Source organism: Bacillus sp. 37MA (assembly GCF_000372765.1).
Taxonomy (GTDB): Bacteria; Bacillota; Bacilli; order Bacillales; family Domibacillaceae; genus Domibacillus; species Domibacillus aminovorans.
Genome location: NZ_KB889752.1, coordinates 1,352,625 through 1,405,370, shown reverse-complemented (window position 1 = coordinate 1,405,370; position 52,746 = coordinate 1,352,625). Strand labels below are relative to the sequence as shown.

Here is a 52,746-nt window from a genome sequence, read left to right as displayed (position 1 = left end):
AAATTTACAGGAAGATAACGACAGTTCCTTTTATGGAAACTTGTTGAACAATACTTTGCAGTATCACTACGCGATAGGCTATGGCGTAGTGGCGGCAAAACTGTCTCTACCTCTATGGGAGGCTGTGCAGACGTTTTTGTTTTCTGGATTGGTATCTTTGGTATCCGTGGCGACCCGAATTATGCCACTTGGTCAGAATGAGTCGCAGCTTGTGCTCTACAGACTTGGAAAACGATTGGAAAGTTATTCGATGAGAGAAGAAGACTTTATGATTGAGAACGTAAATAGTTTTTCTCCTGGTCTTGAGATTGCTTCAATGGAACATGAAACCTTATATACAAGGCTCTGCATGTCATAAAAATAAGAATAGGTGGTGGAGGGAAAAATGCATTTAACTCCAAGGGAAAATGAAAGGCTGCTAGTATTTACTACAGCTGAATTAGCAAGAAGAAGATTGAAAAATGGACTGAAACTCAATTACCCAGAAGCGGTGGCAATTATAAGCGATGAGCTGATGGAACAGGCCGTTACAGCGAACAAGCGGTTGGCGGATATTATTTCTTTCGGCACACAGATATTGTCACAAGAAGATGTTCTACCTGGAGTGAGAGAGCTAATCCCAATCTTACAAGTGGAAGGAATGTTTTCTGACGGATCAAAGTTAATCACTATACATGACCCAATTCGTCTCCCGACAAGGGCAGAGATAGGGAAGGAAGACTATTTTACATTGGATGATTCGATTTTTACTTCGACAAGATCCGACATTGCGAACCAAACTGTTTAATATTTTAGGAGGTGACAGAATGATGAAAATTAATGGAAATATAGGAGAAATTCGTTACGAAGAAGAATCTATTACGCTACGTCCAGGGTCTCACAGAGAGGTGATTCGAGTTCAGCATTGTGGTGACCGTCCAATTCAGGTAGGATGCCACTTTCACTTTTTTGAAGTGAACAAAGCCCTGCAATTTGACCGTGAAAAGGCATTTGGTAAGCATCTAGATATATTGTCTGGTACAGCTATTCGGTTTGAACCTGGTGAAGAAAAGACCATTCAGTTGGTCGACTTTGGAGGGAAAAAGAATATATTTGGTTTTAATGGGTTGACGATGGGTTCTAGTGAAGATCAAACCATTCGAGAAAACGCTTTTAAAGTAGCTCGAGAAAAAGGTTATATGAAAAAATGATGAACGATGGGTGGGGATATTAAAACAAGTAAATACCCTGCCCTAATTGAAAAGACGGATCCCGTTCGTACAAATATCGGACAATAAAGTTGTTTAACATTGGCCTAATAAGTTTCTGACATTTGCTTATGATTTTTACTTACAAAAATCAATCAATATCAAAATGGAGAGGACCAATTCAATGTATTTACAAAAAATACTACATTTAACAAAAAGTATAGATGAAGATCGACAGATTATGTATAAAATGGAAAATAATAAGGTTCTATCTGATCCTGATATAGTAAAAATAAACCAGAATATAGACAGAAAAGTCGAAATAGTACAAAAAATTATTCGTCAAGTGTGCAGTTAAAAAAATTTAAAGTCTGACTAAGCCTGTAAACAATACTTAATGATGAAAAGGGGATAACCATGGAAATAAGCAGAGAGCATTACGGTGAATTATTTGGTCCAACTGTTGGAGATAAAATCTCGCTCGCAGATACAAATCTTTGGATTGAAATTGAGAAGGATTATAATGCTCCGAACTATGGAGACGAAGCAGTGTTCGGGGGCGGCAAGACATTGCGGGAGGGAATGGGACAATCATCTATTCCGAATAGTGAAGGTGCACTAGATTTTGTTATTACGAATGTCATCATAATGGACCCTATTCAAGGGATTGTCAAAGGCGATATTGGTATCAAGGAAGGCAAAATCGTGGGCATCGGAAAGGCTGGAAATCCTAACACGATGGAGATTACTCCTGGTCTAATCGTTGGTCCCGGTACGGATATCATTTCCGCTGATCCCGGAATGATAGCTACACCGGGGGGGATCGATACTCATGTACACTTTGACTCAGCCCAATTGGTTGAGGAAGCACTCAGCAGCGGACTCACAACAATGCTGGGAGGAGGAACAGGTCCGAAGACTGTAGGCATCGAAGCGCCTGGTGCTTTTAACATCCAACGAATGATTGCTGCTTTTGAGGCGTTCCCTATGAACATGGGCATGCTTGGTAAAGGTAATTCGAGTGATAAAGAGGCATTGGTCGAACAAATCAAAGGAGGAGCGATTGGACTTAAAATTCATGAAGACTGGGGAAGCACGCTGTCAGTGATCGATACAGCCCTTCAAGTGGCAGATGAAATGGATTTTCAAGTTCAAATTCATACCGACACGCTGAACGAGTCGGGCTTCGTAGATGATACATTGGAAGCAATCAATGGACGTACNATNCATGCCTATCACATCGAAGGAGCAGGCGGAGGTCACGCACCGGATATACTAAAGGCGGCAGGCTATCCGCATATTATTCCATCCTCCACTAATCCGACAAACCCATATACCGTCAATACGGTAGATGAACATCAAGATATGATTATGGTTTGTCATCATTTGAATCCGGCAGTACCCGAGGATGTCGCCTTTGCAGATTCTCGTGTTCGAGCAGAAACGATAGCTGCGGAAGACATTCTTCACGATATGGGGGCGATCAGTATTATGGGTTCCGACTCTCAAGGTATGGGACGCATTGGAGAGAGCATTTTGCGTGTATGGCAGCTTGCCTCGAAAATGAAACTTCAGCGGGGGGCGTTGCCTGAGGAACAAGGAGACAATGACAATGCTCGTGCACTTCGTTATTTGGCCAAATATACAATTAATCCTGCTACTGTATTTGGCATTAAAGATTATGTCGGTTCTTTGGAACCTGGCAAGCTGGCGGATATAGTTCTTTGGCGGCATACCTTATTCGGAGTGAAGCCGGAGACGATTATTAAAGGTGGTTTTATTGCATGGTCCACGATGGGAGAGCCGAACGCTTCACTAATGACTTGTCAACCAGTGCTGTACCGACCACAGTATGGATCTTTTGGAAGCAATCCGAACAAACTGTCCTATATTTTTGTTAACCAAGCAGCTATAGATAATGGAATCGCCGATCAGCTCCCAGCATCCGCAGAGAAGTTCGTACCGGTTCGAAATACGAGAAATCTTGGTAAAAAAGATATGATACGGAACGATTATTGTCCTGATATTAAAGTGGATCCTGAGACATACCGTGTAGAAGTAGATGGGGAAGTCGTGACCTGCGATCCATTAGAGGAAGTACCGATGAGCCGCCTTTATTTTCTTAGATAAGAAAGGAGTATGTGTAATGATTTGCAATCAAATAGTAGGAAATGCATTTGAAGACGGGCTTGCTCATGAGAACGAGGAGTTACTTGAGACTGTTGAATTGACATGGGATGAATGCGCTAAACGAATTCTTCGTAAGAAGACGAATCGCGGCAGAGAAATAGGCATTTCCTTGCCACTGCAGCCACAGACTTCACTTCGCCATGGAGATATTCTGATACGAGATGAAGAAGGGATAGTTGTCGTATCCCTTCAGCCTTGCGATGTTTTCGTTGTGTTCTCCGAATCAACCAAAGAGCTTGGGTTGATCGCCTATGAGTTCGGGAATAGACATTTGCCTCTTGAAGTGACGGATAGCGGGGAAATTATTCTACTAGTAGACGACCCGACGAAAGTGCTGTTGAACAAGTTGCATGTATATTATGAGACACAATGTAGACGCTTCCAACCTATTCCAAAGGGGGGCGGACATCACCACCATGATGATGATCACCATCATGATCATGTAGATCAAAGTTTGATGGGCAGCAAACAATAAACTTTTAGCGGAGGTATGTAAAATGGGATATGTCAGATTAGGTATTGCAGGACCAGTTGGTTCAGGAAAAACGGCACTGGCTGAGCGTTTGACCAAACATATGTCGAAGGAATACAGTATGGCCGTCGTCACGAACGATATTTATACGAAAGAAGATGCGGAGTTTCTTGTTCGTTCGGGGGTACTTCCTCCGGAAAGAATCCTTGGAGTCGAAACGGGTGGGTGTCCTCATACGGCCATCCGGGAGGATGCTTCCATGAATTTGGAGGCGATTGACGATCTTGCCACGCGTTTTCCAGATGTCGAGCTTATTTTGGTAGAGAGTGGGGGCGACAACTTGTCGGCCATCTTTAGCCCAGAGCTAGTCGATGCTTTCATTTACGTTATCGATGTGGCCGAAGGAGATAAAATTCCACGCAAAGGCGGTCCAGGTATTACTCGTTCCGATTTGCTAGTCATTAACAAGATCGATCTTGCTCCTTACGTTGGTGCAGACTTGGAGATGATGGACCGTGACACTAAACGTATGAGAGTGGATCGGCCATATTTGTTCACCAATATGGTAACAGAAGAAGGTCTGGATGAAGTTATTAGTTGGATCAAGAAGCAAGTTCTGCTAGAAGATCTTTCTTTAAAGAGTCATTGAATTGAAATCAATACTGGCGTCAGGTAAATTATTCAAAAGAATTGAGGAAAATGGTCTTTGACGGACATCGCTTTTGTCTTCAAGATTCTGTCATGTCTGACGGTTTTCTGAATTATAAAAAATGGTTAATGACTTTTTGTTCAGTATATTACTGAGAACGACGTACAGGTTCAAAATAGGAAGCTGGCTTCCCGATTTACTATAAATCTATACTTATTGTCTTAGTGACTGTGGGATTTGATTATGTTGGAATGCTAGACTATTAGGACATCATTAGCAAAGTAAATATTAATAAACGAGCGTAAATGAATTTTGAGGCATTTACGCTCGTTATATATTATTGAAAGTGTTAAATTTCTTTGAATTTAAACGGAGAAAAAAGAACACTATAGTCTGGATTCTATCCCTAAAAGAAGTGATGTATTCTACTGATTCTTAAAGGAGGCTAAAAAAGTGAGCTCGGTTGGACTAATGTATGTAGGTGCTGTATTATTTGTCAACAGTCTAATGTTGTTCGGTAAAATCAATGGCAAAAGCGCAGGGGTGTTTAATCTCTTTGTTGGTGCTATACAGGTGATCTCTCCTTTCTATTTAATTTTCACAGCAAATGGGGATTCTTGGGCCATTTTTAATGCCTCTGGTATTTTTCTGTTTGGTCTAACGTACCTTTACGTGGGTATTACAAATCTGAAAAACTATGATCCATCAGGTGTAGGCTGGTACTCCTTATGGGTAGCTATCCTCGCATTAGGCTATGCGGGTGTAAACTTGATCTATTTTAATGATGTCAAGTTTACTATTATTTGGTTGATGTGGTCTTTTCTCTGGACATTGTTCTACCTATTACTAGCCGCAAAGAAAGATATTGGTATCTTCACCGGATGCGTGGCCCTCATTCAATCCTGGATTACGGCGGCTATTCCTGCTTTTCTTATCTTAATTGGTCAGTGGGATGCAGTGGGGCCAAAAACAACATGGGGGATAACAATACTTACAATCCTACTTTTCGTAGTTGCGTATTGGTCTACAAAGTCCTCAACATCTTCTAAGGATCAGGCTTCTAATATAAAATTAAGGGCTTAACGTATGATTGCCAGACAGGCATAGCGCCTGTCTGCTTTTAAGATTAAACTTTCAAGGAACAGAATCGCAGATGATATTTAAAAAACGAAGGAGGTATATCAATGGAGGTAAGTTATCTATCCATTTTAGCTTTGGGATTTGTACTTGGAATCAAACACGCAATTGAACCAGACCATATAATCGCTGTATCAACAATAGCTAGTCAAAGTAAGAAGTTGTTGCGATCCTCTTTAGCAGGAGTGTTTTGGGGGATAGGTCACACTGCAACATTATTTATAGTGGGGATTATTTTCATTCTTATGAAAGATGAAATACCGGCAGAATGGGCTATGTCATTAGAATTTTTAGTAGGTATTATGCTTGTTTATCTTGGTGTTACAACGATCCTTTCATTTAAAAATATTCATATACACGAGCATGAACACGATACAGAAGAACATAAACATGTTCATTCCCATGAAAACAGTGGTAAACATGAGCATAAACACTCCCATAAAAATGTTTCATATCTAAAATCCGTGTTGATTGGCTTAGTTCATGGCCTTGCAGGAAGTGGGGCAATGATTCTATTAACGATGAGTACTGTAAAGAGTGTTTGGGAAGGCGCTATGTATATCCTTATATTTGGTGCAGGAACAGTCATTGGTATGCTTTTCTTTACTACAATTATTGGAATTCCATTTGTTTTTAGTGCGAAAAAGATAAGTCTGAATAAAACACTTACCCAAATTACTGGGGTGGTTAGTACAGTGTTTGGGCTTTATTACATGTACAACTTAGGAGTAATAGAAGGATTGTTTAAACTATGGATACAGTAATGCCAGTTTACTAATCCCTGTTTTTTAGCTGTCTTGGATATCGCTCAAAAGAGGGAGTTAGGTATTCTCATTATAAGCCATGAACGGCATTTGATTCAGCTGCTTTGCAACAAAGTAATTCAGTGGGACACTGAAAATTTAAATTTCTATGAAACCGAGTTTCCAAAGGCTTCTGAACAATTTGCTTAGGTTAAATGGATAGACTAGACGAGCAGATGGAATGAAGTGAACGAATTAAAGTCAGCCTATTAATAAAATCGGCTGACTTTATTAATAGGAACCTAATATGGCATCGAGGATGAAAATCCTTGGCATAAAGGGATTCGCTGCTTAATCTCAAAGTGAACAAATTATTGGTTCAATATTTTTAGTGATTGATTTTGAATAAAGGAAAAGAAATAAATAATTTTCATCTAAATAGGTCATCCTTCCATTCAAAATGCATGGAAGGATGATCCATTTTTATGTTTAATTTCAATGATAAAACACAAGAAGAACTACGTTTGTTAGGTTAGGTAGACCTTTTTTTAAATGTTTACTCTATAGGGTACATTTTACTTTTTAGGGACCTTTTTTCAAAATTTGAAGAAAAAATTTAACAACGTGATAAATAAGCTTGTAAACGCAGTTAATAATGTGGAAATCGAAAAGTGGATGGTTATAAAAACAACAAAGTGGATGGTTGAATCTGATTTTATAAATATTATCATATGAATTAACATCAAATGTTATATGAATAGAAAGAGCTCTTACTATTAATATACGAGGAGAGAATATTATGAAACAAAAAAAGATAAAGTTATATTTAATAACTTCCTTTACCCTTTTAATGCTTTTCATGTTATCAGCGTGTAGTTCAGAACAAACAAGAAATACAGAAACAGGGCAGCAAAAAGAACCCTCAATCAATAAAGGAATGGGCTGGACACATGAAAATCCTGTATCACCAAAAGCAGGTGACTGGAAGGGGCTTGAGCTTAAGGATGGAAAGTCTTATAAGGTTGATATCCCGCCTGCAAACGATTCATCTGTTACAAAAAGTGAAGTAGAAGAATTGAAAGAGCTGACAAAAAATCGTACAAAGGAAGACGAGGAATTTATCCGTCGTTGGCAGAATACAGCAAGTCCAAACACTCTTTGGTTTGAAATTACTGAAGAACTAGTTCAGAAATACGGTTTAACTGGACCAGAAGCAGCACGAGTCCATGCTATCGTTTCAGGAGCTATTTATACAGGTCTTACAGCGACATTTGAAGGGAAATACGAATACTTGCGCCCAAGACCAACCGATTTAGACCCTTCTATCACATTACCTGAAGGGATGAAGGTACCAGCTCATCCTTCTTATCCAGCAGGACATACGACAACAGCCTGGTCAGCAGCTAATATCCTATCCTATTTTTTCCCTCACGAAAAAGAACATTTAGAAAAAATAGCGACCGATGTAGCAAACTCTAGAATGAAAATGGGTGTTCATTTTAGAAGTGATAATGAAGCTTCCAAAAAATTAGCAGAGGTGGTAACAACAGATATTATTGAAAGTTTGAAGGATGACAATGCTCCATTACAATATAAAGAAGTTAAACAAGGATCTTCAGGACATTAATATATAAAAGCAGTATAACAATAAACCTCCTTGATAAAACAAGGAGGTTTATTGTTATCAAATATTGAATTTGTTTCAACTAATCAATTAAAAGAATTGGCTAAGTCGAGACTTTGTGATATTGGGCTTAATCAAGATACATAATTAACAAATTTCGAATCGAGTAGGAATCAATAAAGCGATTGATCCAAAACAAAAAGCAACTTACTTACGCTTGGGATGTAAGAGGATGTTTCATTTGGGTCGGATATCCTCTCCATTCTATAAATCTAGATCGACAAATTCATTTAATTGTAGACGAATCAATGATGTGGAGCTTGCCAATCTCTAGAACTTATCAAGCTGTAGCTACAGGGTTAAGTCAGAATAATAAATTCTAAATTTCTCGTTATACATTCACTTATACCGTTTTGAAGAAACGATTTCCTTGCTCAAATCCAGCAAATAATGGTCCTTTTTTCAACGAAACCCCACAAAGTTTTTACTGCTAAAATATAATTATTTCAAAACTTGTTATTTAACTCAATCATTTAAAAATGACGTTTACCGTGTTCCGGAAAAGCGCCCGATTGCTGAAAATCAAAATCTTTGAAGCTAGCTTCACTCATTATTTAACTCTTTCATTTTGAATGTTATGCTCTTTAAGTTTAGAGTACAAGGTTGTGCGAGAAATGCCTAGGTGTTTGGCTGTTTTCGAAATATTTCCTTTATAGTCCATTAAAGCTTTAATGTAAACCTGTCGTTCGTGCTCATCGCTTTTCTGTATACTCTCTTCAATGTTCGTCACATCAGGAAGGGAATCAACTAATATGTCCCGCTCGTTTACTCGCGAGACATTAGAATAATGAACAATAAATTGAGGTAGGTGATGTGCCGTAATGAAAGGAGATTCCCCTGCCAAATAAAATGCTCTTTCTATGACATTGTTCAACTCCCGAATGTTTCCGGGCCAATTGTATTTTCTTAATAGTTCGGCGGCTTCCTCTGAAAGATCCTTCCTCGGCTGTTCCATTTCAGCACCAAGTTCCTCCAAATAATAGCTGCTCAACTCGATAATATCTTCAGTTCTTTTACGGAGTGGAATCAGTTCGATTGTAAAAACATTCAAACGGTAATACAAGTCGCTCCGAAAAGAGCCACTATAGGCTATTTCCTGAAACAGATTTTTGTTCGTTGCGGCAATAATACGTACATCCACCGGAATAGGCTTATGGCCGCCGACTCGTACGACTTCCTTCTCCTGTAATACTCTCAATAATGTTGTCTGAAGATCAATGGGCATATCCCCGATCTCATCAAGAAAAAGTGTTCCTCCGTTTGCAATTTCGAATTTGCCCGCGTTCCCTCCTTTTTTGGCTCCTGTGAACGCTCCATCTTCATAACCGAACAGTTCAGCATTGATTAATTCTTTTGAAATGGCAGCGCAATTTATCGCCACAAATGGTTTATCCTTTCGTTTGCTTTCATTATGAATAGCACGGGCGAACATCTCTTTCCCGGTCCCACTTTCTCCTAACAAAAGGACGTTGGCCTTCGTTTTAGCAGCGGAACGAGCAAACTCAATAGTTTGCAAAAACAAATCGTTCAAGCCAATTAAATCATTAGTTGTTAAGCTACGCCGCTCTTTCAAAGAAAAACGATGCATTTGACGAGGGAGCGGTTTGAAATATATGAAGTGCATAGAATTTTTATAGATCACTTTAACTTCATAGCTTTCTTCTGAATCCTCCCGCCTTAGAGTACGAACGATGTTTTCTATACTTTCTTCTTCTTGTTCGGAAGAAAGCTCCAGCAGAACAGAGTTGACGAAATCCCGTTTGCGTTTGAATAGTGTATCGGCCGTTTGGTTTTGAAACAGGACCCTTCCTTCTTTTACAATAAATAGGCTCTTCGTAAGTTGAGCAGATACTCCATGGAGTACATCGGATAGTGTACGCTGTTCCTCTTCGATATCTGCCATATTGGCACATACATGGACGATACTCACTATACTTGTGAGCAGGAGTTCAGTAGATTCCGGAGCAGTGTCAGGAATCCATACAGCTAACACACCTTTGCGGACACCGGAGTTCCCAATGATGGGGAAACCTACTGTCGTCATCCCATTTGGGGATTCTCCACTCCCCGGTTCCCTGGTCACTTCATAAGAAGATGAGTATTTGCGCAGTGCAAGACCGATTCCACTGTTGCCTAAAGATGCACTATAACCATTGTCCCCAGGCTTCAATTCATGAAGGTGAGCAGGAATCAGAGATGAATTGAAGATCTCTAGCATCACACCGTCTTCATCAAAATAAGCAAATGGAACGGGCATGGTTGCCAAAGATTTTTTCAATATGGACAAAAGAGGATCATGCCGCATAATTTTGGACTTCAAATAGTCAGTGTCATCCACAGGATTGAAATCCAGAGTTGGATCTAATAACTCATGTTCCAGAAATGGAATGGGCGCAATGGGCTTTCCCGATTCCCATACAATGGTGAACCGACCGGATTTATTGACCTTTCCGATCCTAGAATTCAGCCATAAATGCTGAGTCGAACTATCAAATATGACATTTCCTTGCGGAGTTTCGAGTGAAAGTCCGGATAAAGCGCTGCGAATGGAGTCGGTCGAAATTGTATCGGTCCTCTTTAAGGCTTCAGCCAGCAATAAAACGCTATTGTAAGCGCTCTCCATCATGGAACTGATTATATCGGTGCCATATGTTTGTCGGAATTCAGTGATGAACTTTCTATTACTGACACTGTCGATAGAACTGAAGTAGGGAAAACAAGAATAATGGCCTAAGGCCCTGTAGGGATGAAGGGCCGCAATTTCCGTTTCAGCCGAAACGGTGCTGGCAATTGGCTGATGCATCTTGTATTTCTCATGCTGTTGGTAAAAGCTGAGCGCACTGTCTCCGACCAACGTCGAGAAGATAACATCGGGATTCATTCCACGAATTTCATTGAGTGTCTTAGCAAAATTCTGGTGTCCTAGGGCTACATGTTTTTCGCCATACACGGTACCACCATTGGATTGAATCAATTGGCGAATGTGACGGTTCGTCTCCAAAGGATAAATATAATCGGACCCAAGTAAGTAAAAGGATTTTCCAACATTGTGGATCAGCCAAGGAATAAAATCAAGCAACTGTTGATTGGGCAATGAACCACAGTAAATGACATTCGGATGTTGTTCCGAACCTTCGTAAAAAGTAGGATAAAACAGCAGAGCATTATGTTTTTCCAGAACAGGGATAACTATTTTCCGACAGCCAGAAGTATAGATCCCGACAATGGCTGTCACTTGGTCTGAAATGATCAGCTTTTCGGCTTTTCGGGCAGCTATATAAGGATCTGAGGCAGCATCTTCGACGATCGGCACCAGAGTTTTCCCATTAATTCCACCACTCTCATTAACATGGCGTATGGCTAATAAACTGGCTTGATGCAGTCCTTGTTCAGTAATACTTGTCGTACCAGTCAATGAAAATAGAATCCCGACTTTCAGCTCATCGTTTTTCACTTTATAGCCCTCCTTAAAAAGGAAACAAGTACCATTACAGTGGTTAAAATGATTTATTTCACTATATTGTCTCCTCTATCTATCTTAATTTAGCCTTGTATTCAATAGTTTTATTTACGCAAAGATAAAACGGACGATCAAATTAGAACACGTTAATAGATAAACCAAATAAAGGCGTAATTATTCCCATCATTAATATGAAAATGATTACGATTCTATTAATTTTTTATTTGTTGGTTCGGCCTGTGACCCTAACCTTTTTTCATGTTTTCGTCTACACAAAACGATAAAGGAGCTAGTGCCTAAGTCAACTAGCTCTATACTAAAGATAATGAATACGATAATTTGATTGGCTAATCCGAACAATCATGCTTTGTTTAGTTTGATTTTCATCATATTAGCTCTTATAGGAAATTTAGATCAAACATTAGGAGGGTATATTTCTTTTAATATACCATAATCTTGCTATATATAGTAAAAATCAGACCTGATTTTTAACAGTAAAATGAAAAGAAAATCTATTATTACGGAGTGAATAGGATGCCTGTAAAATTACTTATCATTATTCTGTGCATTTCGCTACTGTTTCTTGCTTCATGTTCATCCGATAATCAAACTTCTAAGGAATCCGCTCCTGCAATTAAATCAACTTCTACTACGACAGATTCTCTTATCCAATTGAGGTCCATATGGATGAATCCAACACATAATGGTGACATCTGCAATAGATAGACCCGGTTCTTCTATCACCTCCACAGGATTTCTAAAATTGAGGTTGTACCATAGGTACTATATTGCCATTCATAAAATAATGTCAGGCTGGTGGTAGTGCTTCCACTTAAATAAATTTTCATTTGTCATACGGATCACACATCTTTTTGAGAGTAGCAATATCAGTATGTCCAAATTTCATAGATTTTTTGCACCAGAACCTTATTTGGATAGCTTAGTATTTGCTGTACAAACTGAAGCGAATAGAAATAACTGAATGCAAAAAAGTGTTCAAAAAAAGTGTTCAAAAATTGTACAGTTGTTCAGAACGAAAGTGTACAACTGAACATTTTTGATAAAGAATTCAATAAATTTATAATATAAACAAAATGTTCATTTGCGATTTTCTATTAAATAAAATGAAATTTTTATGGTATGAGTATAGAAGAATAACTTCTCTATATCATTAATTAAATAATAGTACCCTTCATAGTCCGAAAAAAGATTGAATACTTTGTCGGTTTGGCACGATAATTGCATATTAAAAGACAAGGGCGATAGTTCATTATAATTTAACTTCTGGTTGTTTGTTTGAACCTCGTTGTGAAACTGCGACATGGGAGTGTTGCCTTGTAAAACCTGAAATACGAGAATTACGAAGCGGGAGGGTGAGGTGTATACATGCAACTTGAGGCACGTAATATAGGTTTTCGTTATCGAAAAGGTCCTTGGGTGTTTCGAGGGGTTAACCTGACGATTAAACCAGGAGAAATCGTTGGGCTTGTAGGTCCAAGCGGTTGCGGAAAAAGCACACTTGGGCGTATACTAGCGGGCTATGAGATTCCAGAAGAGGGGAATCTCACCATTCATGATTCTTTACTGACCAACTCTCACTCATCTCCGGTCCAACTAGTCTTTCAACATCCGGAGAAAGCCGTGAATCCTCAGTGGAAGATGGAGAACATCTTAAACGAAGGATGGAACCCCGATGAGAAATTGCTCTCTTCCCTTGGAATAGAAAAAGATTTGATAGCCTAAGGAAGGGGTTAGCATGTCTTCACAAAGACTAGTGGAAAACCGAACAACGAAAGAAAAAGTGTTTGCTATTCTTTTTTTAGCTATTCCAGCCATGATCGAAAACATCTTGCAAACAATTGTTGGTTTTGTAGATACTTTATTTGTTGCTAAGCTTGGACTGGTAGAAGTAACGGCAGTCGGGATTGCAAATGCTGTTTTAGCCGTGTATATGGCTATCTTCATGGCCATTGGAGTTGGTGCTTCATCTTTAATTGCCCAAAGCATCGGGGCAGGAAATATAGATAAGGCAAAAGCAGTTGCAAAACAATCCACCTTTATCGCTATCATAGTTGGAATATTTTTTGGACTGATCACTTTATTTTTCACTGAATCGTTACTTAACCTTATGGGAGCTGAATCTCAAGTTATATCAGAAGGTACTGTTTATCTCCGAATCATCGGTACCCCCTCTATCTTCATTTCCCTGATGATTATTTTCGGAAGTATCTTACGTGCATCTGGCAATACCAGAACCCCAATGAATGTGGCTTGGTGGATGAATATCCTGCACATTGCCCTTGATTATCTGTTGATTTTTGGATTAGGAAGTGAGATGGGATGGGGAATTGCAGGGGCAGCATGGGCAACAGTCATAGTCCGTGTACTTGGAACGCTGGCTCTATATTATTACATCAGAAAGTCCAATGTCTCGTTCTCCCTTTTTGATTCATCCGAATCAAAGTCATTGTTACCCTTCATTATTAGGCTATCTACACCGGCTACCATTGAACGATTGATTATGCGCTTAGGTCAAGTTCTTTATTTTGGACTGATCGTCGTTGTTGGAACGGAGACATTCGCCGCCCATACAATTGCAGCGAATATCGAGACGTTTTCCTATATGCCAGGTTATGGATTGGCGATAGCAGCAACAACCTTGGTTGGCCAGTATCTTGGAGCTGGTCGGTTTAAAGAGGCCTATCATTATGGGATCCTTACTACAGGAATCGCCATTGCATTTATGAGCATCATTGGGGTTTTCATGTTTTTGTTTGCCCCTTGGTTAGCCACGTGGTTTACAAATGATGCAGCAGCTATACAGATGGTTACTGTAGCCTTACGAATCGATGCTTTTGCCCAGCCTGCTTTGGCAATCGGACTAGTCATAACCGGTGCATTGCAGGGAGCAGGGGACACCAAGAGCCCAATGTACAGTACGGCCATAGGGATGTGGCTAATCAGAATCGTCGGAATCTATGTCCTAGGTATTTACTTCAAAATGGGAATTGCAGGGATATGGATTGCTATTGCTTTGGATATCCTTATTCGTGCAATCTTTTTATCCTGGAGATATCGCTACCTCTTCAGGCGTTTAATTCAGGGGGGAGGAAGCTAGCATAAATGAGGATCAAAGGTGTATGGCTTCCAAGTAAAGACAGAAATCAAAATCCGCAACACCCTAAATACTCCCAAACCCTGAAAATAAAAGTCGATGAAGCCTTTAATTTGAGTACGTTAAAACTGGTATTAGTAAGGATGACTCAATTGTAACTAGAATCACTTTACCTTCACCCTATCGCATCCAATGTAGGACAGCTATATTTGATCTTTTTAATTTAACCAAAGAACTAACTGAGACTGAAGAATGGAAAATAAATGACCACGAATAATTGGCTTACGAAAACGAGGCTACTAATCATGAATAAAAGATGATAAAGGGGGAAGAAAATATGAGACGACAAGAAAAAATTGGTTTAATTAATGAAATTGTAATCAACATATTAAATTTGCCTATACAACGAAATACTCCTATTTTTTCAGGAGAAACCAACCTTATAAATATGAGGAAGGACCACTCAGAAGATTTTGAGAAATACGGAGATTATCTAAGAGAGATAATCTTTTCACCCGATTACATTTCCCAATATTCACCCAAAAGATCTATTGAGTATATTAAGCTGTTTTATGATGGAGAAAAGGAAGAACACGTTCTCGTAGCCGTCCGCAACAGCAAAAGTGGCGTTTTTTATGTCCGTTCTTTATATGTTATGGATGAGGCTACTGTGCTAAAGTACCAAAAAAATGGATCTTTTAAGGAGTATAAATATAAAAAAAAAGGTTCTGGTGCGAAAATAATTTGATAAAAATAGAACCTATATTACCTACTAACTTGCCCGTTATGATGCTATTCCGAACAACTGATGTATGAATTCAACTTCATTATTAACTTTTCACTTTCTCGGGGTAGTACCAGCGAAGCTGTCACCACCCGCAATAAAGAAATGTCAAGATTACAATAAGTTATTTAATTTTAATACTTCAAACATGTATACCCCCTTCCTGTTTTAGATGGGGGTAAAATAAAGTTGTTAAATTTTACAGATTTCTTGTAACTCTGATAAATGATTTATCGTATATGTGCTTTTAATCGTATTTAATCCTGATAACATTTTGTTTGATTGATTAAACCAACAAGTATCGATTCCCATATTGATCCCCCCTAATATATCAGTGTTTGGGGAATCTCCAATAATAAGCAACTTATCTAATTTTTTATCATCAATATAATTGATAACATGTTTAAAGAATCTTCGATCAGGTTTTTGAAAACCGATTGATTGAGAATCAAATATTTCGCTGAAGAATTTATACAAACCAGACATTTTTAATCTTTTAATTTGAGTTTTTCTGATTCCATTAGTAACAATGATCATTCTATGTGTTTTCGATAGTTTTTCACATATTTCCAATGCGCCATCAATTAAGAGATACCCATCAGCAAGATATTCCCGATATTTATTTTCCCAATCACAACCATCTATATCTAGATCATGTAATTTTAAAGCTTCTGAAAATCGTGAATTTAACACTTGATCTAATGGTATTTCACCTTTTTCATATTGTAACCATAAATTTTTGTTAATCAAATCATATGTATTTCTAATTTCACTTGTAAATGGAACATTGTGTTCTGAAAATAAATTTTCTAGAGCAATCTGTTCATATGCATTAAAATCAAGTAATGTTCCATCTAAATCAAATAATAAAGTTGAATATTTCATTTTTACTCCTCTTTCATTTTATAATTTTAGTTGTTATTTTAAGTCTTCTCCACCAATTTAATTCAATGATTAAATTGTTATAAAAAATAGCTATTCAAAAAGTAAATTCTTGTAAACTATAAAATTAATATTGAACTATAGCATAAATATAGTTTTTAATACATAGCACTCAATATGCACAACATTGAGTTATTTTTTACGTTCTATTTTAGCTTGGAACAGCCTTTTCTGGTAAGTAATGTAATTTTTAAAAAGTCCTGCTACAGGTTTTGAAAATGCGTAAAATTGCTCTTAATTTATACAGTAAAAGGAGGTTGTCAAAGTGCCACGAATATCAAATAAGATGAAGCTTGAATGGTCTATGTTTCTGAATCAATCTGTCCCTATTATACAAATCAAGCGCTAATCCCTTTACAAGGGAAGCGCCCGATTGCTGAAGATTTATACTTAAATAGGGAAAAAAATTTCTTATTTTGCTGCAGTTGCGAAACTTCCCATTGAAATGGAGAGTCGATTCCAACTATTAATTTGATTGATCAAAATAACAAGATCCACATAGTCTTTTTCACTAAAATGTATACGCACTCGATTATAAAGCTCATCAGGTACACGCTTAGTTGGAACTAACGTCACATGTTCAGTTAATTCTAATGCCACTTTTTCAGCATCTGTGTAGAAATCGCAATCTCTCCATGCGCTGACGCCGAATAAACGCTGTTCCGTTTCACCCATTTTTCGAGCGTCAGAGGTATGCATATTAATACAAAAAGCACAGCCATTAATTAGAGAAGCACGGATTTTAATTAGTTCACGGAGTTTACGGTCTATTCCAGTAGATTTAGTATACTTCTCCATTTCCATCATAATGTTAAGTGCTTCAGGTGCTACTTCAAGATAATTAATTCGTTGTTCCATTTCTATTCCTCCTAAAATATAGTGAACTTTTATATTATTCCAAAACATGAACATACATCCCTATAGAACATAAGTTCCTATATATACTACTTTCAAAATTAAAGAAAGTGTAGACTTATCGTTCTTGTTAATAATAATATGGTTACTTTCATTTAGATTTAGAAAAAAGCATATTATACACTGATTATAATTTTACTTTCTAATAGGTAAGTATCTTGCAAAATAAACGTTCTTAAGGATTTCTAAAGAACCGGTTTATTTGCCTCAAGACATCGGTCACGATGGCGGTCTTACCGCTCAGATCGCGTCCGCCAAGCGCCTCCACCGCAGTCGTATCGTGTACGAAGCCCGACGGGATCGGCTCCTAGGGCGTAATTTTATAGTGGTTGTCTGCAGTCATCTTCCAATCTCCTCCTGATTACGGCGATCTTACGTCGAATCGGCTTAATGCCGCTTCGCCAGCCGTCACCTTATTGTTCCTGACGCTTGATCAGTTCTTTATAGTGTGCAGGCAATTTCGGATTGACTCTTCTTGCGCTTCATAAGCTCAGGCAGGGCAATACCGAACATCGTGATCCCCACACCAAGCCATTGCAGCCAGTTGACGGACTCATTCAGTACGACGTACGACATAATGACGGCCGTCGGCAGTTCAGCTGCACTCAAGATTGTAGCTAATCCGCCGCCAACACGCGGTACGCCAATGGCATAGAACAACGGCGGAATGACGATACCGAAGAGAGCCAGCAGCAGCGCCCAAGGCAAAAGCCCTTCATGCAAAGAGCCATTTATAAGAAAATGCGGTGGAAACACCAACATAACGAGAATAAACGAGCCAGACAGCATAATCGCGCTTCGTGTGATCGGAACGACTTGTTTGGCTGTTTTTCCGCTAAACCAAATGAAGAGCGCATAGGTAACAGCAGCCAACAAGCCAAGCGTAACACCTATCCAGGAAACTGCTTCCTGGCCCCCGCCCAAATAGCCGCTTGCCATAATAATCCCCACAAACAAGATGATGAGCGATAAAATCTTATCTTTACCAGGACGTTTTCGTTCAACTACTGCTTCCAACAAGATACCCATCCACGTAAATTGAAACAGCAAGACAATCGCGAATGAAGCCGAAATATACTGGAGCGCTGCATAATAAAGCATTCCCGTTAAGCCTGTCGTCGTTCCTACGGCCATGAGCGATAGCGCTTGACGCCTTGTTACATTAAATGTTTGCGACGCTGCGGGTTGCTTGGCGGATTTCGCGGCCACGAATACCAACGTCCACAGCATAATTACACCGAAAAGGTTTTGGCTGCCGACGACATCGTCGACATGGAAACCAGACTCATAAGCCTTCTTTACAAAAGTAGATAATAAACCGAAGCTACATGCCCCAGCTAAAACAAATAAAATGTATTTCATGATGCTTCTTTGTGTTCTAACTGGCCCTCCAGAACGATAGATACAACTTCCATGTTTTGGTGGAGGTGTATCCCAAAAACACGAAGACTTAATACAAAGTCATCATTCAAATCCCGCATGAGTCCAAAACTCGTCGTTTTAGGATCATGGTAATCTGCAAATGAGAAACTCAGGTTACTTTTTAACCAACCAAATACAGCATGGTGCCAGGATGATACTGGAAATATTTGAATCATTGTCACACCCCATTCCTTTTTTTTACTTCAAATTTGAATTTACTTCACGAACTTTAGAAGCTTTTGGCTAGTTCGAGCGCTTGCTGAATGGCTTTTTCTTTAATCGTAAGTGCTTGATCTGGTGCAGCTCCCATGCCCTCGATATAAATAACATCAATTGAAGGTATACCTATGAATTTGGATACAGCTGTCAAGTATCGGTGGCTGAATTCGAAGCCTGCCGCTGGTCCCTCGGAGAGCACGCTGCCGGAAGCTTGAATATGAAGCAGTTTTTTGTCAGAAGCTAAGCCAATAATGCCTTCTGGCGTATATTTAACTGTTTTTCCGGCTACGCATATGGCGTCAATATAAGCTTTCAATACAGGTGGGAATAAGAAATTCCAAACTGGATTGACGACGACGATTTTATCTGCAGCGAGAAATTGATCAACCAGTTCACTCAAACGAACCACTTTAGCCTGAGAACCCGCGCTCAATTGATCAAAAGAACTGCCGCTTCTCAATTGGCCCCAGCCACTTAACACTTCAGCGTCTAATTGCGGGATATCCATTTTATATAGATCTAGATGAATAACTTCATCGTTAGGGTTTGCTTCATGGTAGGCTTGGATAAACTCGTGGCCTACAGACAAACTATGGGATTCACTCTTATCTAGTGGGTGTGCGGTTACGTATAAAACGGTTGACATGATTGATTTCTCCTTGAGGTTAACTAGTACCTAAATTTAAATGATTAGCGGTGCTCATTACATAGGTTTGCCATGAAGACCGGCCGCGGTATCTTCAAGGGACATACAATTGTAAGAGCTATTCTAAAGCTTTTCTTATAGAATTTTACTATTCTCAGTAAGCTTCTCTTTACTCTTTTTCAGGGAACATCCCCGTGGAGATGGCGATTCGATTCCATGCATTAATGGTATTGATTGCCATAATGATTGCCACATATTCTGCCTCATCCACGTGTGCCCGAACTCTTTCATACAAATCCTGCGGCACACCTTGCTCGGAAATACGGGTTACAGCTTCCGTAAGCTCAAGCACCACTCTTTCTTTGTCGGAATAAAAGGGTGCTTCGCGCCACGCGTTAAGTAAATAAATCCGCTGCTCCGTCTCGCCCATTTTCCGCGAATCCCGTGTATGCATGTCCATACAATAAGCACACCCGTTAATTTGTGATGCTCTGATTTTAATGAATTCATATAGCTTTGCATCTAACCCACTTGTCTTAATAAACCCTTCCAGCTTCATCATCGCCTGCAAAGCACCTGGGCTTGCACTGATATGATTTAATCTAACCTTCATAGTAATCTCCTCCGTGAATAATAAATTTGATCTTGCCTCTATAAGTATATCGTCGACAATATAAATCGACGATATACTATGGCTATAATATAACTCTTTAATTTATGGCTGTCAACCAAAAATCATGAGTCATTTAGCTGAAAATAATCATATTTGACAAGGGCTTTAAATCCACCTAAGATGATTAATAACAATCTTTATATCTAGAAAGCAGGTGTTTGGATGCAGTATAGTATTGGCGTTGAATATGGACTGCATTGCTTGGTATATTTAATTGATATTCCTCCTGATTCTACAATTGGGATTAAAGAACTTTCCGCTTTTCAAGGTGTTTCCGAGACATATCTTTCGAAGATTTTTAGTAAATTAACAAAAGCCGGTATCGTAAGTTCTGTCTCGGGTGTAAAAGGAGGCTATAAATTAGCCAAGTCTCCTGCGGATATTTCTTTTTGGGATGTAGTTGAAGCTGTTGAAGGTGCTACTCCTATTTTTCAATGTAAGAACATCAAAAATAATAGCTATCTATGCCGTGATGAAGACTATGCAACATGCGCTCTAGCTTCTCCCTGTGTGATTAACTTAGCTATGCTCGAAGCAGAAGAGAGTATGCGCAATGTTCTGCGTAACAAGTCACTTACTTGGTTGAATGAAGAGCTTGATCGCGTATTAACCCCACAATCGCGCAAAGATACTCGTGAATATTTTGCTAATAGCAACAATGTTTAATGGTGAATTTAAACGAGGATTAAACATAGGAGAGGCTATGAATGCCTTAGCCAGAGCCTTATTTTTTGGAAAACGAGGCGAACTCAGGGAAAGAGCACTACAAGACCAGCTTCAGCGAGCAAGTGCTTTAAACATATTAATTAATGCGATAAGCGTTTGGAACACGGTTTACCTCACCGAAGCAACAAAAGTTATCGATTCAATTTGTGTTAACAAGACACGAACAAGGTGCAGCCTTTATGACAGACATATATGACAGAATTACAGAGAAACCAGGAATTTGTTTATCTACGCTTGGGCCTGGGGTAACCAGCTTGATTACCGGTGTCGCCAATGCTCACCTTGATCATTCGCCTTTAGTCGCAATAACCGCCAGGCAGAACGTAATAGATTGCATAAAGAATCCCAAAAAAACAATGATTAATAGTAAATAACTACTGAACAACTCAAAAACTACATTGAGTTGTTTTTTATTGACACATACATGTCCTAATGTTAGGATTAATTTATCCTTGTTGTAGGATAAATAATTTTAGGATAAAAGGAGAGATCAATACTGAGTGTTTTATCAATTATTCTTCAAGTCATATTAGGAATAGGATTCCTAACGTTTGGATTTATGAAGTTCGGTTCAAAGCAAATGGTGGAAGGATTTAAGCAATATGGTTATCCCGGGTGGTTTAGAGTAGTCACAGGATTGGTAGAAGTCATTTCGGCTGCTTTAGTTATTGCAGGTATTTGGAATGAGACATTGGCTGCTTGGGGCGGATTGTTCATTGTGGCAACGATGGTCGGAGCCGTATTTACTCATATTAAAATAAATGACAATGTACAACAAATGATGATGCCGATCATTCTGTTAATCTTAGGGTTGGTAGTTTTACTATTGAATTTTGGCCCATTGCTTGGATAAATAGAAAATAAATAAAATTTAGCTGGTTTAGCCATTAGGGGCGAGGGTTCATATTTGTTAAATACAAATCAATCGATCAGTTTTGCGCATAAAGATTTTGTTATGGTTCATTCAGGACAGGGCGGAGAAATGTCCATTCAAGCTACAGATCAAGAACTTAGAATTTTTTTAATTGAAGTGCCGACAGAAGTTGAGTATCCTTGATACAGAAAACCAAGGTAATGACTGTTATTACCTATGTCAAGTTGAAGTAATAGGAGGATCGGTGAATGTATCAAGGAGATGAACAAAGTAAGATTGATTTAAGGCTTTTCCGAATCTGGCTAAAGGCGAGTAAAACAATTTTTGATAATGTTACAAAAGATGTAGAAAGCTATGGAATCAGTCCTGAGAATTTTATGATTCTTGAACTTGTTTACAATAAAGGACCTCATACCATCCAAAAAATTAGTGAAAAATTGTCTATTCCTAGCGGAAGCATCACTTATGTAGTTGATAAGCTTGAAAAGAAAGAATATGTAAAAAGAGAACCAAGTCCAACAGACCGCAGAGCTTCAAATGTGGTTCTCACTGATAAAGGACAAAGTTTATTTAAAGAAATCTTTCCTAAACACGTAGGAGTAATATCCGAAAATTTGTCTTTTATAAGTAATGAGGAAAAGATACAGTTAATGGATCTCATGAAAAGGATTGGGCTGGGTGCTAGCAAGCTTAAATAAATGAAAAGTCCAAATTGAAAATATACATCAACATGGTTTGCTAATTCTTTTGATTACTTAGTGAAAATGCTACCTCATCTTATTAAACAGAGCAATTAATTGAACAAAATAAGGGAAAATATGTGAAGAGTGATGAATCGTAATAGAAAATTCACAACTTCGAGACAAGGTATGGTGTACGAAATGGATTTTTTAAAAAAATTATTTGGTAGATCAATTACTGAGGAGGAAAAAATAATGACAAAATTAAATATCGGAATTATTTTAGGAAGCACTCGTCAAGGACGTGTAAGTCCACAAGTAGGAGAATGGGTAAAAGGAATTGCTGACAAACGTGGAGATGCAAATTATGAAATCGTTGATATCGCAGACTTCCATTTACCATTTGTATTTACAACGGCTGGTGATGAACCAGGAATCAAAGCTTGGTCAGAAAAACTTGCTAGCTTAGATGGATTCGTCTTCATTGCTCAAGAATACAATCATAGCATTACAGGGGCATTGAAAAATGCACTTGATTCAGCGCGTGATGAATGGAACAATAAAGCAGCAGGTATCGTAAGCTATGGTTCAACAGGTGGAGCTCGTGCCGCTGAGCATTTGCGTGGAATCTTAGGCGAATTACTCGTTGCAGACGTTCGTACACATCCAACATTGTCATTATTTACAGACTTTGAAAACGGAACGAATTTCAAACCAGCTGACTTACACCTTGATAATGTGAATGGCATGCTTGACCAAGTGATTGCATGGAGCGGTGCATTAAAAACAATTCGTAGTTAAGTTAAAATGTTGATCAAAAGGATTGTAAGATTTCTACAATCCTTTTTTTATTTTAGTTTAAATTAAAAACGCTCATTATTTTCTGAAAATTCAAATAAATATTTTATAATCATGCTTTTAACACGTCTTCAATAAGCGATTGTCGGCTTTTGCAATATCAAAAATAATATACTCTTATTGAACGAAAGAAGCGTTATTTGAGTAAGACAAATAAAAAAAGTCGATTCCTCAAAAATAGAAGGAAATCGGCTTTTTTAAGTTAGAATATGCTTAGCATACAAAATTTCCGAAATGTTGGCGATAGGGTAGCGTCAGGAAAATGCGGATTTACAACGTTAAGAAAATCTAAAATAAAAAGCCCAATTTCTCGATTGTTGTAAGTGAGAAATTAGACTTTAATTAATTCATAAAAGCACCCGATTACGGAATAAGAGGTCTAGCTTTTTTACACTGTATTGGTGAACTGTTCAATAAATTTCTTTAAAAGTATGGCAAGTGGGCTCATCTAGTTCTATTAATAAGCTCTATATATTGTGAATCTCCATATCCTATTGTTGGGAAAAGATCAAATAACCTATTAATTAATTCTGATGTTGGTAAATCATTATTGTGGATTTAAAATAAAGTCACAATGTTTATAAAGCGAACGTACATAGGCAGCTTCCTCTGAGGTAATAGGTATCAGCCAAGTCATCAACGGTTGGATATTCTTCATCAGCCTCATACACATGAAACTCATCAGGGAAGTAAACAGGGACACTTGAATATAAGGCTTCTAACGATGAATCATCGAATAAGGTGTTGATTTAAAATAAAGTCTGATAATTTGTAAAAAAGTTCGATAATTTATAAATTAAATGTACTATGATTATTAGAGGATAATTAGTTCAATATATAAGCTAATATCCTCTTTTTTAATACATATTAGAATTATAAACTATACTAAAAATTTCTAGTTTAATATGTTTGTTTTATGATCCCATGTTTTAAGGTGGAGGATATTATGAAAGTACAGGAAGTATTACTTGATGGTAATAAGAAAAGATATATGCTTCTTGATAAAGATGGAATGCCAGTAGTCCCTGTAATGAAGTATCTGAAGTATTTAGATGCAACAGGAAAGAGCAGCAATACACTAAAAACATACTGTTATGCCCTAAAGGAGTACTTTGATTATTTGTATCGAAATCAAGAAATACAAAATGACATGATAGAAAAGCTGATGAAGCAAGTATTTACTGGAGGTCGTACAAGGTATAAGGATTTTCTCTATCATGTTAATAAAGATAAGCCTTCAAACAAGAATATCTTAAAACTAAAAGAACCAAGAAAAAAGGTACAAGTTTTATCTAAAGAGGAAGTTGAACAAATTTATAAAGCAACAACTAACATTCGAGATCGACTGCTTATTAAAATATGAATTAGGAGGAGATCTATCCGTGTACATGAATCCGTTCCAATACCCCGTTCCCAAGCTTCAGTCCTATGCCACTCGCAACGGCAGCGAGCTTTATTATCGGTACTACCCTAGTGCCGCTGTAACCACGACGGACTGCTCACGAATTCAGTTGCATTTGAACATTTGGCCAATTGGTTGCAGGCAGAGGAGTGATTTCCTCTGCTTTTTCTATCTAAAGAAGTGGACTCACTAGGTATAGGTTGCTATTTCATTACAAAAATTCAAAGAACTCTGTAACAAAGTCTAGCATATAAGGATTACGAAGAAGGAAATTCCGAAAGGCGCTCTATTTTAGCTAAAGTTAAAGTGTGCGTTAGTTTAATAAAAATTAAGTGATTGTAGGAATGAGATCATATTTTAGTTACTCCACTAAAGGGCCAGATTGTGGAGGAATGGATTTTCTTAATCATATAATTTATTGTAAACTGAATTCACACAGCTATTTAAACGATTTATTATAAAACAAATATTTATATATACTTAAACCATTAGGAGTAAAAACAATAAGGGGGAAACTAACATGACAAAGAGAAATAACATCAGCAATAAAAAGGATTTGTCACTAGAACAACGTGAAGAATTACTCAGAGCATTAAAAGCCCGTTTTGAGAAAAACATGCACCGCCATAAAGGTCTTGAATGGGCTAAAGTCCAAGCAAAGCTGGATGCTAATACTGAAAAACTGTGGTCGCTCAATGAAATGGAAAGAACTGGCGGTGAACCGGATGTTGTTGGTCATGATAAAAAGAAGGACGAATACATTTTTTATGATTGTTCAGCGGAAAGTCCTAAAGGTCGCAGAAGTGTTTGTTACGACCGTGAAGGGCTGGAGTCAAGAAAAAAACATAAACCAGAAAATAACGCGATTGATATGGCAACTGCCATGGGCATTGAATTATTAACGGAAGAACAATATCGAGCGTTGCAGAAACTTGAAAATTTCGATATGAAAACGTCGAGTTGGGTGCAAACATCCTCTGATATTAGAGAACTCGGCGGTGCCCTTTTTTGCGATTGTCGCTTCGGGCACGTCTTCGTGTATCACAATGGAGCAGAATCCTACTATGCCGCCAGGGGGTTTCGTGGCTCGCTAAGGGTCTAAATTTTGCACAGACAGCTAAATTTGAATTTGAGAACGGATCACCTAGGGAAAAGCTTTAATTTCATTCTTTAACTATCGGGCGCTTTAATAGAATAAGGATTATAGAAATGATAGAACTTTTTTATAAAAGAATAATTCAATTGAATACATTAAGAGGTTCTGGTGCAAAAACTTAGGGACAGTTGCAAATCATCTTTAAATCTTGGACATACTGATACTATTACTTTAAAAAAGGTGCGTGATCAGTATGGAAAAGTAACGTTCATTCAAGTGGAAACATTATCAGCCTGACATTATTTTGTTAACAGTGAGGTGGTACCTGCGGTACAACTTGAGCTTTGGTAATATGGTGGAGATGATGGAAGAACGGGGCTTATCGATGGCTCATACAACGATTATGCGTTGGGTTCATCAATATGGACCGGAATTAGATGAACGAGTACGACGTCATCTCAAGCAAACAAATGACTCCTGGCGAGTCGATGAAACATATGTCAAAGTAAAAGGTCAATGGATGTACCTGTATCGTGCTGCCGATTCGAAAGGAAACACCATCGATTTTCACCTAAGCAAAACAAGAGACTACAAGGCTGCAAAACGCTTTTTCAAGAAAGCCTTGCGGTCTTTTCATGTTTCGAAACCTCGTGTCATAACAGTGGATAAAAACCCTGCTTATCCTCTAGCCATCAAAGCCTTACAAGAAACAAAAAGCATGCCGTCAGGCATGCAACTCAGACAAAAGAAATATTTAAACAATATCGTAGAACAGGATCATCGTTTTATCAAGAAGCGAGTTCGTTCTATGTTAGGATTGAAGTCCTTCCGAACGGCTAAACGGATTATTTATGGAGTGGAAGCGATGCATATGCTGAAAAAGAAGCAACTCCTTCTAAGGGATAACTCTGTCCAAAATCAAATAACGTTCATCCATCAATTGTTTGGTCTATCAGTTTGACTAGCGATTCTCATAAGGTTTCATACGTCTTTTTTTAATGAATACCATATTTGCACCATAACCTTTACAGAAATGATATTATGTTGTTTTCGAAAATATTTTTAATAAGAAAAGCAAAACACCTTTTTAAAAAGGTGCTTTTATAATTGAATTATCCATTGTTTTAAAAATTTAAAAACCGACTTTCTTAACAAGCAGCTAAGGAACTCGATAGATCTATGCTGATCCAAGTTCCTTAACGTGCCAGCGGAAAATATCCCAATTTATGAAAAGCTAAAGCCATTTGATAATATCCTCTACTATTAGGATGGATTCCACCCCTTGTTAATAAAGCTTTTTCATTTCCTTTAAATATACTATAGATATCAGCTACTTTTACATTTTTATACTGACTGAAATTGTCAATAAGTGAATTGAATGTTTTAATACCCTCTTCACCCATAGGGATATTTGGGAATGGATTATACAAATTAGTTAGTCGTATTATAAAATCTTTTTGTTTATCCATGTGATGAATTCTTTTCATTATGCTGGAATAGTTATTCTGAGATTGTTCAAGAACATTAGAAATAATTTTTTCATTTCCAGTTTGCATAAATATTTTAGCGGCATTTAATAGATCATTCCCTCCAGCAGTTATAGTAATGACATCTGCATATTTTACATATTCTGTAACGATTGGAGAGTTGAGCATATTTAGAACATCGCCGGTTGTTGCTCCCGACCGTGCATATTTCTTATATTGAATACACTTTTTTAAGGTTTGTTTACTTAAACATACGTAATGTTCAACAAATCCCTGGTCAAAAGTTGGAACACCTACACCAACAGTTAAGGAATCCCCTAATGCAAGATAATGTAAAGGATACAAATACATGTTTCACCTCGACTTGTATGGGATTGATTGTATTCAAGTTATGCAACATACGAAATTGATATGCCCCCCTTAAGTAGACAGTTGTAAGAAAGCAACGGCACTGTTTACTTGGAGGGGATTTTGAAATGGCCAAAAAACAAACCTATTCTACAGAGGTTAAATTACAAACAGTCGAACTCTATTTATCGGGGGAACTAGGAGGATATCGGCCTGTAGCTGATCAGTTTAATATGCATGCGACTCAGGTGATGAGAGCTTATAAAGAAGAAGGAATCGATGCTTTAAAAAAGAAGCGTGTGTCGTATCAGGGAATCATTTAAATCGAGAATTTCATGCCACTCGTCCCAACGAAAAAATGTTAACGGACGTTACCTATCTTCCCTTTAATCAACAGCGTTTTTATTTGTCGGTTATTTATGACGTATATAACAATGAAGTGGTGTCTTACAAATTAAGCCGGTGCAATTAAAGTCGTTGGATTTTCGTCAACCAGTGGCTGTTATAACGGCTTCTCTGTCGATTGCGGAGCGCATGAATCTTTATTGCTTACGCTGGGTGCGTTAGATACTACTGTTGTTAAAAGTGGATCGTTGCTAGTTCCATCTGTCCGAATCAAATTGAATGATAATGCTACAGTAACAGACGAGAGCACTAAGCAAGCGCTTATCGCTCTAATCAATAGTATAGTGGACGAGATAAATAATTGACTTATGTTATAATTTGTATTTTAAAAGACTTTATTGTTACTCATTATGAATGAAATAAGTACAGTTCGAAGATTTTTAATCAACGATCTTAAAAACCGTTCAAGTTTTTGAACGGTTTTATGCATGATAAGGATTTTAAAATTAAACAACTTTATTGTAATTGAACACAAAAATCCTGTTGTGTACAGGATTTTTCTTAATCGACTAACGGAGCAGGTTAGTTGAATAAGGAATCATAAAAGCCCAACGATAATATTGTGAAACAAATAGTTTATAACAAACGTAATTAAAAAAATGAGGTGTTACCATTGAAAGTAGATAAACATAAAATGAAAACATCAAAAGGGAAGTTACAATATAATATTAGCGGAAACGGGAAACCAAATATAGTTTTGATTAACGGTGGTTCGGGACCGATAGAAGGTTGGATGAAAATAATACCAGAAATTTCGGAATCATCATCAGTATTTTCCTACAATCGTTTTGGTGTTACAGGTAGCGATAAACCGAAAGAATCCCAAGATGGGATAACAATTGTTAGAACTCTACGTGAAGCATTAACAATAGTGGGATTTGTACCTCCATTCTTATTAGTTGGACATTCGCTAGGTGGTCTATATGCAAATTTATATGCCCGACTCTACCCAAATGAAGTAGAAGGAATTGTCTTTCTAGAATCCAGCCATCCGAAAGATTTAAGCCTTAATGAATATCAAGGTAAGACAGTAAAAGCAATTAATATGGTGTTCAAAATGTTTGATTCCTTGTCCTCCCATAAACAATTCAATGAAGTTAATTTTGTGAAAGAAACTGTGAACCAAATTCATCAAATGGACTCTTTTCCCGAAATACCTGTATATGTAATTACAGGTGGACAAGAAAATCGAATGATGCCAGAGAAAGTTCGAAAAGAACGACTAGATAATCAATTAGAATTACTTTCGTTGTCAAGAAATAGCAAACATATTGTCGCTGAAAAAAGCGGTCATTTTCCACAACTATCAGAGCCTACTGTAGTCATTGATACTATCAAGGATTGTGTAAAACAAATAAATAAAACAACCGATATCTAATTAATATAAAGTTTTTTGTGGAGTATATTCTGCATCGTAGAGAGTATATATAGAATAGGAATCTAAGTACGCACTTTCTGGTGAAGGGATAAATCTCATGAATAAATTAATAAATGACAATCTGTATGAAACGAGAAATAACCTAATAAAGGAGATTACTTTATTAAGTGATGCTCAATTTAATAGTAAGCCTGATATGAATAAATGGAGTATAGCACAAGTTTGCCATCACTTAGTTTTAGTGGAAGAGGCATCTATAAAGGCTATTGCATGGGGATTAAAAGAGATTGATAGTACTCAAAAAGGACGTAAAAATATTCACCTTATATTATTGGATAGAACGAAAAAGATTAAAGCTCCAAAAATCGTTGAACCAGATGTAGAACCATTTGAAGTTCAGCAAATAATTGATTTGTTAAACGATTCGAGAAAAAATTTGATGACTTTTCTTAGTACTATAGAAGATAAATCCATATTGGCGGAAAAATCAGTGAAGCATCCTGCTTTTGGTGAATTACCTCTTGATCAATGGATTGAACAGATATATTTGCATGAGCATCGACACATAAAACAAATAAAAGAGATAAAATTACTTTTAGATGCGAGGCACTAAACATATGGTTATAAACGGATTCTTGTTTAAAGGTAATTAGGATATCAAAAAAGAAATTTTAACTTTGTGAAATATTATGCTTAAAGTAACGGGTGCATTAGATTGATTTAAAATTAAACAACTTTTAAAGCCTTGCTATAGATGAAGTGTAGTAATGCTCTTATTTTTCTTAATCAAAATTAAACAACATTATTATCTTTATACAATTTTGTTGTATCCCCAATAAATCCTCAAAGAATCTTTGAATTCCTTGAGGATTTATTTTATAAAAAATAACATTTTTGGTTATTGGTGATAATATAAAGTAGGAAAATTGGTTAGCGATCCAAAGCAAAATTCATAATAAAGGCATACATAGATAACAAAGAAGGGTAGGGAATAAAGTGAGTAAAAAAATAAAAGGATATTCGTTTTTATCATTAGCACTATTGATATTAGCTGTATTTATTGAAGAAATCTTCTTCTCACTTAGAACACCCTCTTTTGTTGAAAAAAATTTTGGTATTTATGAACCTTGGGGTCATTACACGGGGGGCTTTAGAGAATAATAATAATATGTTTTCTCATTATAAATGCAACATAATAGAAAGTATGTCGCATCAAAAAAGCCTTTAGAATTGTAAATCTAAAGGCTTTTTTTGAAGAATTCTTCCTTGTTTAAAGTTTAGGGCGAAGTTTAAAGTTCAGGACGAAGGGTAGTTTATGTAATAATTCGTCGAATCAAAGGAGGAAGTAAGGATGGATTTTAATTGGAAAAAGAAATTCATTGTTAGTGGAATGGCTGCAACTTTAACACTTGGGGGGCTAGCCGGGTGTGGAGATGGAGAAGACCAGGACAATGGAATTGACGATGGCGAAGTAGATGACAGCTAGATCCTGAAAATGACCCTACGAATGAAGACAGTGTGTAAATGATGGGGTTGATCAGGATAACGGCATCGATGACGGTGAAGTAGATGACCAGGTTAATCCAGAAAACGATCCTACAGAAGAGGAACAACAACAATAAACAAACCTATGCATCAAAAGCCCTTTTATCTAGTGGATGGAATATATATGATTTAAAAAGGAGCGATAAAAATGGCAAAAGTAAGAGAATACGAGACAATTGGGGAAGCCGTTCAGGCAGCAAACAGCCTGCACACACGAGGCGTAGCAGAAGAGAAAGTATATGTAATAGCTCATGACGGAGGTGTCATAGATGAAGTAGCCGACAGGTCGGACGCAGAAAAAATTGGCATCGACGAAACAGGCTTGGGAACAGCCATGAAAAATATGTTTCGGGGCAAAGGCGACAGACTCCGGGCTAAAATGGAGGAAATCGGTTTGAGTTCAGCCGAAGCAGTGGCGTATGAGCAACGGCTGGATGAAGGCAAAATTTTATTGATCTCCAAAGATGAAACGAAAGTTATTTAATATATCAAATGTAACATAAATAGAATTATGTTGCATTCAAATCATCCAAAAAACGAACACCCTTGATTTCAAGGGTGTTCGTTTTTTTTATTTATCACATATATTCCTAACTATTAAAAAATATAAAGCTAAATAGCATTTATTGAATAGTAAAAAAAGCTATGGTAAAATGAAATTTACTTAAAGAAATGGAGGTTTTCCTTTTGACAGCATCTATGAGACTTAGAATCCAAACTTTGAACCGTTAATTGAATATGGTCAAGGGCTCTGCCTAAGTGTGGAGTAAATGGGATTAGTCTGTCTCTTTAGGAAAACTTTATTTTACGTTTATCAAAAAAGAGGGGGTGAATCTACCCTCTTTTTTTGTTGTCTAAAAATAGTGATTTATCTAATCTTTTTCGATTCAGGCAAAAAAAGACCTTAACCATTTACTTTTCATTGTAGGAAATATACAGAAAAGGTCGTGAAGAAGATGAATACGGAATATGAAAATTGGAAAAAGAATATTATTATCTTTTTAAGCAGCCAAACGATATCACTTTTTGGTTCCTCACTGGTTCAATATGCGATTATGTGGCATATAACACTTACTACACAATCAGGAATGATGATGACACTGTTTATATTATGTGGATTCATCCCTACTTTTATTTTATCGCCTTTTGCCGGAGTATGGGCAGATCGATACAATCGAAAGGTACTCATTATCTTATCGGACGGACTGATTGCTGCTGCAACTCTCGTAATGGCAATTGTCTTTTTAATGGGATATGAGGCTGTTTGGCTACTGTTTGCTATGTCAGCTATTAGAGCGATAGGAACAGGGATTCAAGGTCCAGCGGTAGGGGCGATTTTGCCGCAAATTGTTCCAGAGGATAAACTGACGAAGGTAAGCGGAACTAACGGAAGTATACAGGCTATTATTATGTTCGTGTCTCCTATGGTGAGTGCGGCTTTGCTGACGATGGCTTCATTAGAAATCATTTTCTTTATAGATGTGGTCACTGCAGCTATAGCAATCGTAACTTTGCTCGTATTCTTAAAAATTCAGGTACATGCAAAGGCATCCGAGGTACAAACGACAAGCTATCTTAATGATTTTAAAGCAGGTTTAACATATATTAATAACCATGCTTTTTTGAAAAAGTTCTTTTTGTATTTCGCGTTGTTTTTTGTTTTGATGGCGCCGGCCGCATTTTTAACTCCATTACAAGTGACTCGGAGCTTTGGTGATGATGTATGGCGATTAACTGCAATTGAAATAGCCTTTTCGATTGGAATGATGGCAGGCGGAGGTATTATTGCTTGGTGGGGAGGTTTTTCAAACAAGGTGCATACGATGACACTTGCCAGTATTATAATGGGAATTTGTACGATTGCATTAGGGATTATGCCAATGTTTTGGGCTTATTTACTCTTCATGGCGATATTCGGAGTGTCAATGCCAGTCTTCAATACACCGACGACTGTACTAATCCAAGAGCGAGTCGAGGGTGATTACTTAGGTAGAATATTTGGTGTATTTGGGATGATTGCTACATCTATGATGCCGATAGGGATGCTCATTTTCGGCCCTATGGCAGATGTAGTAAGAGTTGAATGGATTCTAGTGGGTACGGGAGTGCTTATGTTAGTACTTGGCCTGTTATTAGGAAGAAACAAAGTATTATTAAAAGCAGGTGAGCCTGTAGTTGTTCCAGAGTCATCTGATTTATCTTTATAAAATATATAAACACCTTGAGACGGTTAGATCGCCGTTTCAAGGTGTTTTTTTGTTAGGCTTGTTTTAAAACCAGACACAGTATGGGGAAACATGGAGATTGTTTAGTAAAAAACATTTGCCGAAATCGAACTTTATAGAATTGAAGAGTTAGATTCTTGTGTAATCAGACAATAAAGTCGTTTAATATGATTTATCAAGACCTAAATCAAAAAAAGCCATAAAAAATAAGGAGTGATACATATTAGTCAATGACTAATATGTATCACTCCTTTACTTCTTGTTCAACAATCGCGCCCTTTTATTGAATAAGAATTTTCTTCAAATATTTTTACTTCAGTAATGTATATTTCAGTAAAGGCTTTTTATAAAACGTCACTTACTTATTTGTTACCGAGTTGTTCCGCCAAACCGATTAGAAGTCCTTCGATTCCACGAATGTAGCAGAGCCGATACGAGTCCTCGTACTGAACCACTTCGCCAACGAGCTGAGCACCATACTTAGTGAGTCTGGATACCATTTCGTCAATGTCTTCAACGGTGAACATGACGCGTAGATAACCGAGGGCGTTTACAGGAGCAGTCCGGTGATCTGATATAGTAGGTGGGGTGAGAAATCGCGAAAGTTCAAGTCGGCTGTGGCCATCTGGGGTAACCATCATAGCAATCTCTACGCACTGAGAACCCAATCCGGTTACGCGACCAGCCCATTCACCTTCGACAGTGGCTCGCCCTTCGAGGTTCAAGCCAATCTCCTCGAAGAAAGAGATTGCGTCATCAAGGGATTCTACAACGATGCCGACATTGTCCATTCTTAGTAATTTGTTTTTTGCCATAGTCTTATCTCCTTATGTGTAAAAATTTGTTATCTGATCATCTTCATAATTATTCTATTAAAAAGTTACAAATTCCTTCCAAACAAAAAACACCTTGTCACAGTATAGGAAAATGTGAAATTGGGTTTTCGGGTATGTCATATAACATCTTGTTAACAAACAACACTTCGTAAACCCTCTACTATTGGAATATTCGCGAACCTTATTTCGTGAATGCCATCATGTTCAATTTCTCAGGGATGCAAAAACTAAAGGGACAGAGCATTGCAATGCTCAGCTATGTAGATCCATTCGTAGCTATCCTGATTTCTGCTGTTATCTTGCAAGAACAAATGACAGCTGTTCAAATGCTTGGTGGAGCGCTTCTTTTAGGCTCAACATTTGTTAGCGACAATAAATCAATCACATTTCCAAAACGATTCATGAAAGTCCCAATTAAATAACATACAAAACAGCGAGAACCATTTGGTTCCCGCTGTTTTTGTATGATAAGATACTCAACAGTTTCGGTCATTTGTTAACCAAAATTAAACAACTTTATTCTTCATCCAGTGTAGCAAAAATCGCTACTATACTTGTGTATGAAATAACTTTAAAAGCCTTCCATTCGATTAATGAATGGAAGGCTTAACTTTTATTAGATTAAAAATAAACAACTTTATTATCCCTATACATCAATGCAAGAATCTCTTGTTATAGCCTTTGAAAAAAGTTTGATAATTTATAACAAAGATTGATCATTTTAAATAAAGATCGATAATTTATAATAATGTTTGATAAAAATCACTTCTTCAGTTTTTACGTGTTTAATTCTGGCTTTTGCGTCGATGGTTTAATATATTTAGCTAATAGCCAACGTGAGATTGGTCCAACAATTAGTAACTGTGATGGAAGCGCCACGATAAAATTTAGACCAACTGTTTTAAGGTATGCTGTGAAAATTGAACCTTCAATTCCTATCATTAACGCTGTTAAAATAAGTCCGTATACTGACATAATAAGAACCATTGTAGGGACCATACAAAAAGCAAGCGCCACAATAAAGTTGATTTCTTTCGATTTGTCATAAGGTAGTGATAATGCAATTTTACGCGCTTTCGGTTCAACTAATGATTCTGCGATAAAAGCGATGATAAGTGTTACGACAAATTGAATCACTGCAATCCCTACAGTAAACGATGAAAATCCGTGTAAAGCTGTGTTATAAACTGACATAATAAGAACCATTCCAAAACACATAAATAGTCCGAAAATAATGCCTTCTTTTTTATTACTAGGCAAATAAAAACATCCTTCCTTTTAGAGATAAATGTAATTATATATGTCCAAATTTTTTTACATAAGTGACATTTTTGTGAATTTTATTTTAGGCTATGTTAAATTATACTGTTGTTTTTACGTAAAAAATAGAATTGTACTTGATTTATTGAAATATTAAACTAACGGGTGCGTTAGTTGAAGAAGTATTATTAAAAATGATCAAACTTTTTTATAAAAGAATCTCCTATTAAATACAATAAAAATAACTTTTTATCAATCTTTTTTCAAAACGTGAACTTACAATATGTTCATATATCAAGGTTATTAGTATTGATTTAATCAAACTTTATTCTAAAGCTACAATACTCTGCTTGTTATCTTTTCAAACAAATATTGATGCCATAAAAAGATACCGTGTACATTAAAATAGAGGTGAAGATTAATGGATAAAGACCAAGCGCTATCAGTACTTAGAAAATATTCTCCCATGCCCGATGAAGCAGGGTAAAGTCCAACACCATTTACTTTTAACAATGTTTCTAAATGTAGAAAAGGCAATGAATAAGTATTCTGCTCTGGCATCTTATGAAAGAGAGAATGCATTTGGCTGTAGGAAAGTGCTTGATAGCATCTAAACAAGGGGAAGGAACTGCAGAACATATCAAACGGAGTTCCGATGGGTATAAAAATGGGGGCAGGTGGGGAAAATTGAAGAAGACATTATTCATTTAATTGATTTGGGTGTTGATTATATGGCGATTGACGGTGGATAAAGCGTCACACTAGGCGCCCATCCCACTTTACCTGATGATAGGGGAATGTCGACAATTCATGTTAAGAGTCTTCCCCTGTAAGGAACGCTTTTTCTTTCTCATCCTATGATCCTTTTCTTGGGAATAATAACGGGAACGATCTATGTATGAAATTTATGTAGTTATGGAGAAGTGACGATGCCAAACATATTCTTTTATTTGACTTTTATAATGATCTCCATATTATTTGTCCTGGCTTTATTCATGCTTGTTTTTTGGCGTTGGATGATGAAACAACTAGTGAAGAAAGCTGGAAAAATTACTTTAACCGACAGCTATCAAGAAAATATTATGGAGTTAATGCCAGGGCTCCGGCATATGGGCATTCAAAATGTGCTTGAAAATAGCTTGCGTGCAGCGACAGGAAAGGTTCTTTTTCGCCCGCTTGGCGGCTCTTCACAAAAATGGCCGCACCTTGATCAGATTACATTTATCCCCGCGCAGACGACACCATTTCCCATTGATGGTGAAGAAGATGTTGATGTACAAGTAACCATTGGACCAATAGCAAAAAAACCAATGCACATCAAAATTCCGCTGATGATCAGCGGGATGGGCTACGGGGTTGGACTAAGTGAACAAGCAAGACTTTCTTTGGCGGAAGCTGCAAAAAATGCAGGAACCGCGATTAATTCTGGTGAAGGGGGAATCTTGCCTGAGGAATTAGACACAGCAGAAAAATATATTTTACAGTTTTCCAAAACAAAATGGGCGAAGAATATTGACCTTATTAAGCGTGCCGACATGATTGAAATTAAGTTGGGACAAGGTTCTGTGTTTGGGATGGGAAAGAAAATCCCACCCGAAGATTTAACAGGGCGAGCTCGTGAAATAATGGGGCTTAAAGAAAATGAAGATGCAGTGATTTCTGAACATTTTTTTGAAAATCAAACTGTAGAAGATCTTAAAGCACTTGTTGAGAAACTGCGGAATCTATCAGATGGTGTTCCCATTGGGGTGAAAATAGGGACCGGGGGAAAAATTGAAGAAGATATTGATCATTTAATTGACATGTGTGTCGATTTTATTACGATTGATGGCGGACAAGCAGCCATGAATGAGGCACCGCCCATTTTAAGTGATGACTTTGGCATTCCGACATTACATGGAGTTGTTCGAGCTGTTAATCATCTCGAAAAACGAAAGCTGAAAGGACAAATTAGTTTAATTGTTTCAGGAGGACTTTTAGTACCTGGACACTTTTTAAAAGTGCTTGCACTCGGGGCAGATGCCGTATATTTGGGCTCTGCGATGTTATTTGCTGTCTCACATACTCAGTCCTTGAATGCCGTTCCATTTGAACCGCCTACTCAAGGTGTCTGGTATAATGGGAAATTTAAGGATCAATTTAAGGTCGAAGATGGGGTGAAAGCCGCCGAAAAGTTCTTAACTTCCTGTACAGAAGAAATAGAAATGGCCTTAAGAGCGATGGGGAAACGCTCTTTAAAAGAGTTGTCCAAAAAAGATTTAGTATCCTACGATGAATTAACCGCTAGAATGATCGGAATTCCATTTTCATTTGAAACTACGGAAACTAAAGAAAAGTTTCGGAAATAGTTCATTTTCAAGAAAAAGAGTCTCCATTCGTAAATCCTTGATTAGGGAGGGATGACACAATCTGTTCAAAAATGGAATAAATAGGAATTAATCCAGCCGAGGTACAAGCGTATGAACAAAGACTTGACGCAGGCAAAATCTTATTGATTTCTAAAGACGAAAAAACGTTATTTAATATGCTGAATACAACATAATACCTTGACAGGGGTCAGATCAGGAAATTATGTTGCTTTGAAAAGCTCTGGAGCAAATTCCAGAGCTTTTTATTTACTAATTTATGTTAAGGTGGTTTAAAAGAAAGACGAAGAGGTGCTTTATGAAAAAGTTTCTTTATGGGATAGCAGCTGTGTCAGCTCTCTTGATTACAGGAACAGTGGTATTTCTCATGATGAACTATCATACGACTGGAGAAGGCGCACTGAAGGAGTTAGAAGCGAGAACAGAAGGGCAAGTGATTCCAGTTGATCACGTAAAAGTCCTTGTGATTAAAGAAAGTGGAGACATTTTCTCTGCCTACAGCATGATGCATTATCCTTTTGGATGGTTTGAAGACTTCAGTGAACTACATCCAACTGGTTGGAATGTTTATGATCTTGAGAGGGAAGGTTCCATTCTTTATACAAATGACCGGAGAAACATTTTTTCCTTTGGCCTTCTGAAAAATAAACAAATAAATTATGCCATCATGAGAATTGGGGAATTAGATGATAAGAAATTAGATATGAACAACACCCTTCCTCTTTTCCCTGTTGAGAATTACTTGGATAATCCAGCAATTGAAGATGTTAAACTATGGGTTACCGGTGGAACGATTGATCCAACACAAAAAACGGATGAAGTCGTATTTCTTGATCAGCATAAGGAAATTGTGCAGGTGAACAAAGAGAATTTTCAAAGAAAATGAATAGCATATGAGCAATTAAATATAAATGACCAAATGCAACAAAATAGGAATTATGTTGTATTTCGAATTAAGGGCGATCTTCAACTAATGGGACAGATTAGTTGAGGAAGGATAATTAGTATTGAAATCTCCGAATTATAATTAGAGTGTTAGAAAATGCTTATAAAAGGAGAATATAAAATGCCTGTCATTGAACATCAACAATTTATTAAAGCATCTATTGAAGTATGTTTTGACCTTGCGAGAAACGTAGATATTCATACTCAAACAGCCTCTAAAACAAAGGAAAAAGTTGTTGGCGGAGTCAAAAAAGGGTTATTAGAGAGAGGGGATACTGTCACTTGGGAAGCCTTTCACTTTGGTATTAAACAACGGCTGACAGCAAGAGTGACAGAAATGGAAAAACCCGATAAGTTTATAGATATTATGGTGAAGGGAGCTTTCCATTCCTTTGTTCATACACATGAATTTATTGAAGAAGCAAATGGAACCATCATGATAGATAAATTCCAGTATAAGTCCCCATTTGGTTTAATGGGCGTTGTAGTAGATAAATTGATTTTGGAGAAATACATGAGGGCTTTTATTGTTTCTCGTGCAAAGGAACTAAAAAAGATTGCCGAAAATCTAGATTAACCTTCTTCAACTAAACGGGTGCGTTAGTTCGGGAAAGTGAAACATAAAATTTGAATCCAACATAAATATAATTATGTTGGATTGGAAACGCCCCAGAACTTTAGTTAGAATCTGGGGCGTTTTTTAGCTGCTCATAAACAAACTTGTTTTACCTGTAGAGGCAGGTTAGTAAAATAAGAAAATAGAGTTTTTAATCTCCCTACTAGGAATTTAATGGTAAAACTAATTAGGAATTAAACGAGGTGAAAAAATGAATTGGGAAACTATTCCTGATTGGGTTTGGATGATTTATTACTTATTTTTGTTAGCAACATTGGGAACTGCAATATTTAGTGTTATTCGAAAGAAAATGATAGGTTTGTCCATTATTGCCATCGTTCTTACAATGACTGTTCTAAATAGGGAGAGTGAAAGGACTGAATGAGTTTGAACATTTAGTTACTCAGTTACAACAAGGTTCTATATGGTCTATTTATGCAATCGTAGGCTTCTTATATTTACTTGTTTGGTGGGGAATGCTTCTAATTAAAAATAAAATGAAAACTGAAGTTCCTTATTAAGCTAACGGGTGCATTTGTATTATAAGATCAGCCAGATATTACTGGTTGATCTTTTTTATTTAGGATTTATTCTAACGGTAACCAGGGTAGAACGTACAGGTGAGTGGAACAATGATTCCGTCAACTAAACTGTTCACCCCCTACTTGTAGAAACATGTTTAGTTGAGGGAGCCAAAGAAAAAAGACCGCAATAAAAGAGAACAATGCAAAATACTTACATTTAAAGGGGAAACCTAGGAGGGAGATTTTTTCTTCCAGGTGTTTTTCTTTTGCCTTTTTTTAGTAAGTTATTTTTAACGAAATCATTTGGGATGCAGGTGATGCTGAGAAATGGCAAACAAACCGTGATGTCTTTCCATTCAGAACTCTACGAGTTGATTCCAGAAGATCATCTATTAAAAAAGTAGACCAAGCTGTCGATTTTTCATTTATTCAGGAGATTGTGCAGTGAAGACCGGTCTATCCCAATAAAAACCCAAATAGGGATTTTGGTCATATCCACTATTCGGGGTTCAACTGCCCTGTCATCATTCCACTTTTCTCAGCAAAATCCCTTCTTTCCACGCTTTCATCAGCGTCTGCTTGTTCACCAGAAAAACGCCGATTATTACACTGACGGCACCGATGGCTGTACTGGTGGTGATGTGTTCGTCGAGTAAAACAGCTCCCAGTGACACGGCGATGACGGGGGAGACATACAGCCATGTGGACGGGAAGAACGGGTTCGTTTTATTGACAAGCCAGTAGAATAGTCCGTGTCCGGCAATAGAGCCGATAAAGATCAAGTACAGCAGCGATACTTGGACATCCGCCAGAGCAAGGCTTGTGAATGAAGGCCGCTCCCATACGGCGGAAAACATTAGCAGCAATACGCCGCCGATGGTCATTTGAATGCCGTTGATCAAAAACGGAGAGATGTCCGGTTTTTCTTTTAAAAACGATTTGGATTTTACAGCTCCTACACTGTAAAACCATTGGCCAAAAATGACGGCGGCAGTTGCCGGGATCCAGTAAATGGATACGCCCTGATCCAGGCTGGGTGAGGAAATGAGCAGCACCCCAATCATGCCGAGTAGCAGTCCGGCTGCTTGCTGGGCATTCATTTTTTCTTTGGACTGCCGAATGTGGAGAAGGAATACCATGACTGGCCCAAAAGCGGATAGAACGGCCGCCAATCCGGAAGTGATATACTGTTCTGCCCAGTATAGTGTCGCAAATGTCATGGCGGTTAAGCAAAAGCTGATCAGAATCAGCTGTTTCGACCAGAAAAGCGAAAGGACTAGCTTTTTCCGAAAAGCAAAGTATAATACCACAAGAAAGCCGGCAAGAAAAAAGCGCAGTCCTGCTGACAGAAGCGGATCTGCTCCAGCTTCAATGCCCACTTTGATGGCTAAAAAGGTTGTCCCGAAAATAAAACAAATCATTACATAATTAAGCATAACCATAATCATAATGCCTCCTTTTTGAAAAATCATACAGGACATCTTGTATAACAGTACATCTTCAGTTATAACAGTTAGTAAGAAGTCTGTTTTGCTTGTATCATACTTGAGATGAGGTGATCGTGATGAAACTGGTTCTTTCGAGGAAGTCGCATAATTCGTTGTCGGATCAAATTGTTCAACAAATTGCTGGGCGCATCCAGTCCAGCATGTTAACAGGCGGGGAAAAGCTGCCGTCTATCCGGCAGTTATCGGTGGATGCCGGCATCAGTTTTTTGACGGTGCATAAAGCGTATAAAAAACTGGAGCAGGCCGGAATGGTCAAAAGCATTCAAGGGAAAGGGGTGTATGTGGAGCGTCCTCCACAAAAAGAAGCGGCCGAGAATTCGTTTGACTGGCAGCTATCCATTCCTGCGTATTTGACCCGAAGCAGTTTTCATTCCCGTCCGAAAACGACGTATTCGTTTGATTATTCAGCAATGCATTCCGGACTTTTGCCGACCATTTACCTGGCGGAACGGTTAACGGAGATGCTTAAGGCGGAACCTGCGATTTTAGGAACGTATGGGGATGTGCAGGGGGATGCCCTGACAAGAGAAGCGTTTTCTACGTATTTTCAAAAGCAGCTCGGTCTTTCTTCGGCAGCGGATGATCTTATTATGACGACCGGGCTTCATCAAGGCATTGAGTTAATCGCGAAAACCCTCATCGGTCCGGGAGATGTGGTGATCACAGAGGCACCGACCTATCCGGGTGTGCTGGATATTTTGATGAACCGGGGAGCGCAAGTGATTCCGATTGCGATGGATGAGGAAGGGATGCGGGCGGATTTACTTGCGCAAGTTGCAAAAACGTACCATCCGAAAGCGATTTATATGAATCCGACGTTTCAAAATCCGACCGGCCGCTCCATGAGCGAACGCCGACGCAAGGAAGTGTTATATCAGGCACAACTGCATGGCATGTTTATCATTGAAGATGATTCGTGGAGTGAGCTTTATTTTGATGAAAAACCGCCCCCGAAGTCCATTAAAGCGTTTGATGATGAAGGACGGATTTTGTTTTTGAAAGGATTCAGCAAAGCGCTCGCACCGGGTATTCGGGTCGGCACCATTTTTGCGGAGGGGCCGTTTAAGAAGCTGCTTCTGTCGGCCAAAGCATCGTCTGATTTAGGGACACCGCTTTTAACGCAGCGGGCGGTCCTTCCATTTTTAACGTCGGACCGGATGATGCAGCATTTTGCCAAATTACGTTTCGCCTTAGAGCTGCGGAGAGACAAAGCGATATCCATTTTATCCGCTTCTTTTGATTCTTCCGTTTCCTGGACGGTGCCGGAGGGCGGGCTGAACATTTGGGTAACGTTTCCGGAATCGGTGTCTACGGTGGAGTTATATGAGTATTGTCTACGGCATGATCTTTCTTTTTTGCCGGGGCATGTGTGTTATCCGTACGAACCGGCTTCTCATCATTTGCGGTTGACGTATTCTTTGTTGAGTGAGCGGGATTTGGAGCAGGGACTTCATGCATTTGTTTCACTGGCAAACGATTTCATGAACAATCGGTTGGAAAGCGGATGCTAAGAACAAACAAAGACCATTTCTTTTCAGAGAGTACTACAAAAGTATATGCTTGACTGGAAAGTTTCAAAAAAAAGCCCGATCCATCGAAGGCTGAACTGTACCTGTATAGTGGACACTTAAAAAAGTCCCTATTCGGGGCTTTTTGTGTTTTGCGGAAAACCCCCGTTTATAATGAGCATAACAATATGAGCAGAGGACGTTAGGATGAGTAAAACGATATTCAATGAGGGAAACAAAAATTTTAGTGCAATATCTTGACATCCTATTAGCTGGTTTGTGATGGTCAAATGGAGGATACAGCTACAGGTGAATTAACGGTGCTGGATCAGACAATTGAAGGTTTTGTGAATCATACACAGAAATGGGGAGAAAACCGTCAGAAATACAATTTTAAAGTATCTGGAATGGCTAACAGTCCACGTGGACCGGAAGTATTCTTCCCTGGCGAGAAATTTATGCTGAAAGCAAATGCGACCAGCACCGCTGATCGTGTTGATGTAGAAATTGTCGGCTTTCCATACTACAAAACATCTTTAACAAAAGAATCGTCCGGATGGACGGGATCAATCTGGCGAGAAGATATGCTGGAACGATTTGGCCCGATGGATGGACAGTTATTAACCTTTAAGTTCACCGCTACTTATGCAAATGGATGGGTACGGACAGACAATATACAGGTTAGGATAGTCGATGATGAATACTGGCGTCAACATACCACTTATTAAAAAAGAAAAGGGAAATTATTTTCCCTTTTCTTTTTTCTTACGTCTAAGATCAGTAGATTATTTTACTTTAAAGACTCCACATATGAACGAACCATTTCTGGGGTAACTAATTTACGAGTAGGTATAAACCTTTGGTTTGCAAGCACATTGATTTGCAAAGTAACTTGATTAATTTGGTCTGTTGTAAAATCCTTTTCAGCTTTACATAATTCTATGGCTCTTTGAATATAATCTTCCCGTTGTCGGTCTAAATGGGAAAATTCAATAAATATTTGATTTTGTTTTTGGGCATGTAACGTAAGGGATTTATGCACACTCATGTTCCTTCACTCCTATGATTTTTCTAATAGCTACTTCTATACATTTTAAACTATCAATTCCACAGTTGATATATATATTCAACTTAATTTTCTGACATGGCTTTGGAGTTCTTGTTCATGAACAATAAAGTTGTTGGAAAAATAATAAAGATATTTAAAAGTGACAATAAAGTTGTTTAACTTTTTAGACGAACTGTTGATTAATTATGTGTGAAATTAATCCATCTTCCTTTCGAGCAAAGATAGGGGTAAACTTACATAATCAGGATGCAATAATATACTATATGCTATTTAATTTTAAGATGTATGATTCTATGAGAATACCTTAAAAGGAGTTTCCTCATGAATATTACATCTTTTTTTATGTACTGTTTTATTGTTACCTTTACACCAGGACCTACTAATATCGTCATATTATCCATAGTGCATAATTTTGGGGCAAAAAAGGCAATAGAATATACGTATGGAGCGACGATTGCTTTTGGTTTATTACTTGTTATTTCTGCTATGTTGAATACGATGCTTGTAACCATAATACCTAAAATTTTAATGGTTATGCAGATAGTCGGAAGCGTTTATATGCTCTATCTCGCTTATCAAATTTACAAAATGGATACATCAAAACCAACTGTAAACCAAACGGGTACCTTCATGTCAGGCTTCCTTATGCAATTTTTAAATCCCAAAGTGGTCCTATTTACAATGACTGTCATTCCTAGCTTTATTATGCCCCATTATACCGCCATGCCTGCGGTGACAATAAGTGTTATAGCTATCACTCTTATTGGATTTTTAGCATTTGTGACATGGGTTCTTTTCGGTGCAATCTTCAAAGAGTTTTTACAAAAGCATAAAAAAATTGTTAATGTCATGATGACATTGTTTTTGGTTTATGCTGCACTTATGATATGGATGTAGGTAAGCAATGAAGGTAATTACAACTATTTATGCCAGGCTTCCTTATACAGTTTTTAAATCTGAAGGGTGAATGAAATGGACAAATTTATCTATAAAAAATCGGCAGGTATTACTGCATTGTCAGCAAGTATGACTGATTTTACGTATAAAAAGCACGCTCATAAGGAGTATGCAATAGGTGTAACATTGCGTGGTATTCAAGAGTATCACTTGGATGGCAGCCTGCAATTGTCCCATCAAAATGGAGTGATGCTTTTTAATCCAGAACAGGCACATGACGGAATGGCACATGATGAGGCAGGTCTTGATTATGTGATGCTTTATATTGAGCCACAATTGCTTTTAGAGGCTATGAAGAAAAAGGATATCGTACGTTTTTCAAGCCCTATTGTGTATGATGATAGACTAAAAAAAAGAATATTGAGTCTTTCTCATGCCATATTAAGCGAAAAAGAGGAGGCTTTGTGTAGTGAATTACTCTTATCCCTCACAGATAGCCTTACTCACACGAATCTTTCTGCAGAAGATAAGAAAGATAATGCTCTAATGAGAAGAGCAAAGGATATGCTTCATGCCAATTTAGAACATGTACTAAAACTTGACGACATATGTAAAGAGCTTCATTTATCGAAATTTCAGTTTATCAGGTTATTCAAGGCTCATACTGGAATTTCACCCTACCAATACTTTCTTAACTGCAAGATAGAACGTGCAAAGCATTTAATAGAAAAAAATAGAGATATATATTCAGCAGTAGCTGAATGTGGTTTTGTTGATTTAACCCATTTAAATAAACACTTTAAAAGCGTATATGGAACAACAGCATTTGAATATATATCACGTTTAAATTAAGGAGGAAGGGAATCACTCGTAGAGGAGACAAAGCATGTTTGAAATCAAAACCTTTTTAGAGAAGCATTCATATGAACGTCCACAGTTAGACAGCTTTGAGTATACAAGAGAACACTATATTGGATTAGATGAGTCATCCAAGCTAAAGGACTATTTTGCTTACAGAAAATTCACTCCGGAGTATATTCAGATTCATGTGACCATCAAGTACAAAAATAAAACGTTGGTCGGAATCGACGGAGTAAACGGATTAGATTTGTGGGAGCAGACTTATTTAGATGCGATTGCACAATATGTGGAAAAGCGCAACGCTGAAACGATGTATGGCATTGACCCTATAACATTGAAGTTAACTGCATTAGATAACAAATTGTTACATTTTCTCATCATCGATGAGTGGGAACCAAAATATATTCACGCCGAGGCTGTACTCCCTGAAAAAGAGTTTTTAGAAGCCCTTTTAACCGCAGCAGAACATTTTTGGCAAGTGCTGCTTGATTATAAGGTATTTGAAGAAAAAAAGATGCGAGAAACAACTTCAAGCGATTATCCGGTACAAATGATTAAACAACTGAAAAAACTGCGAGAAAAAGTGAAATTGTTAAATTGAGAACGTATACACAATCATTTATTTATTCGATAGTTTCGGTCAACTGCTGCTTAAGCCGAGGTTATTACAGCTTACCTATATGGACGAACTGTTGATTAAAAAATGTAAATTTAGGTTATTACAAGAAAAGATTTTAGCAGGATGCTCAATCATTAGGTGAAGTAAAAAAGTTTGCGGTTTTTTGCAGACTGAGTTACAATCAATTACAGATATTAAAAGTCTGTAATAGTTTTAATTATGAGGTGCATCGATGAAGTATTCAAAGGCAACCAATTATGCACTCCATACAATGGTGCATCTAACGCTGGAACCAAAGGGTCAGACGGTAAGTATGGAGCAGCTGGCGTCCATGCAGGATTTGTCTCCGACGTACTTGTCGAAGATTTTGACGAAGCTTGTGAAGGCAGGATTAATTGAATCAGTGCCAGGGGCAAAGGGCGGCTACAGTATTTCACGGCGCGCGCAGGACATTTCGTTTCTGGATGTTATTGAAGCGGTGGAGGGTCAGTCGGTGCTGTTCAACTGTGCGTTTGACCATGACGAAAGCGAGTGTTTAATTGAACGGGTGATGATCGAGGCGGAAGTCAATATGAAGAAAGAGCTGGCCGGCCGGACAATTCAAAGCATTGCGGAGCAGATAGAAAAAAGACATTGTCATGAGACAAAAAAAGAAAAATAAATTTTTTTACAAAAATTAAAGATATTAAGGGTCTTTAATAGATTATATAAAGAAGGAGTGTTTCATATGTTGGATTGTGTAATTATTGGCGGAGGACCTGCAGGACTGAATGCCGTGCTGGTCATGGGGCGTGCTGGACGGAAAACGGTTTTGTTTGATGAGGATAAGCCCCATAACCGGGTGACGCGGAGTCGCACGGATTTATCACACAGGATGGGGTAAAGCCGTCGGATTTCAAGAAACGGGCAAGAACGGATGTCCAGAAGTATCCGTCTGTCTCCATTAAGGAGAAGCGGGTGGAGATCATTGAAAAATCCGGTGGTGTGTTTCGGATTCAAACGAAGGAAGGTAAAGAACTTTATGGCTCAATGTAATGTAGCCTATGCTTATACAAAAACAGCAGATTTCAAAGAAAGAGAGCCAATATTTGTAAAGGAGATTGAGGTATGACAGAATTCTGGGAATCAAGTTTTATAGAAAATCAAATGATGTGGGGATTTGAACCTTCAGACTCCGCAATCTTGACAAAGGACTTTTTCCTTGAAAAGAAAGTTAAGGATATATTGTTTCCTGGTATTGGATATGGTAGAAATGCAAAGGTTTTTATTGACAACGGAATAAATGTAACAGGTATTGAGATTTCAAAAACAGCGATTGAATTGGCAAGGCAAAATGGGCTTAATATTAGTATTTTTCATGGTTCAGTAACCGATATGCCTTTTGATAACAAACTATATGATGGTATATTTTGTTATGCACTTATTCACTTATTGAATAATCGTGAGAGAGATAAGTTTATTAAAGATTGCTATAATCAGTTAAAGGCAAACGGATATATGATTTTTACTACTATTTCAAAAGAAGCCCCAATGTTTGGAAAGGGCAAACAACTGGGTAAAGACTATTTCGAGATAATGGAAGGGGTAAAAATGTTTTTTTATGATTCTGACTCGATAAAACAAGAATTTGGAAAATATGGACTGATAGAATTTTCGGAAATTGTTGAGCCACATAAGAATATGGAAAATAAGCCTCCATTTAAATTTATAATGGTAAAATGTCAAAAAGAACTATAATTACAATTACATAAAAAATCAAAAAGAGTGAATTGTTAATTGATAAGGCTTGTGTGTAACCTATTCATTAAGACCTTCAAGTGCTTACGCATTATTCTTAAAAGGAAAATTAAGGGAAGTCAAAGGGCTTCCCTTAAAAATCGCTTAATTATCAACACTATTTTAAAACATGGCCAAAAAACAAAGTAAGAACTAGATGAAAATATATACGGTACTTTAAAATATATAAATGAATTTATCATAATGAATTTAGAAAGACACTCGTTACCTGTAAATTATTTTGAGTTTTTATAGGTAGGTTGTTGGCTTTTTCCTTGTTTATTTCTAAATTAATTAATAGGCTCTGTTAAACAATAATGTTGATATTTGAGACATATAAATAGATCATCATTTTGTTTCGACGGTCTTCTTCACAATGTTAAATATCCCTCCTATATTATCCTTGAGTGTCTTCGTCACTTTTGTATTCTAATATATCTCCAGGCTGACAATCCAAAGTCTTACATATCGCTTCTAATGTTGAAAAACGAACCGCTTTTGCTTTCCCATTTTTCAGAATGGAAATATTCGCCATAGTAATTCCAACCCTCTCCGAAAGTTCCGTTACGCTCATTTTTCGTTTTGCTAACATCACATCAATATTAATAATAATTGTCATATCGTCCACCTCAGACCGTCAAATCATTTTCTGATTTTATGTTAATCGCTTCTTGTAGAAGCCGTTGGAGGATAGCAGCAAAAACGGCGATAACCAACGAAGCAAAAATGATGATGAGTCCCATTAATCCGATAGGAGGATCTACTTTCTTCGCTATAAAATGAAAGAGTGGCAAACCTAATACATACAAACCACTGATTGTAATCGCACAGCACTTTATGTTCTTTAACGCCTTTACAGATAATTCCGAGAACGCTGTGCTCTCGTCAATGTACCGTAAAAGATTGAAAGCCTGATAGAGAGCAAAGTAAAAAGGCACAGCCGCTCCATACATCACGATGAAAATGAGATATTTCATTGGGGCAATATTTGGATACAATTTTGCTGCGAAATTCGCCATATGGGGCACTAAAAATATACATAAAGCAAGAACCAGTAGTCCTATAATAAAAACAGCTATTTTTAAAAACAATGTTGTGACTTCTCTCAAAATAAATACCTCACATTTTTATTTCATTTTTTTCCAGGAAATTTTTAATTGGTTTTTGAAGAACACTTACAAAAGTTGCAAAGGTACTTGTCACTAAAATACCCATTAGACTTAGTGATATAGGACCTGCTGCGTCATCTCCTGTGATTTTAGCAAGCACCATTAAGCTTACTATTCCTAACAGAATGAGGAAAATGACTGTAAAAGCACATTTTTTTATAACCTTCAAAGATTTAAGGGATAATTCAGAGAAAGCATTGTTTTTTTCGATATAGGTTAATAGTTTAAATGCTTGATACAACGCAACAGAAAACGCAATACAGAATCCATATGCACATACTAAAAAGGGGATTAGGAAGTAAGCCGTATCTGGATGTACTCTTGCATCTCTAACGGCTATCTCAGGCAACCAGATACACAAAGCAAGCACTGCAATTCCAGCCAGAAAAATAATTACCTTTAAGAAAGTGGTTGAACCTCGTTTAACATTCATATAAAACACCTCACTTATTTAATGACAACGTGATTTTATCATATGATTTATCGTTTAACAATAAATTAGTGTTGTTTTTTATTATATTATTATTGTTATTGAAATATCCATTTAATTTTGAGAAAAATAAAAAGCATTTCTCTGTTACAAAGAAATGCTCTTACTTTAAAATGTTAAATTTACAACTTGTTCAACTTGTACTTGTTAACGCATGGGCAACCAGAAATCCTAACTTTCGAGGTAGATGTGGATGTAGTTCTATAGGTGCTTGTTCCGATCTAAATCGCGGAAAATCATATGCAGCTGTCGATTACAACCATGGGGTTGGACCCGGTAAATACAATATCAAAGTATGGATTAAACATCATGGAAAAGAGTATTACGGCAAACATGCCACTCACGAACAAAGATGGAGCAGTTTTATAAATGCTCCACGTTCTCATAACCTTTTTTCTACATCAATACTTACAGGTCCAAGCTCTCCTGGCCGAGAAGACTATTTTGATAATGATAATAATGATACCCACGGTCCGATCATAAAACAAGCGCCATTAAATCAAGCAGCCGGAATACTGGAAAAGCATCTAATCTGGACAATATTATGAATCATCCAACTGGCCAGATTGGTACAAGTACAGTAACCATTACTGCTACGAGTATAGAAGAAAGACTGCAAACTAAAAAAGACATTGAGCGCCTGTTAAAAGGCTGTTAAAGAAAGTTGGGATTAGAATGATCGAACGTTTACATATTGTTTTGGGAAAATTAAATATGAAATTGATTGTTATTTTTACAGTAGTTCTAGTATGCGGTATTTATGCTTCTAAAAATTATAGCCATATGCTACCTTCGTTTAATAACGAAGGTGAGGAGATAAAAATCAGTAAGGAACAACAGGTATCTTATGATCAAGCAGCCGTGGTAGCTGAATTGGTGGAGAAGTCACGCTTAGATTTATTGCGTGAAGCAGAAAAAATGAAGACAGGTAAAGGCGACACGACACAATACAATATGCTATTAGAAAATGTGAAGCAGTATGAAATGATGTACGCTCAACTTCAATCACAATATAATTGTGAGTATTTCGATATTTGCAGTGCCGAAGGAAAAGTTGTTGCAGCTGCCAATCCACTTCCAGAGAGTGAACTGCTTTTGGAGCAGTTAAAAACAAAAAATAGACTAAAAAACAGCTGCTACTTAATTTTGTTTAGTAGCGGCTGTTTTTTAGTCTATTTGTATTGTTCATTATTTATTTTTTTCTAATTTTTCTTTTATTACCATCATCGAAGTGCGAATTTCATTAATCTCACTACTGGTTAGTCCAGTAAACAATTGAATTATTTGTTCATCTGACTGAATATTAATTTTATCCAGCAGTTCCTCTCCTTTTTTTGTCAAAAAGAGAAAGTTTTTCCTACCGTCTATTATTGAGCTCTTTTTCTCTATTAATTCTTCCCTCTCTAACTTACGTAAAATTCTGCTCATATAGCTTCTATCAATATTAAGTTCTTGAACGAGATTATTCGCAATACACTCGGTTCTCTCGCTAATTTCAAATAGTACTCGTGCTTCGGTTAATGAATAATTTGTATCTAGAATTTGGTTATTAAATAAACCAAGTACTTTTGTGTAAAATCGATTGAATTGTCTTATATCATAAATAGTTTCTTTATCCATACATTCTCCTTTAGTTGACTTTGTCCACATTTGATATTAATATAACTATATTCCAAAATTGTTGACTTAGTCAACAATTTCAAAAGTCTTTCGCAATCTTTATTAAGACCTAATTGAAGGAGATAATATATGATTATTCGAGAAATTAAAAAAGAAGACAATGCAAAAGTAAAAGAAATAATACAAGATTCACTACAATCACTCGGCTTAGCGATTCCTGGAACAGCTTATTTTGATCCTCAACTTAACGACCTCCACCAATATTATACTAATTTAAAACATGCGAACTATTGGGTAGTAGAAATGGAAGGAGAAGTTGTAGGGGGAATTGGTATAGCACCGTTTACCGAACATGACAAAGTTTGTGAATTGCAAAAGCTATACTTAAGTCCAAAAACACAAGGTTTAGGATTTGGAAAGAAGCTAATCGAAATAGCTTTGTCATATGCCTCTAAACATTATGCAAAGTGCTACTTAGAAACACAGCATGAATTAAAAACTGCCTGTATATTATATGAAAAGTTTGGATTCACACTTTTACATGAACCACTATTAGGCTCTGACCATTCTGCTATGGATGCGTGGTATATAAAAGATTTGAATTAACCATAAGAAAAACTTCTTTAATTGGGTGAAATTGAAAGCCCAAAGAATTCATGAATTCTTTGGGCTTTTTTCACTTCCACTAAAAGAAGATCATGTTAGGTTGAAATTTCGAAATAGAAAATATTAACTATTTTAGAGTTCGGTGTTAGAGTTAAAAGGAGTTATCTTGTTTTTGATACAAAGTAAATTAACTGAGGTGCCAAAATGATCAATTATCTGAAAGGCTCTGGAAGTGCCATTGCAGTAACGATGTTAGGTTTAGCGATAATGGCTAAGGGATTAGATTCTTTTGATGATTTTTATATTGGCCTTATATATGTTTCTGGTTTTGGATATGTATTTGGTCTTTTGGGTCTTGCCTGCTTATTTTTAATAAAAAGGCTATGTTAAACCCAAATGTTGATAATTGAATACTCCAAATAGATATAGGCATAATAAAAGATATAATGACGGTTGGGAGATGATTTACCTATGGAGTTAAAGGAAATTAAGAAGCTCGCTGACGCATTAAATGAAAGCGGTAAACAGGAACTTGTATATTTCTTGCAATCTCGAATGAAACCCCTGTCAGCTCCTATTCGTGGAATTGATGAAATCCAGGAACAAAAGCATAAAGCTGGTCTTGTCTGCCCACATTGTGATAGCCAATCGGTTGTGAGATTTGGAAAATACGTTATTAAAACACGTGCTGGAGAGGTGAAACGGCAGCGTTACCGTTGTAAAGCCTGCCGTCAAACTTTCAACGACCTCACTAACACGCCTCTTCAACGCACCAGAAGACCTCATCTTTGGGTTCGATTCATCGAATGCATGA

59 protein-coding genes and 7 pseudogenes (1 of these 66 cut by a window edge) are annotated in these 52,746 nt (G+C 37.4%); 48 read left to right on the top strand and 18 right to left on the bottom strand.

Features of this window, described 5'->3' with window-relative positions:
- From A3M5_RS0107980 to A3M5_RS0107935, 9 genes and pseudogenes are all read left to right on the top strand, one after another.
- On the top strand, positions 1-358 hold a 358-nt coding region (locus A3M5_RS0107980; protein ID WP_286130575.1), incomplete at its 5' end, for an urease accessory protein UreF.
- A 27-nt stretch (positions 359-385) separates the two neighbouring features.
- Positions 386-688: pseudogene (locus A3M5_RS22545) on the top strand (urease subunit gamma); the annotation flags it as partial.
- Between the two features lie 118 nt (positions 689-806).
- On the top strand, positions 807-1,190 hold the full coding sequence (ureB, locus tag A3M5_RS0107970) for an urease subunit beta (RefSeq protein ID WP_018393240.1): 384 nt from the start codon (positions 807-809) through the stop codon (positions 1,188-1,190).
- Positions 1,191-1,598: 408 nt separating this feature from the next.
- Positions 1,599-3,317 carry an urease subunit alpha gene (gene ureC / locus A3M5_RS0107960; RefSeq protein WP_196803585.1) on the top strand — a complete coding sequence of 573 codons (1,719 nt, stop codon included), beginning with the start codon at positions 1,599-1,601 and terminating at the stop codon, positions 3,315-3,317.
- 16 nt (positions 3,318-3,333) lie between these two features.
- On the top strand, positions 3,334-3,852 hold the full coding sequence (locus A3M5_RS23685; protein ID WP_018393237.1) for an urease accessory protein UreE: 519 nt from the start codon (positions 3,334-3,336) through the stop codon (positions 3,850-3,852).
- Between the two features lie 22 nt (positions 3,853-3,874).
- Positions 3,875-4,498, top strand: a complete 624-nt coding sequence (gene ureG / locus A3M5_RS0107950; RefSeq protein ID WP_018393236.1) for an urease accessory protein UreG — start codon at positions 3,875-3,877, stop codon at positions 4,496-4,498.
- Positions 4,499-4,951: 453 nt separating this feature from the next.
- Complete coding sequence (locus A3M5_RS0107945; RefSeq protein ID WP_018393235.1) at positions 4,952-5,581, top strand: AmiS/UreI family transporter; 630 nt, start codon at positions 4,952-4,954, stop codon at positions 5,579-5,581.
- Positions 5,582-5,682: 101 nt separating this feature from the next.
- Positions 5,683-6,399 (top strand): HoxN/HupN/NixA family nickel/cobalt transporter, encoded by a 717-nt coding sequence (locus A3M5_RS0107940; RefSeq protein ID WP_018393234.1) that lies wholly within the window; start codon positions 5,683-5,685, stop codon positions 6,397-6,399.
- Between the two features lie 778 nt (positions 6,400-7,177).
- A complete protein-coding gene (locus A3M5_RS0107935) occupies positions 7,178-8,005 on the top strand; it encodes a phosphatase PAP2 family protein (RefSeq protein ID WP_018393233.1) in 828 nt (275 codons plus the stop codon).
- Between the two features lie 607 nt (positions 8,006-8,612).
- On the opposite strand, the gene A3M5_RS0107930 is transcribed toward A3M5_RS0107935, so the two are convergent.
- Entirely contained in the window at positions 8,613-11,516 is a 2,904-nt protein-coding gene (locus A3M5_RS0107930; protein ID WP_018393232.1) for a transporter substrate-binding protein, read from the bottom strand.
- Positions 11,517-12,179: 663 nt separating this feature from the next.
- Positions 12,180-12,377, bottom strand: a pseudogene (locus tag A3M5_RS26090) (IS6 family transposase); the annotation flags it as partial.
- Positions 12,378-12,908: 531 nt separating this feature from the next.
- On the opposite strand from A3M5_RS26090, the gene A3M5_RS22535 reads away from it, so the two are divergent.
- The 3 genes from A3M5_RS22535 (at position 12,909) to A3M5_RS0107910 (ending at position 15,385) form a co-directional block, all read left to right on the top strand.
- Positions 12,909-13,265, top strand: coding sequence for an ATP-binding cassette domain-containing protein (locus A3M5_RS22535; protein WP_018393231.1), 357 nt, complete (start codon positions 12,909-12,911; stop codon positions 13,263-13,265).
- 13 nt (positions 13,266-13,278) lie between these two features.
- Entirely contained in the window at positions 13,279-14,640 is a 1,362-nt protein-coding gene (locus tag A3M5_RS0107920; protein WP_018393230.1) for an MATE family efflux transporter, read from the top strand.
- Positions 14,641-14,974: 334 nt separating this feature from the next.
- Positions 14,975-15,385 (top strand): PBECR3 domain-containing polyvalent protein, encoded by a 411-nt coding sequence (locus tag A3M5_RS0107910; RefSeq protein ID WP_018393228.1) that lies wholly within the window; start codon positions 14,975-14,977, stop codon positions 15,383-15,385.
- A 228-nt stretch (positions 15,386-15,613) separates the two neighbouring features.
- Here A3M5_RS0107910 and A3M5_RS0107905 read toward each other — a convergent pair whose 3' ends face one another.
- The 6 genes from A3M5_RS0107905 to A3M5_RS0107880 form a co-directional block, all read right to left on the bottom strand.
- The gene (locus A3M5_RS0107905; RefSeq protein WP_018393227.1) at positions 15,614-16,306 is read right to left on the bottom strand and encodes a YjjG family noncanonical pyrimidine nucleotidase; all 693 of its coding nucleotides are present in this window, start codon (positions 16,304-16,306) and stop codon (positions 15,614-15,616) included.
- 468 nt (positions 16,307-16,774) lie between these two features.
- Positions 16,775-17,221 carry a carboxymuconolactone decarboxylase family protein gene (locus tag A3M5_RS0107900; protein WP_018393226.1) on the bottom strand — a complete coding sequence of 149 codons (447 nt, stop codon included), beginning with the start codon at positions 17,219-17,221 and terminating at the stop codon, positions 16,775-16,777.
- 498 nt (positions 17,222-17,719) lie between these two features.
- Entirely contained in the window at positions 17,720-18,640 is a 921-nt protein-coding gene (locus A3M5_RS0107895; protein ID WP_018393225.1) for an EamA family transporter, read from the bottom strand.
- The gene (locus A3M5_RS0107890) at positions 18,637-18,876 is read right to left on the bottom strand and encodes a pirin family protein (protein ID WP_018393224.1); all 240 of its coding nucleotides are present in this window, start codon (positions 18,874-18,876) and stop codon (positions 18,637-18,639) included. Before A3M5_RS0107890 ends, A3M5_RS0107895 begins: the two co-directional genes overlap by 4 nt.
- 53 nt (positions 18,877-18,929) lie before the next feature.
- Positions 18,930-19,565, bottom strand: coding sequence for an FMN-dependent NADH-azoreductase (locus A3M5_RS0107885; protein WP_018393223.1), 636 nt, complete (start codon positions 19,563-19,565; stop codon positions 18,930-18,932).
- A 169-nt stretch (positions 19,566-19,734) separates the two neighbouring features.
- A complete protein-coding gene (locus A3M5_RS0107880) occupies positions 19,735-20,178 on the bottom strand; it encodes a carboxymuconolactone decarboxylase family protein (protein WP_018393222.1) in 444 nt (147 codons plus the stop codon).
- A gap of 222 nt (positions 20,179-20,400) precedes the next feature.
- Between A3M5_RS0107880 and A3M5_RS0107875 the strand changes: the two genes are divergently transcribed.
- The 7 genes and pseudogenes from A3M5_RS0107875 (at position 20,401) to A3M5_RS0107845 (ending at position 23,319) form a co-directional block, all read left to right on the top strand.
- Complete coding sequence (locus A3M5_RS0107875) at positions 20,401-20,904, top strand: RrF2 family transcriptional regulator (protein WP_018393221.1); 504 nt, start codon at positions 20,401-20,403, stop codon at positions 20,902-20,904.
- 10 nt (positions 20,905-20,914) lie between these two features.
- Positions 20,915-21,100 (top strand): annotated as a pseudogene (locus A3M5_RS0107870) (Tn3 family transposase); the annotation flags it as partial.
- A 43-nt stretch (positions 21,101-21,143) separates the two neighbouring features.
- Entirely contained in the window at positions 21,144-21,338 is a 195-nt protein-coding gene (locus tag A3M5_RS0107865) for a thiamine pyrophosphate-binding protein (protein WP_026221630.1), read from the top strand.
- 119 nt (positions 21,339-21,457) lie between these two features.
- On the top strand, positions 21,458-21,817 hold the full coding sequence (locus A3M5_RS0107860; protein ID WP_332455484.1) for a DoxX family protein: 360 nt from the start codon (positions 21,458-21,460) through the stop codon (positions 21,815-21,817).
- Positions 21,818-21,871: 54 nt separating this feature from the next.
- On the top strand, positions 21,872-22,021 hold the full coding sequence (locus A3M5_RS25315) for a hypothetical protein (protein WP_018393218.1): 150 nt from the start codon (positions 21,872-21,874) through the stop codon (positions 22,019-22,021).
- 65 nt (positions 22,022-22,086) lie between these two features.
- The gene (locus tag A3M5_RS0107850) at positions 22,087-22,536 is read left to right on the top strand and encodes a MarR family winged helix-turn-helix transcriptional regulator (RefSeq protein ID WP_018393217.1); all 450 of its coding nucleotides are present in this window, start codon (positions 22,087-22,089) and stop codon (positions 22,534-22,536) included.
- Between the two features lie 183 nt (positions 22,537-22,719).
- Complete coding sequence (locus tag A3M5_RS0107845; protein WP_026221628.1) at positions 22,720-23,319, top strand: NADPH-dependent FMN reductase; 600 nt, start codon at positions 22,720-22,722, stop codon at positions 23,317-23,319.
- Between the two features lie 501 nt (positions 23,320-23,820).
- On the opposite strand, the pseudogene A3M5_RS25310 reads toward A3M5_RS0107845, so the two are convergent.
- A pseudogene (locus A3M5_RS25310) lies at positions 23,821-23,928 on the bottom strand (AraC family transcriptional regulator); the annotation flags it as partial.
- 394 nt (positions 23,929-24,322) lie between these two features.
- Between A3M5_RS25310 and A3M5_RS22530 the strand changes: the two are divergent.
- From A3M5_RS22530 to A3M5_RS0107830, 3 genes and pseudogenes are all read left to right on the top strand, one after another.
- Positions 24,323-24,736, top strand: a pseudogene (locus A3M5_RS22530) (site-specific integrase); the annotation flags it as partial.
- Positions 24,737-25,298: 562 nt separating this feature from the next.
- On the top strand, positions 25,299-25,880 hold the full coding sequence (locus A3M5_RS0107835; protein ID WP_018393214.1) for a DUF4256 domain-containing protein: 582 nt from the start codon (positions 25,299-25,301) through the stop codon (positions 25,878-25,880).
- A 292-nt stretch (positions 25,881-26,172) separates the two neighbouring features.
- Positions 26,173-26,835 (top strand): IS6 family transposase, encoded by a 663-nt coding sequence (locus A3M5_RS0107830; RefSeq protein WP_231373273.1) that lies wholly within the window; start codon positions 26,173-26,175, stop codon positions 26,833-26,835.
- A 235-nt stretch (positions 26,836-27,070) separates the two neighbouring features.
- Here A3M5_RS0107830 and A3M5_RS0107825 read toward each other — a convergent pair whose 3' ends face one another.
- A complete protein-coding gene (locus A3M5_RS0107825; RefSeq protein WP_026221626.1) occupies positions 27,071-27,712 on the bottom strand; it encodes a GDSL-type esterase/lipase family protein in 642 nt (213 codons plus the stop codon).
- Positions 27,713-27,837: 125 nt separating this feature from the next.
- On the opposite strand from A3M5_RS0107825, the gene A3M5_RS0107820 reads away from it, so the two are divergent.
- From A3M5_RS0107820 to A3M5_RS0107795, 8 genes and pseudogenes are all read left to right on the top strand, one after another.
- Entirely contained in the window at positions 27,838-28,032 is a 195-nt protein-coding gene (locus A3M5_RS0107820) for a helix-turn-helix domain-containing protein (protein WP_018393211.1), read from the top strand.
- A 160-nt stretch (positions 28,033-28,192) separates the two neighbouring features.
- Positions 28,193-28,419, top strand: a pseudogene (locus A3M5_RS26610) (flavoprotein); the annotation flags it as partial.
- A gap of 308 nt (positions 28,420-28,727) precedes the next feature.
- On the top strand, positions 28,728-29,492 hold the full coding sequence (locus A3M5_RS0107815; protein ID WP_018393210.1) for an alpha/beta fold hydrolase: 765 nt from the start codon (positions 28,728-28,730) through the stop codon (positions 29,490-29,492).
- Between the two features lie 97 nt (positions 29,493-29,589).
- A complete protein-coding gene (locus A3M5_RS0107810) occupies positions 29,590-30,105 on the top strand; it encodes a DinB family protein (RefSeq protein WP_018393209.1) in 516 nt (171 codons plus the stop codon).
- Positions 30,106-30,488: 383 nt separating this feature from the next.
- Positions 30,489-30,653: a hypothetical protein gene (locus tag A3M5_RS25305; RefSeq protein ID WP_155894684.1), complete on the top strand. Its 165-nt coding sequence runs from the start codon at positions 30,489-30,491 to the stop codon at positions 30,651-30,653.
- 190 nt (positions 30,654-30,843) lie between these two features.
- The gene (locus A3M5_RS26430; protein WP_018393208.1) at positions 30,844-30,978 is read left to right on the top strand and encodes a hypothetical protein; all 135 of its coding nucleotides are present in this window, start codon (positions 30,844-30,846) and stop codon (positions 30,976-30,978) included.
- A 207-nt stretch (positions 30,979-31,185) separates the two neighbouring features.
- Complete coding sequence (locus A3M5_RS0107800) at positions 31,186-31,521, top strand: YflT domain-containing protein (protein WP_018393207.1); 336 nt, start codon at positions 31,186-31,188, stop codon at positions 31,519-31,521.
- A gap of 472 nt (positions 31,522-31,993) precedes the next feature.
- Complete coding sequence (locus A3M5_RS0107795) at positions 31,994-33,244, top strand: MFS transporter (protein ID WP_018393206.1); 1,251 nt, start codon at positions 31,994-31,996, stop codon at positions 33,242-33,244.
- Between the two features lie 380 nt (positions 33,245-33,624).
- Here A3M5_RS0107795 and A3M5_RS0107790 read toward each other — a convergent pair whose 3' ends face one another.
- Positions 33,625-34,077 carry a VOC family protein gene (locus A3M5_RS0107790; protein WP_018393205.1) on the bottom strand — a complete coding sequence of 151 codons (453 nt, stop codon included), beginning with the start codon at positions 34,075-34,077 and terminating at the stop codon, positions 33,625-33,627.
- A 230-nt stretch (positions 34,078-34,307) separates the two neighbouring features.
- Between A3M5_RS0107790 and A3M5_RS24600 the strand changes: the two are divergent.
- Positions 34,308-34,520 (top strand): annotated as a pseudogene (locus A3M5_RS24600) (EamA family transporter); the annotation flags it as partial.
- 355 nt (positions 34,521-34,875) lie between these two features.
- On the opposite strand, the gene A3M5_RS0107780 reads toward A3M5_RS24600, so the two are convergent.
- The gene (locus tag A3M5_RS0107780; protein WP_018393203.1) at positions 34,876-35,358 is read right to left on the bottom strand and encodes a DUF2798 domain-containing protein; all 483 of its coding nucleotides are present in this window, start codon (positions 35,356-35,358) and stop codon (positions 34,876-34,878) included.
- A 929-nt stretch (positions 35,359-36,287) separates the two neighbouring features.
- Here A3M5_RS0107780 and A3M5_RS0107775 point away from each other — a divergent pair.
- From A3M5_RS0107775 to A3M5_RS26605, 4 genes are all read left to right on the top strand, one after another.
- On the top strand, positions 36,288-37,706 hold the full coding sequence (locus A3M5_RS0107775) for an FMN-binding glutamate synthase family protein (RefSeq protein ID WP_018393201.1): 1,419 nt from the start codon (positions 36,288-36,290) through the stop codon (positions 37,704-37,706).
- Positions 37,707-38,022: 316 nt separating this feature from the next.
- Positions 38,023-38,610 (top strand): hypothetical protein, encoded by a 588-nt coding sequence (locus A3M5_RS0107770; RefSeq protein WP_018393200.1) that lies wholly within the window; start codon positions 38,023-38,025, stop codon positions 38,608-38,610.
- Positions 38,611-38,790: 180 nt separating this feature from the next.
- Positions 38,791-39,246 (top strand): SRPBCC family protein, encoded by a 456-nt coding sequence (locus A3M5_RS0107765; RefSeq protein ID WP_018393199.1) that lies wholly within the window; start codon positions 38,791-38,793, stop codon positions 39,244-39,246.
- 250 nt (positions 39,247-39,496) lie between these two features.
- On the top strand, positions 39,497-39,670 hold the full coding sequence (locus A3M5_RS26605; RefSeq protein WP_018393198.1) for a hypothetical protein: 174 nt from the start codon (positions 39,497-39,499) through the stop codon (positions 39,668-39,670).
- A 663-nt stretch (positions 39,671-40,333) separates the two neighbouring features.
- Here A3M5_RS26605 and A3M5_RS0107750 read toward each other — a convergent pair.
- Positions 40,334-41,251 carry a DMT family transporter gene (locus A3M5_RS0107750; RefSeq protein ID WP_018393196.1) on the bottom strand — a complete coding sequence of 306 codons (918 nt, stop codon included), beginning with the start codon at positions 41,249-41,251 and terminating at the stop codon, positions 40,334-40,336.
- 122 nt (positions 41,252-41,373) lie between these two features.
- On the opposite strand from A3M5_RS0107750, the gene A3M5_RS0107745 reads away from it, so the two are divergent.
- Positions 41,374-42,828, top strand: coding sequence for an aminotransferase-like domain-containing protein (locus A3M5_RS0107745; RefSeq protein WP_018393195.1), 1,455 nt, complete (start codon positions 41,374-41,376; stop codon positions 42,826-42,828).
- A 287-nt stretch (positions 42,829-43,115) separates the two neighbouring features.
- Entirely contained in the window at positions 43,116-43,553 is a 438-nt protein-coding gene (locus A3M5_RS0107740) for a hypothetical protein (RefSeq protein ID WP_018393194.1), read from the top strand.
- Positions 43,554-43,615: 62 nt separating this feature from the next.
- Here A3M5_RS0107740 and A3M5_RS0107735 read toward each other — a convergent pair whose 3' ends face one another.
- Positions 43,616-43,873 carry a DUF2533 family protein gene (locus A3M5_RS0107735; RefSeq protein ID WP_018393193.1) on the bottom strand — a complete coding sequence of 86 codons (258 nt, stop codon included), beginning with the start codon at positions 43,871-43,873 and terminating at the stop codon, positions 43,616-43,618.
- 342 nt (positions 43,874-44,215) lie between these two features.
- Here A3M5_RS0107735 and A3M5_RS0107730 point away from each other — a divergent pair, with 342 nt between their 5' ends.
- The 6 genes from A3M5_RS0107730 (at position 44,216) to A3M5_RS0107700 (ending at position 48,008) form a co-directional block, all read left to right on the top strand.
- A complete protein-coding gene (locus A3M5_RS0107730) occupies positions 44,216-44,791 on the top strand; it encodes a LysE family translocator (RefSeq protein WP_018393192.1) in 576 nt (191 codons plus the stop codon).
- Positions 44,792-44,866: 75 nt separating this feature from the next.
- Positions 44,867-45,643, top strand: coding sequence for an AraC family transcriptional regulator (locus tag A3M5_RS0107725; protein ID WP_018393191.1), 777 nt, complete (start codon positions 44,867-44,869; stop codon positions 45,641-45,643).
- Positions 45,644-45,677: 34 nt separating this feature from the next.
- Entirely contained in the window at positions 45,678-46,253 is a 576-nt protein-coding gene (locus A3M5_RS0107720) for a hypothetical protein (protein ID WP_018393190.1), read from the top strand.
- Positions 46,254-46,503: 250 nt separating this feature from the next.
- Positions 46,504-46,932 (top strand): Rrf2 family transcriptional regulator, encoded by a 429-nt coding sequence (locus tag A3M5_RS0107715; RefSeq protein WP_018393189.1) that lies wholly within the window; start codon positions 46,504-46,506, stop codon positions 46,930-46,932.
- Between the two features lie 66 nt (positions 46,933-46,998).
- A complete protein-coding gene (locus A3M5_RS26085; protein ID WP_231373226.1) occupies positions 46,999-47,154 on the top strand; it encodes an FAD-dependent oxidoreductase in 156 nt (51 codons plus the stop codon).
- 224 nt (positions 47,155-47,378) lie between these two features.
- Positions 47,379-48,008, top strand: a complete 630-nt coding sequence (locus tag A3M5_RS0107700; RefSeq protein ID WP_018393187.1) for a class I SAM-dependent methyltransferase — start codon at positions 47,379-47,381, stop codon at positions 48,006-48,008.
- 436 nt (positions 48,009-48,444) lie between these two features.
- On the opposite strand, the gene A3M5_RS0107695 is transcribed toward A3M5_RS0107700, so the two are convergent.
- The 3 genes from A3M5_RS0107695 to A3M5_RS0107685 are packed head-to-tail and all read right to left on the bottom strand — an operon-like array spanning position 48,445 to position 49,649.
- On the bottom strand, positions 48,445-48,666 hold the full coding sequence (locus tag A3M5_RS0107695; protein ID WP_018393186.1) for a helix-turn-helix domain-containing protein: 222 nt from the start codon (positions 48,664-48,666) through the stop codon (positions 48,445-48,447).
- A gap of 10 nt (positions 48,667-48,676) precedes the next feature.
- Positions 48,677-49,156 carry a DUF2975 domain-containing protein gene (locus A3M5_RS0107690; RefSeq protein WP_026221625.1) on the bottom strand — a complete coding sequence of 160 codons (480 nt, stop codon included), beginning with the start codon at positions 49,154-49,156 and terminating at the stop codon, positions 48,677-48,679.
- A 10-nt stretch (positions 49,157-49,166) separates the two neighbouring features.
- Positions 49,167-49,649 (bottom strand): DUF2975 domain-containing protein, encoded by a 483-nt coding sequence (locus tag A3M5_RS0107685; RefSeq protein WP_018393184.1) that lies wholly within the window; start codon positions 49,647-49,649, stop codon positions 49,167-49,169.
- A gap of 29 nt (positions 49,650-49,678) precedes the next feature.
- Here A3M5_RS0107685 and A3M5_RS0107680 point away from each other — a divergent pair, with 29 nt between their 5' ends.
- Both A3M5_RS0107680 and A3M5_RS0107675 read left to right on the top strand, forming a co-directional pair.
- Positions 49,679-50,254: a hypothetical protein gene (locus A3M5_RS0107680; RefSeq protein ID WP_155894683.1), complete on the top strand. Its 576-nt coding sequence runs from the start codon at positions 49,679-49,681 to the stop codon at positions 50,252-50,254.
- Positions 50,255-50,381: 127 nt separating this feature from the next.
- The gene (locus A3M5_RS0107675) at positions 50,382-50,912 is read left to right on the top strand and encodes a hypothetical protein (protein ID WP_018393182.1); all 531 of its coding nucleotides are present in this window, start codon (positions 50,382-50,384) and stop codon (positions 50,910-50,912) included.
- Here the strand turns inward: A3M5_RS0107675 and A3M5_RS0107670 are convergent.
- On the bottom strand, positions 50,895-51,326 hold the full coding sequence (locus A3M5_RS0107670; RefSeq protein WP_018393181.1) for a MarR family winged helix-turn-helix transcriptional regulator: 432 nt from the start codon (positions 51,324-51,326) through the stop codon (positions 50,895-50,897). The two genes, A3M5_RS0107675 and A3M5_RS0107670, sit on opposite strands and share 18 nt — an antisense overlap.
- Positions 51,327-51,455: 129 nt before the next feature.
- On the opposite strand from A3M5_RS0107670, the gene A3M5_RS0107665 reads away from it, so the two are divergent.
- The 3 genes from A3M5_RS0107665 to A3M5_RS0107655 all read left to right on the top strand — a co-directional run.
- Complete coding sequence (locus tag A3M5_RS0107665; RefSeq protein ID WP_018393180.1) at positions 51,456-51,932, top strand: GNAT family N-acetyltransferase; 477 nt, start codon at positions 51,456-51,458, stop codon at positions 51,930-51,932.
- Positions 51,933-52,136: 204 nt separating this feature from the next.
- On the top strand, positions 52,137-52,322 hold the full coding sequence (locus A3M5_RS0107660) for a hypothetical protein (protein ID WP_018393179.1): 186 nt from the start codon (positions 52,137-52,139) through the stop codon (positions 52,320-52,322).
- A gap of 81 nt (positions 52,323-52,403) precedes the next feature.
- Positions 52,404-52,746: the 5' portion of an IS1595 family transposase gene (locus A3M5_RS0107655; protein WP_018393178.1), read on the top strand. 704 nt of this gene lie beyond the right edge of the window; only the first 343 of its 1,047 coding nucleotides appear in the window; its start codon is at positions 52,404-52,406; the stop codon falls past the right edge of the window.

What these genes read in the sequence shown, in the direction of transcription:
- A3M5_RS0107900 (WP_018393226.1), bottom strand. Translation starts at nt 17,221, where the DNA reads ATGGAACAACGAATTAATTATCTTGAAGTAGCACCTGAAGCACTTAAC.
- A3M5_RS0107725 (WP_018393191.1), top strand. Translation starts at nt 44,867, where the DNA reads ATGGACAAATTTATCTATAAAAAATCGGCAGGTATTACTGCATTGTCA.
- A3M5_RS0107790 (WP_018393205.1), bottom strand. Translation starts at nt 34,077, where the DNA reads ATGGCAAAAAACAAATTACTAAGAATGGACAATGTCGGCATCGTTGTA.
- A3M5_RS0107800 (WP_018393207.1), top strand. Translation starts at nt 31,186, where the DNA reads ATGGCAAAAGTAAGAGAATACGAGACAATTGGGGAAGCCGTTCAGGCA.
- A3M5_RS0107890 (WP_018393224.1), bottom strand. Translation starts at nt 18,876, where the DNA reads ATGATTCAAATATTTCCAGTATCATCCTGGCACCATGCTGTATTTGGT.
- A3M5_RS0107885 (WP_018393223.1), bottom strand. Translation starts at nt 19,565, where the DNA reads ATGTCAACCGTTTTATACGTAACCGCACACCCACTAGATAAGAGTGAA.
- A3M5_RS0107730 (WP_018393192.1), top strand. Translation starts at nt 44,216, where the DNA reads ATGAATATTACATCTTTTTTTATGTACTGTTTTATTGTTACCTTTACA.
- A3M5_RS0107880 (WP_018393222.1), bottom strand. Translation starts at nt 20,178, where the DNA reads ATGAAGGTTAGATTAAATCATATCAGTGCAAGCCCAGGTGCTTTGCAG.
- A3M5_RS0107675 (WP_018393182.1), top strand. Translation starts at nt 50,382, where the DNA reads ATGATCGAACGTTTACATATTGTTTTGGGAAAATTAAATATGAAATTG.
- A3M5_RS0107940 (WP_018393234.1), top strand. Translation starts at nt 5,683, where the DNA reads ATGGAGGTAAGTTATCTATCCATTTTAGCTTTGGGATTTGTACTTGGA.
- A3M5_RS0107765 (WP_018393199.1), top strand. Translation starts at nt 38,791, where the DNA reads ATGCCTGTCATTGAACATCAACAATTTATTAAAGCATCTATTGAAGTA.
- A3M5_RS0107935 (WP_018393233.1), top strand. Translation starts at nt 7,178, where the DNA reads ATGAAACAAAAAAAGATAAAGTTATATTTAATAACTTCCTTTACCCTT.
- A3M5_RS0107660 (WP_018393179.1), top strand. Translation starts at nt 52,137, where the DNA reads ATGATCAATTATCTGAAAGGCTCTGGAAGTGCCATTGCAGTAACGATG.
- A3M5_RS0107695 (WP_018393186.1), bottom strand. Translation starts at nt 48,666, where the DNA reads ATGACAATTATTATTAATATTGATGTGATGTTAGCAAAACGAAAAATG.
- ureG (WP_018393236.1), top strand. Translation starts at nt 3,875, where the DNA reads ATGGGATATGTCAGATTAGGTATTGCAGGACCAGTTGGTTCAGGAAAA.
- A3M5_RS0107810 (WP_018393209.1), top strand. Translation starts at nt 29,590, where the DNA reads ATGAATAAATTAATAAATGACAATCTGTATGAAACGAGAAATAACCTA.
- A3M5_RS0107825 (WP_026221626.1), bottom strand. Translation starts at nt 27,712, where the DNA reads ATGTATTTGTATCCTTTACATTATCTTGCATTAGGGGATTCCTTAACT.
- ureB (WP_018393240.1), top strand. Translation starts at nt 807, where the DNA reads ATGATGAAAATTAATGGAAATATAGGAGAAATTCGTTACGAAGAAGAA.
- A3M5_RS0107770 (WP_018393200.1), top strand. Translation starts at nt 38,023, where the DNA reads ATGAAAAAGTTTCTTTATGGGATAGCAGCTGTGTCAGCTCTCTTGATT.
- A3M5_RS0107665 (WP_018393180.1), top strand. Translation starts at nt 51,456, where the DNA reads ATGATTATTCGAGAAATTAAAAAAGAAGACAATGCAAAAGTAAAAGAA.
- A3M5_RS0107895 (WP_018393225.1), bottom strand. Translation starts at nt 18,640, where the DNA reads ATGAAATACATTTTATTTGTTTTAGCTGGGGCATGTAGCTTCGGTTTA.
- A3M5_RS0107750 (WP_018393196.1), bottom strand. Translation starts at nt 41,251, where the DNA reads ATGGTTATGCTTAATTATGTAATGATTTGTTTTATTTTCGGGACAACC.
- A3M5_RS0107775 (WP_018393201.1), top strand. Translation starts at nt 36,288, where the DNA reads ATGCCAAACATATTCTTTTATTTGACTTTTATAATGATCTCCATATTA.
- A3M5_RS0107720 (WP_018393190.1), top strand. Translation starts at nt 45,678, where the DNA reads ATGTTTGAAATCAAAACCTTTTTAGAGAAGCATTCATATGAACGTCCA.
- A3M5_RS0107845 (WP_026221628.1), top strand. Translation starts at nt 22,720, where the DNA reads ATGGATTTTTTAAAAAAATTATTTGGTAGATCAATTACTGAGGAGGAA.
- A3M5_RS0107670 (WP_018393181.1), bottom strand. Translation starts at nt 51,326, where the DNA reads ATGGATAAAGAAACTATTTATGATATAAGACAATTCAATCGATTTTAC.
- A3M5_RS23685 (WP_018393237.1), top strand. Translation starts at nt 3,334, where the DNA reads ATGATTTGCAATCAAATAGTAGGAAATGCATTTGAAGACGGGCTTGCT.
- A3M5_RS0107820 (WP_018393211.1), top strand. Translation starts at nt 27,838, where the DNA reads ATGGCCAAAAAACAAACCTATTCTACAGAGGTTAAATTACAAACAGTC.
- A3M5_RS0107795 (WP_018393206.1), top strand. Translation starts at nt 31,994, where the DNA reads ATGAATACGGAATATGAAAATTGGAAAAAGAATATTATTATCTTTTTA.
- A3M5_RS0107850 (WP_018393217.1), top strand. Translation starts at nt 22,087, where the DNA reads ATGTATCAAGGAGATGAACAAAGTAAGATTGATTTAAGGCTTTTCCGA.
- A3M5_RS26085 (WP_231373226.1), top strand. Translation starts at nt 46,999, where the DNA reads ATGTTGGATTGTGTAATTATTGGCGGAGGACCTGCAGGACTGAATGCC.
- A3M5_RS0107920 (WP_018393230.1), top strand. Translation starts at nt 13,279, where the DNA reads ATGTCTTCACAAAGACTAGTGGAAAACCGAACAACGAAAGAAAAAGTG.
- A3M5_RS0107715 (WP_018393189.1), top strand. Translation starts at nt 46,504, where the DNA reads ATGAAGTATTCAAAGGCAACCAATTATGCACTCCATACAATGGTGCAT.
- A3M5_RS0107735 (WP_018393193.1), bottom strand. Translation starts at nt 43,873, where the DNA reads ATGAGTGTGCATAAATCCCTTACGTTACATGCCCAAAAACAAAATCAA.
- A3M5_RS0107745 (WP_018393195.1), top strand. Translation starts at nt 41,374, where the DNA reads ATGAAACTGGTTCTTTCGAGGAAGTCGCATAATTCGTTGTCGGATCAA.
- A3M5_RS0107865 (WP_026221630.1), top strand. Translation starts at nt 21,144, where the DNA reads ATGACAGACATATATGACAGAATTACAGAGAAACCAGGAATTTGTTTA.
- A3M5_RS26430 (WP_018393208.1), top strand. Translation starts at nt 30,844, where the DNA reads ATGGATTTTAATTGGAAAAAGAAATTCATTGTTAGTGGAATGGCTGCA.
- A3M5_RS26605 (WP_018393198.1), top strand. Translation starts at nt 39,497, where the DNA reads ATGAATTGGGAAACTATTCCTGATTGGGTTTGGATGATTTATTACTTA.
- A3M5_RS22535 (WP_018393231.1), top strand. Translation starts at nt 12,909, where the DNA reads ATGCAACTTGAGGCACGTAATATAGGTTTTCGTTATCGAAAAGGTCCT.
- A3M5_RS0107905 (WP_018393227.1), bottom strand. Translation starts at nt 16,306, where the DNA reads ATGAAATATTCAACTTTATTATTTGATTTAGATGGAACATTACTTGAT.
- A3M5_RS0107700 (WP_018393187.1), top strand. Translation starts at nt 47,379, where the DNA reads ATGACAGAATTCTGGGAATCAAGTTTTATAGAAAATCAAATGATGTGG.
- A3M5_RS0107910 (WP_018393228.1), top strand. Translation starts at nt 14,975, where the DNA reads ATGAGACGACAAGAAAAAATTGGTTTAATTAATGAAATTGTAATCAAC.
- A3M5_RS0107740 (WP_018393194.1), top strand. Translation starts at nt 43,116, where the DNA reads ATGGAGGATACAGCTACAGGTGAATTAACGGTGCTGGATCAGACAATT.
- A3M5_RS0107685 (WP_018393184.1), bottom strand. Translation starts at nt 49,649, where the DNA reads ATGAATGTTAAACGAGGTTCAACCACTTTCTTAAAGGTAATTATTTTT.
- A3M5_RS0107875 (WP_018393221.1), top strand. Translation starts at nt 20,401, where the DNA reads ATGCAGTATAGTATTGGCGTTGAATATGGACTGCATTGCTTGGTATAT.
- A3M5_RS0107835 (WP_018393214.1), top strand. Translation starts at nt 25,299, where the DNA reads ATGACAAAGAGAAATAACATCAGCAATAAAAAGGATTTGTCACTAGAA.